Source organism: Staphylococcus sp. GDY8P126P, from assembly GCF_017891965.1.
Lineage (GTDB): Bacteria > Bacillota > Bacilli > Staphylococcales > Staphylococcaceae > Staphylococcus > Staphylococcus saprophyticus.
The window spans coordinates 346,029-403,699 of record NZ_JAESKG010000001.1; the positions used below are offsets into that span (position 1 = coordinate 346,029).

Sequence of the window (57,671 nt, forward strand, 5' to 3'; positions counted from 1 at the left end):
ATGTATAATAATTGTTTCTGAGTCATTAATTTCTTTCATGATTTCATTAAATTCTGTTGTCATCTTTATCTTCCTTTTTCGTTATATATTTATTAGTCTATCATTTGACAAATAATCATTGCTTTTGCTACGCGATGGCCGTCACTTGTCATTGTTACTTCTAGTTTTGAAAAATTGCGTCCTACATCTAACATATCATATTGTACATGTATTTCGGATTCTATTTGCACTGTTTTAATATACATAATATTTAAGATTTCTATCATAACTTCTAATTTCTTTAATTTTCTCATTTCATAACGTACTGTTTCTTCAATAATTGCTACAAATACTGATTTACTTAATGTTCCATATTGATTAGTTAATAATGGCGTGATTTGTACATGTATCCCATCATTTGAAATTGTAATATGTTTTGCAATTTGATCATTTATGGTTTCACCAACTTGTGGTTGTCTACTTAACAATTGCATCGCTGTTAACACATCTTTTCTAGTGATTACCCCTATGAGCTTTTTACTCGGAGTAGTCACCGGTAACAATTCAATGCCTTCCCAAATCATCATATGCGCACAGTTTGCCACAGTCGTTGACAATTGAACATTGATAGGTGATTTCGTCATAAATTGTGCAAGTGTGTCTTGGTTTTCCATTTTAATAATCTCTTTACTTGTTACAATACCTACTAATCTCCAATTTTCATCTATGACAGGAAATCTTGAATGGCCTGTCTCACGGGCTTTCGTTTTATAATCACTAAGACTCATATTATCAAATACAACCATGTCTTCAGTCACGGTTTTAACGATATCTTCTACAACCAAAATTTCTTTACGAATCATTTGGTTATACATCGCCCTATTTATAATATTGGCAACTAAATATGTATCATAATTGGAAGATAGAATTGGTAATTCATGCTCATCAGCATATTGAATGATTTCTTCTGATGTATTAAATCCTCCAGTAATTAATACCGCACTTCCTCTTTTAAGCGCTGCTAGTTGTACATCCTTACGATTTCCCACTATTAATAATGTATGTGGACTAACATATTTTACGACATCTTCAATTTCCATTGCACCAATCGCAAATTTTGTAAGTGTTTTTATCAGACCATTTCTACCACCTAAGACTTGACCATCTATAATTTTCACAATTTCTGCAAAAGTTAGTTGTTCAATCTGTTCACGTGATTTCTTTTCTATTCGTACTGTGCCTACTCTATCTATTGTAGCTACCAATCCAATTTGCCCGGCATCCTTAATAGCCCTGTATGCCGTTCCTTCAGATACACTTAAATCTTTTGCAATCTTTCTAACAGATATCTTTTGTCCAACTGCTAGAGATTCTATATATGATAAAATTTGTTCATGCTTTGTCATTTCAATAACCTCGTTTGTTTTGACAGTTTCTATGACATTATAACTTTTTATAACTAAAATTGCGATGTAACAAAACAAATTATCTTACGATTCCTAAAATCACAGTTTTTGTTCCATTAAATAATATAAAATTTTCTTTTTAGTAAATTAATATGTTAAATAGACAAATTTAATTGGCTTTATGAATAAAATTTTATTAAAATGAAGATAAGGAGGGATGAACAATGTTCAAAAATATTTTACTTGGTGTTGATACAACACTTAAAAATGAGAAAGCACTTGAAGAGGTTTCTAAACTTTCAGGTGAAGGTACTACAGTTACAATATTAAATGCAATTAGCGAGCAAGATGCACAAGCATCCATCAAATCTGGTGTTCATTTAGATAAGCTCGTACAAAAACGTAGTGAAGGTTTAGAAAGTACACGCAATAGCTTAGACGAGTATGGTATTAAATACGATGAGATTATTGTGCGCGGGAATGCGAAAGAACAATTGGTTAAAGAGGCTAATAGTGGAAAATATGAAATTGTTGTCCTCAGTAACCGAAAGGCTGAAGATAAGAAAAAATTTGTCTTAGGTAGTGTCAGTCATAAAGTTGCTAAAAGAGCTCACATCCCAGTATTAATCGTAAAATAATAAAACGCCTGAAGGACTTTAAAGTGCTTCAGGCGTTTTATTATATATTTAAATACACAGTTTATAAAGGGATTAGAATGAAACGTCTTCACCCGGTTTTAATATTTGTACTTCCCCTACAGATACTGCTTCTTTAAACTTATTTGGATCTTGTTCAATAAGTTCAAAAGTATCGTAGTGTATTGGAACTGAAATTTTCGGTTTAATAAACGAATTAATTGCATAGCTTGCATCGTCGATTCCCATAGTGAAATTGTCACCAATCGGAATAAAGCATACATCCACTGGATGACGATCTGCAATTAATTTCATATCGCTGAATAATCCTGTGTCACCAGTGTGATAAATCGTCTTACCTTCAATTTCTAAAATAAGACCCATTGGCATACCTAGGTATACTGGGACACCATTTTCATCAGTTAAACTTGAACTATGGAATGCTTGTACAAATTTCACATTACCAAAATCAAATTCTGCTTTCCCTCCAATATTCATTGGTCTAACATTTTCCACATTATGATAAGTAGTGAGATAATCACCTAATTCTGCTGAACCAATCACAGTAGCATGATTTCTATTAGCTAATTCTATTGTATCTCCAAAATGATCTCCGTGACCATGTGTTAATATAATATAATCAACTTTAAGTGTAGATGCATCTAAATCAGATTGTCCATTGCCTGTAATAAACGGATCTACAATAACCTTTTTACCATTTGCTTCAAAATAAATTGTTGATTGACCATGAAATGAAAGTTTCATTAATTAATTCCTCCCGTAAATATGTTTAGTCTTTATATACCACAAATCCCTCACGCTATAACACGGTAATTTAATTTACTGAGTGTTTTTCTTCTTAAATTTAAAAAATTTTCCTATGATATTGTTTTATTATCATATTTAACTTTTGAATTCCTTCATCAAGTAACATAAAATTAAATATGATTAACTATTTAGGAGGATGAATTAAAATGAAATCAGAACAGATTACCGAAGAATTAAAATCCCAACAGGCAGATGCTGCTTGGATAACAACACCTTTAAATATTTTTTATTTCACTGGTTATTTAAGTGATCCTCATGAACGTTTACTTGCATTACTAATTAAATCAAATGGTGAACAAGTATTGTTTTGCCCGCAATTAGAAGTTGAAGAAGTTCGCGCCTCTCCATTTAATGGTGAAGTTATCGGTTATTTAGACACAGAAAATGCTTTAGATAAATACGATATTAAATTCAATAAATTACTTGTTGAATCAGCACATTTAACATTACAACGTCAACGTGAACTTATTGACGCTTTTGGTGTACAAAGCTTTGGGGATATTGATCAAACAATCAAAACATTACGTAATATTAAAAGTGACTCAGAAATCGAAAAAATTAAAAAAGCTTGTGAACTTGCCGATAAATGTATCGAAATTGGTGTGAGTTTCTTAAAAGAAGGTGTCACTGAACGTCAAGTTGTCAATCATATTGAATATGAAATTAAAGCATATGGTGTAAATGAAATGAGTTTCGACACTATGGTATTATTTGGAGACCATGCTGCTTCCCCTCATGGCACACCAGGAGACCGCCAATTGAAAAAAGACGAGTTTGTCTTATTTGATTTAGGGGTTATTTATGAAAATTACTGCAGTGATATGACTAGAACGGTTAAATTTGGTACACCTGATGCTAAAGCACAAGAAATTTACGATGTTGTATTAAAAGCAGAAAAAGAAGCTATAGCAGCTATTAAACCTGGTGTAACGATTAAAGATGTAGATGATATTGCACGTAACATCATTACTGAAGCGGGTTATGGCGAATACTTTCCTCATCGTCTAGGACATGGCTTAGGCTTAGAAGAACATGAATATCAAGACGTTTCAAGTACAAATACAAATGAATTTAAAGCAGGCATGGTTATAACTGTTGAACCCGGTATTTATGTACCAGGTGTAGCTGGTGTAAGAATTGAGGATGACATCTTAGTTACTGAAAATGGTAATGAAAGTTTAACTGGTTACGAAAAATGATAAAAGAGGCCGTAGTAGAAACAATTCAGCAAGTTGAGCAAGCTGTTGCCAATGGTGCTAATCGAATTGAACTTTGCGATAATTTAAGTGTGGGTGGTACTACACCTAGTTTCGGCATGGTAGAAATTGCAACAGAAATATGCAAAGCTAACCACGTTGAGATTGCTGTTATGATTCGTCCACGTGGTGGTCATTTTGTTTATAACTTGTATGATTTCGAAATCATGCAACGTGACATAAAATCATTGAAACAATTAAGTGTAGATTATTTTGTCTTTGGTTGTTTAACTGAGGACTCAACTTTAAACGAATGGCAAATGAAGACCTTGAAAAATTTGGCCTCACCTACTCCAGTTGTATGTCATATGGCATTTGATGAAATTTACCTAGAAGGACAAATTAAGGCTTTACACCAATTAATTGATATAGGTTTTACACGTTTATTAACACATGGCGGACCGAGCGATACAAATCTGTTCGATAACTTAAATCAATTAGGTAAACTTGTAGTAAATTCAGGCGGTCACATCGAAATCATGCCTGGCGGCGGTCTGAATAAAGACAATCTTCCTGAACTTCTTGAAGCCTTTCCGTTCCAAGAAGTCCACGGTACTAAAATCGTTTAAATACTTCCCATATTTTCTTAATGACATTATCATTTTGACATAGCAAAATAAAAAACTGGCAAGTCTCAAGACTTGCCAGTTTTTTATTTAATAATTCATTACTTATATTATTTAAGTGCACTTTCGATATCTGTATAAGATAGGTTCAATGCTTCCGCTACGCCTTTGTTCGTCAACTCGCCATTAATTGTATTAAGTCCTAATGACAATGCATGGTTATCTTGTAAAGCCTTTAAATAGCCTTTACTTGCTAGTTGTTGGGCATATGGTAACGTTGCATTATTTAGAGCAATTGTAGATGTGCGTGGCACTGCACCAGGCATATTCGCAACAGCATAGTGTACGACGCCATGTTTTTTATATGTTGGGTCATCATGTGTGGAAATTCGATCCGTTGTTTCAAAAATACCACCTTGGTCAATTGCAATATCAACGATAACGGCTCCATCTCTCATTTCTTTGACCATATCTTCAGTTACAAGATTTGGTGCCTTAGCGCCTGGAATTAATACAGCACCAATAACTAAATCGCTATCTTTCACACTTTGTTCTATATTTAAAGGGTTAGACATGATTGTGTGGACACGTCCATCAAACAAATCTTCTAATTCTTGTAAACGTTTAGGATTAACATCTAAAATTGTAACATCAGCACCTAAACCAAGTGCAATTTTAGCAGCATTTGTTCCAGCTTGACCACCGCCAATGATAGACACGCGACCTTTTGATACGCCAGGTACACCACCAAGTAAAATGCCCATGCCACCTTTATATTTTTGTAAAAATTCAGCACCAATTTGTGCAGACATACGACCTGCAACCTCACTCATTGGTGTTAATAATGGTAATGTACGATCAGGCAATTGGACCGTTTCGTAAGCAATACCAACTACTTTATTTTCTAGTAAAGCTCGAGTTAATTTTTCTTCATTCGCTAGATGTAAATAAGTAAATAGAATTAGACCTTCTTTGAAATATTGAAACTCTTCTTCTAATGGTTCTTTCACTTTCATAACCATATCTACGTTCCATACTTCAGCTTGTTCGTTAACGATGCTTGCACCAGCTTCAGTATAGTCTACATCTTCAAAATACGAACCTAAGCCTGCAGATTTTTCAACAATGACAGTATGACCTTGTTCTACCAATGCATGTACACCACTTGGTGACAAACTCACTCTATTTTCATTGTTTTTAATCTCTTTCGGAATACCTATAATCATTTCATCCACCTCCAAATTTATAGTAACGCGTATTTTATGAAAGCGCAATCAAAGTTTAGAGTACTTTTACAACATCTAAATTATGTTAATATTCTGTAAACGGTGGTATAATATAAGTAAGAAAAATAAGGAGGTAATTACGATGCTAACTTATAAAAATATTTTAATAGCCGTCGATGGATCACATGAAGCTGAATGGGCCTTTAACAAAGCAGTGGATGTGGCAAAACGTAATGATGCAAAATTAACAGTGGTGAATGTCATTGATTCAAGAACATATTCTTCATATGAAGTGTATGATGCTCAATTTACTGAGAAGTCAAAAAATTTCTCAGACGATTTATTAAAAGGTTATAAAGAAGTTGCTACAAATGCTGGTGTGAAAAACGTTGAGACACGTTTAGAATTTGGTTCACCAAAAGCTATTATACCTAAAAAGCTAGCAACAGATGTAGATGCTGACTTAATTATGTGCGGTACTTCAGGGTTAAATGCCGTCGAAAGATTTATCGTTGGTTCAGTATCTGAAGCAATTGTTCGCCATTCTCCATGTGATGTGTTAGTGGTTCGTACAGAAGAACTTCCTGAAGATTTCCAACCTCAAGTTGCCACTGATGAGTTTAGATCTCAATATCAAGCTCACTAAATAGTTTTTAATTTATAGGGCTGATTGAACAAGATAATTACGAAAAGAGCTTGAGACGTTAATAGATGTCTCAAGCTTTTTTCAATTAAACAGTAGCTGTAAAGCCCCTCTCCTCATTTTAAATTTCAAAAAACTTCATTTCACTCACTACTTTACAATATAGTCATTGAAATTTTAATTTCATTTCACACCTATCCTTTATACTTAATTTAATACTTTTAAATTAAGGAGCATGTAAATATGAAAATGATTTATAAATCATTCGCAATAAGTTTATTAGCATTAACTACTTTGAGTCACACATATAATAGTCAAGTTAGTGCAAAGGCTAAAGTATCCGAACACGCAACACAATCCGTAGACGACCTTAGATTTATAGGTAGTCAAATTGTGCCATATAACACTCAATTCGATCATACAAAAGTTGGCGGTATTTCTGGAATTACCTATCAACCAACAACTCATCGTTGGTTATTAATAAGTGATGATCGTTCAGAACAAAATCCTTCTAGATTCTACGAAGCAAAACTAAACTATAACCAAAATCATTTTAATAAAATTAAGCTACAATCTATGCACTTTCTAAAACAGCCGAATGGTTCAAACTATACTAACAAGAACCATTACAAAGACAATCCACAAGATATCGTTGCTGATCCAGAATCTATTCGCTTCGACCCTTTATACAAACAAATCATGTATACAAGTGAAGGTGATCGTAGTTTAGGCCTAAATCCTTTTATCCGTTTAACTTCGTTACAGGGCGACTTTATTACAGAAATACCTATAAGCCACACACAAAAAATGGATCAACATGCAAAACATGGTTTCCGTAATAATCTCGCATTAGAAGGAAGTACATTTTCAGCAGATGGGCATTCTATTTGGACAGCAACAGAAGCGCCTTTAATACAAGATGGTAAATCCCCTACACCTACAACAGAGGGATTATCTCGCATCACACAATATGATAGACAAGGACGCTTATTAAACGAATATGCATATCGTTTAGATGCTATACCGAAATCACCTGGTAAGGGTAAGGAAGCTGAAAATGGCGTTTCTGAATTATTAGCAATTAACAATCATGAATTTTTAACTTTGGAACGCGCAAGTGTGCAATCTTCTGATAATTCATATCACAATTATGTACGCATTTATAAAATAAATACCGACCAAGCTACAGATATTAAAAATCAAGAGTCATTAAAGCAAACTAAGATTCACCCTGTAAAAAAAGAACTCATCGTTGATTTAAATAAAGAAGATATTGGTCACATAGATAATATCGAAGGTATTACATTTGGTAAACAATTACCAAATGGACACGACAGCATTGTTATAGTTGCTGACAATAATTTTAATAAGGCTCAAAAGCAACAATTTATGGCGTTTGAAGTTATTCCAAAATAACAAAAAAGGCATTTTCCGATTTTGGAAAATGCCTTTACTTATTTAAATATAATTTATTTAAGATCACCAAAATTGATAACGTCACGCGCAATCATAACTTCTTCATTTGTTGGAATAACGATAACTTTAACTGGTGAGTGTGGGTAGTTAATAAATGCTTCTTCACCATGAATGCTTTCATTTTTCTTAGCATCCCAATATACTCCCATAAATTCTAATCCTTCTAACACTTTAGCTCTTACAACATCAGAATTTTCACCAACGCCTGCTGTAAATACGATAACATCTACACCATGCATACGTGTCGCATAAGAACCGATATATTTGTGAATACGTGAAGCGAAGACATCGAGTGCTAATTGAGCTCTATCTTTGCCCTCTTCAGCTTCTCCTTGAATATCTCTTAAATCACTAGATGTACCAGAGATACCAAGTAATCCTGATTCCTTATTCAACGTATTTAAGACTTCTTCAGCATTCTTACCTGTTTTTTCCATGATAAACGGAATTAATGCAGGGTCAATGTTACCTGAACGTGTTCCCATTGTCACACCAGCTAAAGGTGTGAAGCCCATGGATGTATCTACAGATTCTCCACCATCGATAGCAGCTATAGAGGCACCATTACCAATATGACAAGAAATAAGACGTAATTCTTCAATTGGTTTACCTAAAATATCTGCTGCACGTTGAGAGACATATTTATGGCTCGTACCGTGGAAACCATATTTACGAATACCATAATCTTTATAATATTGATAAGGTAAACTATACAAGAACGATTTTTCAGGCATTGTTTGATGGAATGATGTATCAAACAATGCGACATGTGGAATTTCCGGTAATAATTTACGGAAAGCGCGGATACCCATTAAGTTAGCTGGGTTGTGTAAAGGTGCTAATTCACTTAAACTTTCAATTTGCTTTTCTACTTCATCAGTTATATAAACTGACTCTGGGAATAATTCGCCACCATGTACAACTCGGTGTCCAGTACCATTAATGTCATAAATACTATCAATGACACCATGTTTTTTGAAACTATCTAACATGATATTAACTGCTTCTTCGTGATCAGCAATATCATTTGTTTCTTTAATTTTATCCCCATTTACTTCAATAGTGAATACTGAATCTTTTAATCCAATACGTTCAACAAGTCCCTTAGTTACAATTTTTTCTTCCGGCATTTCAATAAGTTGAAATTTCAAAGATGAACTACCAGCATTTATAGCCAAAATCAATTTTGACATAAGCATAATGCCTCCATTTTCAAATAAGTTTTATATCCATTACTATTTAATCATTAATACAGTATGAATTCAAGAATATTACAGTTTAATTTTCAGGATGATTTTCTTGCATCCATGCATTTAAATCTTGTAAAAATGCTTGGAACTGTTGTGGGCTCTTGAAATCTGGTATATTTGCTAATAAAACTTCGACTGGTTTCGTCACATTCGTTTCTTTTTTCTGTAATACAAGGATAGATTTACGTGCTTTTTCATTTTTAAATAAGGTTGATGGTAAATTTAAGAATGCTTGCATTTCTGTCTCTGTAGCAATGAAATTTTGCAACTGTTTCACATTTTCACCTTCAAAAATATTGCTTGGAACAACTAAAAATGCATAACCAGATGCTTTCATAGCTGTAATAGCTTGCTCTATCAATAAGAAATGAGAATAACTGTGCCCTTCATCGAAACCAAGTGCCATTTCTTTACTTCTATCATCAACAGGATAGTATCCAATTGGTAAATCCCCGATTACAACGTCTGCGTCTTCGAAAGGTAAAGGCATAATTGCATCTTGAGGATAAACATCAAACGGTATTTCTAAAAAGTTAGCCAAATGGACACTTACTCTAGAAAGTACTGGATCTACTTCTACTAAGTGATGCATTAAAGTGTGATCTGAAAGCACCTCGTGTACCGAAGCACTTAAATGTCCAGCACCACTAGCAATATCTGCAATGTGCATTGACTCGTTATTTTTTAAGAATCGTTCAGCTAAAAAGCCTAAAATTAAGCCAATAGAATCTGGTGTAATTTGATGATTTGCTTGTATATCTTCTTTTTGCATTAGACTTAGATATGCAAACTGGAATGCTTTCCTTCTATCTTGCAATGTAGCTTGTTCTAATAACTCTCTCTTATTTGTATAAATATGCTCCATAGCAAGACCTAAATTTTCGATAAAACTTTGTCCGTTTCCATCATTTAAATCCTTTGCTTTTTCATCTAATGTTTTGAATAACTGCTCCATTACTGTTTCTTCTTGTGTCATTTAATAGTCCTTTCTAAAAAAACTGCCCATAATTTAATTGAAATCAAGCCAGTTTATACTAACTTATTTTACCAAATAATTATGGACAGTAATTTTTATAATGTCAATGATACTGTTTGCTTGTGCAACAATATATTTAACTTATTATATATATTGCAAAACGTAATTAAATATTACGATATGCTTCTAATGCTGATTCAAAGTCTGGGAAATCTGTACCTTCAGAAACAATCTCTGAATATACGACTTTATTATTTTTATCTAATACAAAAACGGAACGTGCAAGTAAACGTAATTCTTCCATTACGACACCATAGTTTTTACCAAAAGATAAGTCTTTATGGTCACTTAATGTAATCACGTTATCTAATCCGTTCGATGCACACCATCTTTTTTGTGCGAATGGTAAATCAACTGAAACAGTTAATACAACGCCATCTTCTTGTGAAGCTTCTTCGTTAAATTTACGCGTTTGTTGATCGCAAACACCTGTATCTATAGATGGTACAACACTAATTAATTTCTTTTGACCATCATAAGTTGATAAGTTTACTTCATTTAAATCATTATCTAGCAAAGTGAATTCTGGAGCTGTTTCACCTGTTTTCACTTGCGAACCTAATAAAGTAATTGGTTCTTGTTTGAATGTAATTTGCGCCATTAGAACGCCTCCTAAATTATAAATGTGTACTTCAATTATTATAACGCTTTAGAATTATGAATGATACTATTCTACCTGTAATAAGTGTTAATCTACTTTAAATAAAAAAATTTTTCAAATTTATTTTTTATGACCACCGTATCTGCGAAATAATCATGTATACCTCTATGCTTTTTAGTAAAAATTGTCACTAAATAAGGCAAGTTTGCAAATACACCGCTAATAATACGTCCAATCCATTCTCTAAACAGTACATCTGTCCACGTTAGCTGTTGTCTGTCCATGCGCTCTACTCTGATATTGCAAATCATTTTACCAAGTGTTTGTTTAAAATATTTTGTCATTAATACAAAATACAAATAAAATACTAATGCATCCAACAGATGACCCACACTAAAATAATCAATCCATAGTTTTACTGAATCTAAATTTGTGAAATGATAAATCGGTTTTAAGATCAAACTATGTACTCCGAAAATGATTAACAAATCTATTATGAAAGCACAAAATCTAATACCAAAACCAGCATATAAAGCTTTTAACATTTGTTCATGATACAGTGCATCTGTATCTATTTTTTGTGCACTATCTTTTGTATATTCTGAAACACTGTCTTGTATGTTTTCCATAATTTCACCTAACCTTCGTAAAGATACATAGGTTCAGTTTTAGTATCATTTGTAATGATTGATTTCACATCTTTGATTTCATTTGTAAACTGAGAAATGCTTGATTTCACATTATACATTGATGAGAACCAACCACCGTCTGTGCTATATTCAAACACTTCTGCGTCCTTAGCATTAATATCTTTTTTCAATGCTTTGACAGTTTGATCTTCGTAACCAATTTCGTCAATCAGACCATTACTTTTCGCTTGTTGCGCGCTATAAATTCGACCATCTGCCAGCTTTCTAACTTTACTTTCTGGCATATCTCGACCGTCTTTTACAATATTAACAAATCTATTGAAGCTATCATCTAAAACAGATTGTAAGATATCTCTTTCTTCGCTTGTCATTTCTCTTGAACTGCTTAAAATATCTTTATGTTCACCTGATTTGATTACGTTTTGTTTGATACCTAAATTCTTTTGTAATCCTGAGTAATCGATACTAGACATAATCACTCCGATTGAACCAGTCATTGTTTGTGGACCTGCATAAATCTTATCTGCAGGTGCTGAAATATAATATCCACCTGACGCAGCCATGCTATCCATATGGACATAAATCTTTTTATGTTTTTGTTTAATTTCTTTTATCTTTTCATATATTTCATCACTTGGATATGTACCACCACCGGGTGTATTGACCGTTAACAGCACACCTTTTATAGAATCATCTTTTTTCACATTATCCAACTGTTTTAAAAATGCTTCATGGTTATATCCTTCACCACCGAACAGGCCACCACCAGTACCTTCAGTAATTTCACCATTTAATGTTAGATGAGCGATACGTTTGCTGGAATTACCTTCTTTTTCTACTTTCTCTGTAAAAGGATTCGTATCAGATGTAGTTGATTCACTAAATAAAGATGAAACAACAGCTGAAATAGAACTCATTATTATACCACCTAGAACGATCACAACTGCAAGTATTAAGGCGATAATACGCTTTTTCGACATTCATCGTCACTCCCATATATTTTCTATTGATTCCTTCTTCATTTAAACACAATTAAATCCTAAATGTATACCTTAAATAAGATTAATAATGAGAGCATAGTAAGAAATCAATCCATTTTGATTTCTTACTATGCTCTCAACAATTCATCATTTACTTTAGACCATACTGTTTCTTATTGATAAACACTTTCTGTTAAAATCCAATCACGAGTTTGACTCAAAACTACTACAAAAATGAGACTTATGTATTTATAACAGATTTTATATACTGTACTAATTGATAGCTATATGATTTGCATTAAATAATCATAAGCATTTTTCAAGATTAATATTGCAGTCACGACTATAAATAATACTTTGACGTAGCCCACACCTTTTTTTATAGCAAACATAGCACCTACATAAGAACCACATATCATACTTACAGCCATAATCAAGCCATAAAAATAATCCACTTGGCCTAAGCATATAAATAAGAGGAGTGCACCTAAATTGGAGGCAAAGTTTAACACTTTCGCATTACCTGCCGCGCCTAAAAAATCAAAACCAAACATTAGTAAAATAAAGAGCATAAAAGAACCCGTTCCGCCACCTAAAAATCCATCATAAAAGCCTATTAAACACATGAGTAAAGCAAATAGTATTGCTTTCCCAAAAGTTAATTTGGTAAAAGTACGGACGTTACCCCAATCTTTTTTCATAATCGTGTAAATCATCACAATGGTTAATATGACAATAACAACTGGTTTTAAGAGCTCTGAAGGTAAGAATGTGGCGATACTGGCGCCACCAATAGCGAATACAAATACAAATGGAAATAATTTACCAACAATTTTCAAATCCACATTGCCAGAACGCAAAAAGCGAAATGCACTTGTCAAAGAACCGAATGCACTTGCTAATTTATTTGTTCCTAATGCTGTGGATGGCGGCATACCAACTGCAAGCAATGCAGGTATTGATATTAAACCACCACCGCCTACAACTGCATCAATAAATGCAGCCAAAAATCCAAGAAGAATAATGATGATTACAATTGAAACATCCCACTCTAACATTTAACCAACCCCTTTATTTATTAAAAAATATATATTCCATGACACTTTAATATATTAAAATAAATCGTCAGCTAGTGCTTGTGTTGCTGTATCTTTTTCACTTTGGTAATCACTAGTAATAAGCAATGTTTCAATACCATCTACAGCTTGTTGTACTAATGGTTCAAAATCATAACCAATTTCATATTTTTCTACTTTTTCAATATCTGGTTCAGTTATAGGATTTTTTGGCGTGAAGATTGTGCAACAATCTTCATAAGGTTGAATAGACACATCAAACGTTCCAATTTCTTTCGCTTTTTTTACAATATCTTCTTTATCTAACGTTAATAACGGGCGAAGTACTGGTGTAGAAGTGACATGGTTAATAGCATACATACTTTTTAGCGTTTGACTTGCCACTTGACCTAAATTTTCACCATTTACTATCGCATGGGCATCAATATCATGAACAACTTTATCCGCAACGCGCATCATCATGCGCCTTGTTGAAGTCATTGTATAGCGTTCATGTACAACTTTATTAACTTGTTTTTGTAAATCTGTAAAAGGAACAATATGCAATTTTATGGGTCCTACATGTCCAGATAAAATGCGTGTTAATTCAATAACCTTTTCTTTCGCTTTTTCACTTGTAAATGGCGGACTATGAAAATGAATCGCTTCTACTGTAACACCTCTGCGCATAACTTCTATACCTGCAACAGGTGAATCAATACCGCCGGATAGCATAAGCAATGTCTTACCACCCGTACCTACTGGTAATCCACCTGAACCTTCAATCACTTGATCGTACATATAGATTGCATCTAAACGTACTTCAACTTTAATGTTGTGATCTGGGTTATGCACATCGACTGATAAATGGTTCATAGCATCTAAAACAGCGCCACCGACCGTGCGTTGCAATGCATACGTATCATATGAAAAGTTTTTATCTGAACGTTTTACATCAATTTTAAATGTATCACCATCTGCATATTCCTTAGCAAAGCGCACCGCTAATTCATTAGCCGCTTCTACTGTCTTTTCAATTTTTAATACGGGACTGATAGAATAAATACCGAAGACTTTTTTTAGTCGATTACACATTTCTTCAATATCTGCGCCTTCGTCTAATTCAATATACATTCTGTCTCTATTTGCCTTTACTGTATAACCTTGTAACGGCATTAATGCACGCTTTACATTAGAACGTAATTTGTTCACAAATATTTTACGGTTGGCGCCTTTTAAAGTAAGCTCACCGTACCTCACTAATATGTGATCATAAATCATACTAACAACTCCTTCACTTCTTCATATACTAATTTGAATTTTTCCTTGAATGTTTCAATATCTGCTTCAGTAGTATAGCTATCCATAGAAATACGGATACTACCTTCAATTTGCTTCGTTGGAATACCCATTGCTAACAAAACTTCATTAATACTTGCTTTTTTCGAAGAACAAGCACTCGTCGTTGATAACATGATGTCATTTTTAGAGAATGCATTCACCAATACTTCACCTTTAACACCTGCCAACCCAACATTTAAAATATGAGCAGCAGCACCCTTAGGTGAATTAACCTCAACACCACGAAATGCAACCAAATATTGGCGTAATTCATTATTAAATTCGCTTAACCGACTATTTAAATCCTGTGTATGATTAACTGCTGATTTCATCGCTTTAACGATAGCAATATCCATCGGTAAGTTAACCGTCCCACTTCTCACACCAAATTCTTGTCCACCACCATGAACAATTGGTTCTAACTGATGTATATTTCGAACAAATAAAATGCCTTGGCCTTTCAAACCATTAAATTTATGTCCGCTTAGACTAAGTGTATCTACACCTTCAAATATGAGTGGTGTTTTCCCAATAGCTTGTACTGCATCAACATGTAAATGTGCTTTAGGATATTGATGAACAATTTCTGCTATATCGGCAATCGGTTGTATTTGACCCATTATATTGTTGACATGCATACATGTAACAAGTCCTACATTATCTGACATTAATGTTTGAAGGTGATTCAAATCTATTCGACCTTCATCTGTTACATCGACATACTTCACAATAAATCCTTCGTCCTCTAGTGAACGAACCACTTCTAAAACGGAGGGATGTTCTAATAATGAAGTGATAATTTCATTGGCGAAATTCTTTTTCTTATAAGCAATACCTTTAAGTGCTATATTATTTGATTCAGTAGCACCACTTGTATAAATAATATCAAATGTATTATCTAAATTAAATAAGTCTTTAATTTGTCGTTTTGATTGTTGTAATAATTGTTCTGCTTGTAAACCTGCTTGATGTGGACTATTAGGATTAAAATATAATGATTGATTCACTTTAATAAAAGTATCTAACACATCTTGATTAGGCTTCGTTGTTGCAGCGTTATCAAGGTATATCAATGTTTTCACTCCAATTTTTTCTTGTAGTTTATTTGAGCTCCGAAAAGCGTCGGGTTTTAAAATTTTATATCTTAATCGGAATATGCTACATATAAACATTTCACTTAACAGAATATATGCATGCGCTCCACCTATTGATTTTAATGATTTAACATTAATACATTTTATAACTAAATTAGATTGAATATACGCACTTAAATACATTTTCATATGTTTTAACTATCCGATTAAAACTTACACTGTTAGCATTATACTCGCTTTTACTAAAAATAAAAGAGACTGAGACATAAATCATATAATTGTTAAATAATTTACGATACTAGCTTGTTCATCATGGGATTAAATAAAAATCAATTCACATTCAATGCACACTTCACGTATTCAAATCGATGAACATGCATTACAAATAAAACGCTATGTATCGACTGTCCGTTTTTTTAAATTAACAATCCTCATTCGAATCAACGATCGCAAAAAAGACTCGAGACAATCAGTGTCTCGAGTCTTTTCTAATCTATAGTTATGCATAATGTGTTTAATATTAACCAATAACTTTTGATTCTATTTGTTTTGTAATACCAGGCTCAACGCTTTCCAATGCTTGTTCAGAAATTTCAATTGAACGTTTATACCTATTGTTCTTAAATAAGCGTTCTGCTTCATTAAGACTTTTATCAATATTTGAACTATCTTTACGATAACGATTGCCATATTCAATTAGTTTTTCTGCATAAACTGCATTAACAAGTACATCTGTAGCTTCATCATCAAATTTATTCATTTGTAGGACGACTTTAGATACTTTATCTTTTAACTGTTTGACATGAATTGGACGTACACTAAATTTCTTGTTAACTTCTCTTACTTCATAATCAATTTCATTTTTCATAATGATAAAACGTTCCGGTACACTTGGTAAATTAGAAGCAAGTAATTTTCTATATACTTCTTCTTTTTTACTTTGTACTCGTAAAATATTTTCTTCAGCTTCTGCCTCATCTTCACGCAATTGAATTAAATGATTTTGTAATTTTTCTTGTTTTTCATTAATAACAGCTACATGTTCTTCGATATATTTCAAGTTGTCTTGCACTTCACTATAACGCACTGCAGATTTCGCCATTTCACGTAAAATTTCATCATATACTGAAATCATATTTTGAATTTCATTTTCAAACTGTCTTACATTTTGTACGTCACTTTCATTTATATAATAATTTTCGCGCACATATTCAATTTCAGTTTGTAATGTATAGTTCATTTCTTTTGCTCTAAATAAATTATCTGTAATAACTTCTTTTGTTTCTTCAACATCATTTTTAGCTTTAACTTCAAGCTCGATTAGTTCGTACATTTCATCTAATCGGTCATTAATGCTGTTTAATTTTTCATTTGCTTCATCAAGTTCTAATCTGCTTATCATTGGCTCTACAAAGCTTAACTCCGTTTTTAATGTTTGAAGCGTGCTATCAATTTTGACATGATCCAAGTCGTAGCCTTCTACTTTCAAGTCTCTACAACCATATTTAATGTCTTGGAATTGGCCGGGCAATTCTTTTTGTGCTTCTTTTATTAAATCTGGAATTTCATCCATATCTGTTTTTAAATAATTCATGTCATCATTTAAAGTTTTGATATGGTCATGTGCTTGATTGAAATTACCTTCTGATTTAAGCGTTTCATAAGTTTCCATTTCTGGAACAAAAGATTCGATTTCTTGTTCAAGCGGTGAAGCTGCTTCGCCGAATTGATGTCTGTTTGCTAACACATCACGCTTCATTTCGCGGTAATCCGTTTTACATTCATTATATAAATGGTCACTTTGTTTATGTAGTCCTATAATCTCTTCTACTTGTGTAGTGAGCTCATTATAGTTCGCTTCATATTGATCCATCATTTCATGCGCTTCATCCACTTCAGTTTGAGCTTGTGAAAACTTAAATTTATCAAGCAAGCCCTCTGCATCATGAATCTTTTCTTCTACCGGTAATAAATACTGATTTTTACTATCTAACGATGATTGTTTCAATCTATCATACGTTGATTTTGTCTCACCTGTTAAGTTAAATTCTGTTAATTGAGATAAACTTTCATCGTATGGTAATTGTTCAACTTTATGCTTTCGTTCTTCAGCCTTTTCTATCATTTGGCTTTTATTTGAACGCATATAGAACAATACACCAACAATAATGAGTATAATGAATATAATTGCTAAAACGATATACAACACCATATGTTTTCTCCTCCTATTTTATCACTGTTTATTATAACGTAAGTTACCTATGCATTAAAAGAGAAAATGGATTAATTCATGTGAATATTTTTTATTTTATTTAAAATGATCTCTAATAATAATATGTATTAGGTTATTTATTATCTAACCCTTTTCAAATCAATTGATTGATTACTATTAAAACAGTCTTTATACTAAATGAAAAGTAAAAAGTGAGGTTATCTAATGACGGAAGTTAAAGAAACAAACTATAATTTATTGGAAAAACAAGTGAGTAGTTTAATAGAAGATGAGTCGAATTTAATTGCTATACTGAGTAATGTATCCGCGCTACTAAATGATTCGATTGATCAAATTAACTGGGTTGGATTTTATCTTATTGAAAACGAAGCATTAATTTTAGGGCCATTCCAAGGTCATCCTGCATGTGTTCATATCGCAATCGGCAAAGGTGTATGCGGTACTGCTGTTTCTGAAGAACAAACACAACTTGTAGATGATGTGAATGCATTTCCAGGTCACATTGCTTGTGATGCGAATAGCAAATCTGAAATTGTTGTTCCACTTCGTAAAAATAACCAAATTATTGGTGTATTAGATATCGATGCGCCTATTACAAGTAGATTTACTGATGTAGACAAAAATGGCCTAGAACAAATTGTTGCTCGTATTGAAAAGCAAATATCATAATTCCATCGCAACTTGAATATGGACAAAGTCGAAAAGACTATTGACAGCAACCGATAACATGTTACAATGTACTTTGTGTGAATAAACGAAATTAGCAGTTGCGTATTAGTTGGCTCTATGTTGTTCCCAACGCGGACGTGCCGTGTAACCGTTGCTATGAGGCGAGGACACATAAAACAATATATCCAAGTAAGCATGCAACACTCTTTTTTGTTTTTTCATAACAAACAAAAGAGAAAAAGGAGGAGTCTTATTATGGCTCGATTTAGAGGTTCAAACTGGAAAAAATCACGTCGTTTAGGTATCTCATTAAGTGGTACTGGTAAGGAATTAGAAAAACGTCCTTATGCACCAGGTCAACACGGTCCTAACCAACGTAAAAAATTATCAGAATATGCATTACAATTACGTGAAAAACAAAAATTACGTTACTTATATGGAATGACTGAAAGACAATTCCGTAATACATTCGAAATCGCTGGTAACCAACATGGTGTCCACGGTGAAAACTTCATGCAATTATTAGCTGCTCGTTTAGATGCAGTTGTATATTCATTAGGTTTAGCGCGTACACGTCGTCAAGCTCGTCAAATCGTTAACCACGGTCACATCGAAGTAGATGGCAAACGTGTTGATATTCCATCATACACTTTAAAACCTGGTCAAGAAATCTCAGTTCGTGAAAAATCTTTAAAATTAGATATCATTGCTGAATCAGTTGAAATTAACAATTTCGTACCAGACTACTTAGAGTTTGATGCAGATAACTTAAAAGGTAAATATATCCGCGTTCCAGAACGTAGTGAATTACCTGCTGAAATCAATGAACAACTTATCGTTGAGTACTACTCAAGATAAACATTGTCTTTTCAACCAAGAAGTCCTTTACGGATTTCTTGGTTTTTTTATTTTGGTTTTTAATACAAACTGACATACACCCCTATTATATGTAACGTCTTAATTTACAAACCTTCTGACATTTCGTATGCTATAAGTATAGAGGAGTGTTAATCTTGATTATTAGAGCATTAGAAGAAACAGATTTAGATTTCGTTCATCACTTAAATAATGAATATTCTATTATGTCATATTGGTTTGAAGAACCCTATCAATCATTAAGTGAGCTTCAATCTTTATATAAAAAACATATCTTAGATGAATCAGAACGCCGATTCATTATCGAACACGACCATATACGAATTGGTGTTGTAGAATTAGTAGAAATTAATTTTATACATAGTAACTGTGAGATTCAAATCATTGTTGATCCAAAATTCAGTGGTAAAGGCTTTGCTAAGAATGCCTTTAAAATGGCCATTGATTATGCATTTCTTGTACTAAATTTACATAAAATATATTTGTTTGTAGATGTAAGCAATGAAAAAGCTGTCCATATTTATAAAAGTCAAAACTTCACTATTGAAGGTACCTTACAAGAACACTTTTATACTAGAGGCGAATACAGTGATTGTTTTGTAATGGGATTACTAAAAAAGAACTGGATAAATCACCATGATAATGATTTATCACACATTCGTTAGTTAGCTACGAGTTAAAATATACATTAAAAGTAATGATTTTTAATATAACAACTGTATAGTTGTTATATCCCAGTATCCACAAAATTAAAAGAAGGTGAGCTTTTCTTTTGCTCATTCATATATCTTACTATTCCTTTTCAAAGGCATAAAAGCGCCGAGACATACATTGCTGTCTCGGGCACTTTTATGTCTAATTTAATACTAATATAAATAACTTTATACAAACTGTTTCATTTCAATTTTAAATTAATTTATAAGTGTTTCTGGATTATCTGATATTAACCCATGAACTCCTAACGTTATGAGTCTGTTGGCCGTTTCAGAGTCATTTACTGTATACGGCATCACCATTAATCCATTCTTATTTGCTCTTTTTAAAAATGTTTCATTCACTAATGAAAACTGTGGATTGATATACTGTGCGTATTTACTGATTTGTTTAAATTTAGGTAAGCTGTACCAATATTTTTTCTTACTAATTAAAACACCTAACTTATACCCCTTCTTTAAGTTATATATTTTTTGAATCATTTGTTGATCAAATGATTGAATAATCACCTTTTCTTTAGGCATTTCATATGCCTCCAATTTATTGAGAAGTTCTATTTCTATATTTGGATATAATTTAGGGTATTTGAGTTCTATCAATAATTTTTGAGGGGCTTCTTTAACCATTGCTAAGACATCATCTAACTTCATGATTATTTGCCCTTTAAATGCCTCGTCTTTATATATGCCAAAGTCAAATTGTCGCAAAGCTTCTAATGTATACGCCTTTACTTTTCCTTTGCCATTAGATGTACGGTCTATCGTCTTATCATGAATGACTACAAGATGATTATCTATTGTTCTATGTATATCTATTTCCAACATATCTATATTGCTAGTTAAGGCAGCTTCCAACGCGATGCGTGTATTTTCTGGATACTTAGTAGCCAATCCGCGATGTGCAACTAATACAAATTGTTGGCGATTAAATTTGTTATCTTGCAAACCTTCCTCCTACTTTCTTTATCTCTCAATTTCAACTAAACTTAAGTTATCACATTTAATCAGGAGGTCAATCGATATGGTCCAACATGAATTTAAAGTACAAACAAATTGGAATGGTGGTCGTGACACAGTCGGCAACTTACAAGGCGATATTTTAGAAGAGCAAATTTCTATTCCATCGGGTTTAGGGGGTAATGGTACAGGAACTAATCCAGATGAATTGCTTGTTTCTGCTGCTTCTTCTTGCTATATCATTTCATTAGCAGCTGTTTTGGAACGTTCTGGTTTCACAGATATTAAAATCGCTCAATCATCGATTGGTACAGCTATTTTTGAAAATGCAAAGTTTCGCATGGATAATATCGTACACTATCCAGAAATTTATGTATCTCAAGAACAAAAAGATAATTTAACTAAGAAACTCCCTAAATTGTTAAAGGTTGCAGACAACAATTGCATGATTTCTAATTCCTTGAGAGGAAACGTTGAAGTAAAAATAGTACCAAAAATAAAATAATTTCAAAAAATTTTTATATGTGGCGGAATATGATTAAATTAACAATGAATACCCTTACATAATTTTTAGATTGATTCTATTTCGCCCTTTTTTCTAACTAAAAGCTTTTTTATTTTCTGAAAATTTGCTAAACTTGTACAATCTTAAGCATTGGGGGAATTAGTCATGAAATATTATCATCCATTGTTACTTACACCAGGACCTACACCAGTACCAGAACAAATATTACACGCAACACAATTACCTATGGTTGGACACCGATCAAGTGATTTTGAATCAATAGCGGAGGAAGCATTTCGCGCACTAAAACCTATCTTTGGTGCTAAAAACGATGTCATCATCTTAACTTCAAGCGGTACAAGTTCTCTTGAAGCAAGTATGCTAAACCTAGCTAACCCAGAAGATGATATTGTGATTATTGTTTCCGGTGCATTCGGTAATCGCTTTAAACAAATTGCTGAATCCTATTATAAAAATGTACATATTTTTGAAGTCGAATGGGGTAAAGCTGTCAATGTACCCGATTTTATAGATTTCTTAAAATCTTTGAATAGACAAGTCACAGCTGTCTACAGTCAATATTGTGAAACATCAACCGCCGTCTTACATCCTGTGAATGAATTAGGTCATGCTTTAAAAAATTATGATCCATCCATTTTTTACGTTGTCGACGGTGTAAGCTGTATTGGTGCTGTTGATGTGGATTTAGAACGAGATCAAATTGATGTACTTATTTCAGGAAGTCAAAAAGCAATTATGTTACCACCAGGATTGGCATTTGTCGCATATAATGATCGTGCGAAAGCTAGATTTGCCGAGGTCACTACACCACGTTTCTATTTAGATTTAAATAAATATCTAAAATCACAAGCTGAACATTCAACACCCTTTACGCCGAATGTTTCATTGTTTAGAGGGGTCAATGCTTATGCACAATTAGTAAATGAAGAAGGATTTGAACAAGTTATACGTCGTCATTACGCTATTCGCGATGCGTTAAGACAAGCGTTAACCGCTTTGGATTTAAATCTTCTTGTAGACGAAGCTTATGCTTCTCCTACCGTTACTGCCTTTATACCGAATTCAAAAGAAGAATTAAATTATATTAAAACAGAACTAAAAAAACGTTTCGCCATCACCATTGCAGGCGGTCAAGGCCATTTAAAAGGAGAAATTTTACGCATTGGTCATATGGGGCAAATCTCACCTTTCGATATATTACAAGTCGTATCAGCTTTAGAAATTCTCTTAACAGAATATAGAAATCAATCTTATATTGGCACAGCCATTACTCAGTATACGGAGGTTATCAAAGCATATGTATAAAATTTTAGTATCAGATCCAATCTCACCAGAAGGTTTAAAAAGCTTAATCGATCACAATGATTTTGAAGTTGTCATCGATACAGAGTTAGATGAAGCAGAACTTATTAATCAAATTGCAGATTATCAAGCACTTATCGTTCGTAGTCAAACGCAAGTAACTGAGGCAATCATTGAAGCTGCCCCAAATTTAAAAGTGATTGCGAGAGCCGGTGTTGGTGTAGATAACATCGATGTCGATGCAGCGACAAAACATGGTGTGATTGTTATTAACGCACCTGATGGTAATACAATTTCTGCAACAGAACATTCAATGGCAATGATTTTATCCATGGCTCGTAATATTCCTCAGGCACATCAATCGTTGAAAGATGGCAAGTGGGATCGTAAGACATATCGCGGAACTGAACTTTACAATAAAACGCTTGGCGTCATTGGTGCCGGTAGAATTGGTTTGGGTGTCGCTAAACGTGCACAAAGCTTTGGGATGCACATTTTAGCATTTGATCCTTATCTTTCTGAAGATAAAGCGAAAGAATTGAATGTCACTCGAGCTACTGTTGAAGAGATTGCAGAGCAATCAGATTTCGTTACAGTTCACACGCCACTTACACCAAAAACAAAAGGCATTGTAGGTAAAGCATTTTTCGAGAAAGCTAAACCAAATTTGCAAATTATAAATGTAGCACGTGGTGGTATTATTGATGAAGCCGCTTTGGTTGATGCGCTTAATCAAAATCAAATACAAAGTGCGGCAATAGACGTATTTGAAAGTGAGCCAGCAACGGAATCCCCTCTTGTAAATCATGAAAAAATTATTGTAACGCCACACCTTGGAGCTTCAACTGTGGAGGCACAAGAAAAAGTTGCAGTATCAGTAGCAAATGAAATTGTTGATATATTTGAAAATGGTAATGTATTCAATGCGATTAATGCACCGAAAATGACTTATAGTGAAATTAATGATGAATTAAAACCATATATTGAATTAAGTCAACTTACCGGTGAAGTTGGTATACAATTGCTTGAAAAAGCACCCCGTGAATTGCATATTAAATATGAAGGCGACATTGCTCTGGATGACACAAGTTTACTTACGCGTACGCTCGTATCAGGTGTATTAAAACAAGATCTAGCAGAACGTGTAAACTTAATTAATGCACTCGTACTTCTTAATGAACAAGGTGTGTCTTATAATATTGAAAAAAATGCAAAACATCGTGGGTTTAGTAACTATATTGAATTAACCCTTATAAACAAAGATACACAAATTAAAATAGGTGCTACAGTATTAAATGGATACGGCCCTAGAATAGTAAGAATCAATGACTATCCCGTTGACTTTAAACCAGAGCGCCATCAGCTTGTCATCAATCATAATGATAAACCAGGTATTGTAGGTCGTACTGGTCAAATTCTAGGGGAATATGGCATTAATATTGCTTCTATGCACCTCGGTCGTATTAATCAAGGTGGTAACGCATTGATGATCTTATCCATTGATCATCCAGTTACTGATGATGTTATAGATGGCTTATATGAAATTGAAGGTTTCAATTTAATTAGAAGCGTTGAACTTGAAATAGAACCAGATGCAAATTATATTATTTAAATAAATAATAAAAGCAGCTTAATCCTTATAAAGCGAAGGGTTAAGCTGCTTTTTTGTCTAATATACGATTGTAACAGGTTATTTTTACAATAAAATATTTCTAATCTCACCTACATGATCGACAATATAATCAGCACCATAATCTACTAATTCATCACGTGCATGTATACCTTTCAAACCTGTTAACGGTCCGATAAATGTTGCTCCTATCTTTTTCGCACTCAATAAATCTGCTAAAGAGTCGCCAACAACAAAGACTTCATCTTTGTCTACACGATTTTCTTGATTAGTAGCATAGTGTCTATATTTATCTTGATGGTTCCCTTCCAATGTCGCTAAATAGCTAAATGGATTAGGCTTACCTAGTGGCTTTAATTCTGGATATAAATCTTCTGCAATTAAAACTTCACTGGCAGTTACAATATGTACTTCATCAAAGTAAGACTTAATACCTATTGTTTCAAAAGGCACTATTGTTTCAGTTCTCGGTCTGCCAGTTGCTATGGCAATATGATAATTTGCCGACTTTAAATCTTCTAATAATTGCTTAATCTCTGATACAGGTCGTAACACGACTTCATTATATATATAGCCATGTTTAAAGTCAGACCGATTTTCTTTCTTTTCTACCTCGTTGAAAAGTTGATGTCCTAAATACCATTCTTGATAAACTTCTTGTGCAAGCATCCAGAACGGACTTTTCAGTTCAAATACGGCTGTTTTTGTCGTATTTAATTGTTCACTCGCATAATGTATTAAATCTTGATAAATATTTTCCTTACCTGCTGTTACACCATCTAGGAATGATAGTGGCAATGTAAAATCTAAAGAAACATTTTCAATTTTTTCACCTATCCACTGAAACGTCTCTTGTCCAAATTGATTAGAATCGAGCACGCGATTGACATCTTCAGAAGGCAATGTCTTACAAATTTCAATAAAATGGATTGCCAAAACGACAAACAACATATCCCAATTGGAATTTAAGCCTAACGATTTTAATTTAGTTAATATTTCATCATGATAAAAAACAATATCTCTTATTTCAGAGATTTTTGCATCACTTAAATTTTCAAACTGTACAGTTGTATCTAAACCTATGTATGACTCACTCATCAGGATTTCATAAACAGTTAGTGCAGATACATCAAAACACCTTTCTTCACTTAAAAAAACACCATCAACATCAAATAATACCGACTTCATTATACCAACTCTCCTTTAATCAGAAAATTCTGATACTAGTATATCGTACTATCTTACTATGAAAAGAGCAATGTATTTTCAAGATAAATCATGTGAAAATAAAAGCGGTCAAAGATAAAATTTTTAAATTATTTAAATTTTTCCTTTTCCAATAATGAAGCGATTAAAAAGTCTGAGACAATGATGGATGTCTCAGACTTATCAAGCATTGTATTTAATTTTCCATTTGTACTTCTATTTCATCAGCGATTTGCTGTACCTGCGTACCAATAATGACCTGTGTATTATGTTTACCACTTTGTGTAACACCTACAGCACCTGCGCCTTTAATTTTAGCTTCATCAATTGCGCTATTATCATGCAATTCCATTCGTAAACGTGTTGCACAGTTTGTTAATGACATAATATTTTCCTTGCCGCCAAGACCTTCTAAAATTTGTTTAGCTGGTTGCGAATATTTATTTGTCGATTTAGTTTGTATTTCATTTTCATCAACATCAGCTGTTGTAGCTTCATCTGATGTTGGATCAGGAAGTAAATTATCGCCACGTCCTGGTGTGTTTAATTTCAGTACTTTTATAGCAAGTCTAAATACAACATAATAAATAACAAAGAATACTAAGCCTTGTACAAGTAGCATATAAGGTTGATTAGATACTGGATTGATTAATGACAAGACATAGTCAATTAATCCTGCACTAAATGAAAATCCAGCTGTCCAGTGAAATAGTGCTGCTATAAACATAGATAAACCCGTTAATAATGCATGGATAACAAAAAGTATTGGTGCAACAAACATAAATGAAAATTCAATAGGTTCGGTAACACCTACAAAAAATGCTGAAATTGCGCCACCAAACATTAAACCATATACACGTTTTTTCTGTTTTGATTCTGCAGTATGATACATAGCTAAAGCTGCTGCTGGAATACCAAACATCATAACTGGGAAAAACCCAGCCATGTATCGTCCTGTAACACCATGAACTGCACCATCGCCAGTTTGGAATTTTGCAATATCATTTATACCTGCTAAATCAAACCAAAATACTGAGTTTAAAGCGTGATGTAAACCTGTCGGAATTAACAAACGGTTGAAGAAACCATACAAGAATGCACCTACAGGGCCTAAGTCTAAAATCCATGTCCCAAATATAACGATTGCTGAAAAAATGAACGGCCAAACAAATAACATGATTACAGCCAAAATAATACTAAAAAAAGCTGTTAAAATCGGTACTAATCGCTTACCACTAAAGAAGGATAAAGCTGTTGGTAATTCTGTTTTACTGAATTTATTGTAGGTATATGCTGCAATTAAACCTATAATTAAGCCGATAAAAACATTTGAATTATTCATTTGTTCAAATGCTGCATCCACACCCGTCTCTTTAACCCCCAGTAACGGCGCCAATTTTTCTGGACTCAATACTACTGTCGTTAAAAAGAAACCTACAGCTGCCGCAAGTGCTACAGCCCCATCATTTTTCTTAGCCATACCTAATGCTACCCCAATAGCAAAGAGGATACCAAGTTGCTCAAGTATCGTAGAACCTGCAGAAGAAAAGAATGCAGCTACTGTCGGTAATATCCCCAATGCCAATAATGCGTTACCGATACCTATTATGATTGCTGCTGCTGGTAAAACTGCAACCGGTAGCATAAGAGATCTACCTAGTCTTTGAAAGAAACTAAACATAACAATTCCCCATTTCAAATAGTTAATTACATATAAAAAACACCACATGCACAATATAGTCCACGTGGTGTATGTAAACGATTTACTCGCTGTCATTGTACAATTACATAATAACACATAATTTAAAAATTACGTATAAAAATATAATAGTCTTACTATTTCAAAAACATTGAATATTAATTATTATTTTTTACATAATCATTTAATTCCGATTGTAATTGTATTGTTTTTCTTTCTAATTCTTTTGTTAAATATTCTAGTTTTTCATTACGTTTCATTGTTTTTGGTAAATTTTTAGTTTCAATCGGTTCACCAAATTTAATAATGGCTTTCCCAGTAACTAAACCTTTGATCTTTTTAGGACCCACATATGCTGCTGGTAATATTGGGGCTTGCGCCATTAAAGCAATCGTTACTGCACCCCTTTTCATTGGTGCACCTTCATCATATTTCATACGATGCCCTGTTGGAAAAATACCAACTGTTTTATTTTCTTTTAATAACTTAATGGGTTTTTTTAGTGTACTCGGTCCCGGATTTTCTCTATCGACTGGAAACGCATTAAGAGAAGATAAAAACTTGCCAAACCATTTGTTATTAAACAATTCTTTCTTCGCCATATAATGAATTTGATTTGGATAAATTGCAGTTCCTAACATAATCACTTCATTATAGCTTTCATGAGTACATGTCACAACATATCTATGAAGTTGCGGAATATTTTCTTTTCCTTGAACTTCTAATGATTTACTTATTTTCAGTATGATCAATTCCAATAGACCACTTATAAATTTATACATCTTCACACCTACTTCGTTTTGCTAATATTTACTTATTGATTTTATCATTTAGTCTTATTATGAACAAGGAGATTTATATTTCAGTCTAAAGTCGTATAGTGATATACTAGAAAAAGTTGTATAAAACTTTCATAATAGGATATAGAGTAATTATCGGAGGTAGTATATGTCAGAATTTAACAATGAAAATAATACAAATCAGCAACCAACACAAACGACTCAGCCATCAAAAAAGAGATTCAAACCTAAATTCCCGTGGTTTAAAACCATAATTGTTGCCTTAGTTGCAGGCATTATCGGTGCCTTAATTGTTCTAGGAGTGGGAAGACTTATGGAAAGCACGGTACTTGATAATGGTGGTTCCGATGTGAACGAAGCTTCTAATCATAATAGCGGTGGAAATACCTTAGATGGTAAAAGCGATAAATATGATTCAGTTAATCAAATGATTAATGACGTCTCCCCTGCTATTGTTGGTGTAATCAATATGCAGAAAGCACAAAATTTAGATGACCTTTTAAAAGGTAAATCAAATAAATCACAAGAAGCTGGCGTTGGCTCAGGTGTCATTTATCAAAAAAATAATGGTTCTGCTTATATTGTAACCAATAACCATGTCATTGATGGTGCGAGTGAGATTAAAGTACAATTGCATAATTCTAAACAAGTCGATGCTAAATTAATCGGTAAAGATGCGTTAACAGATATGGCCGTACTCAAAATAAATGATAGCAAAGGTACCAAAGCCATTGACTTTGCTAATTCTTCAAAAGTAAAAACCGGAAATAGTGTTTTTGCGATGGGTAACCCTTTAGGCTTAGAGTTTGCTAATTCTGTAACATCAGGCATTATCTCTGCGAGTGAACGTACGATTGACACACAAACATCCGCTGGATCTAATAAAGTAAATGTACTTCAAACTGATGCGGCAATTAACCCTGGTAATTCAGGTGGTGCATTGGTAGATATCAACGGTAACCTTGTTGGTATTAATTCGATGAAGATTGCAAGTGAACAAGTTGAAGGTATCGGCTTTGCAATACCTAGTAACGAAGTAAAAGTAACCATTAAAGAACTTGTAGAAAATGGTAAAATAGAACGTCCTTCTATCGGCATTGGTTTACTTAACGTAAGTGAAATTCCAGAACAGTATAAAGACCAACTGAAAACGTCACGTAAAGATGGCGTATATATCGCTAAAGTTGAAGGAAACAATGGTCTTAAAGAAGGAGACATCATTACACAAATTGATGACAAAAAAGTGAAAGAAGATACAGATGTTCGCTCCTATCTTTATGCAAATAAAAAACCCGGTGATACAGTGAATTTAACTGTAGAACGTAATGGTAAAGAACAAAATATAAAAGTAACATTAAAAGAACAAAAATCATCGAATAACAATGATAGTTCTGAAAGTGAAAGTTCGTCACCTTTTAATTAAATATAAGGTAAGCTATTTAAGTTAATATTTCATATTGGTTTTAAGTCTGGGACATCCATGAATGTCTCAGACTCTTCTTTATATATTGGATACTAAATCTTAAAAATCTATCGTACTATCAAACTATTTTTAGCACTGCTTTTTAAAACTACTTTCACATTCATATGAATTAGTAGTTCTTTAAAACAGTGAGACTTTACTTTTTCCATTCATTCGTCTACTACTCAATAGAAAAGATCGCCATCCCTTGAAACATTCATTCAAAGGATGGCGATCATGTTTAAATATGTTATTTGTAATTAACCATAAAGTATTTTTTCTTACCACGGCGAATAATCGTGAATTTATTTTCGATTTTATCTTCATTTGTAAGTTCATAATTTACATCTTGCTGTCTGATACCATTAATATAGATAGCACCATTGTTTACATCTTCTCGTGCTTGGCGTTTAGAAGATGAAATACCAGTCTCAACAATGATTTCAACAATATTTCTAGTTTCACTACTTAATTCTACTTGAGGTACATCTTTAAAGCCTTCTTTTAATTCTGAGGCAGATAGTGATTGTAAATCACCAGCAAATAGCGCTTGTGAAATACGAATAGCGTCATCTAATGCATCTTGACCATGTATAAAACGCGTAACATTTTCTGCTAAAGCCTTTTGCGCTTCACGTAAATGTGGTGCTTCATTTAATGATTTTTCTAAAGCTTCAATTTCTTCTTGTTCTAAGAAAGTGAAGTATTTCAAGAATTTAATAACATCATCATCTGTCGTGTTAATCCAGAATTGGTAAAATTCATAAGGACTGGTTTTTGCTGCATCTAACCAAACAGCGCCCCCTTCAGTTTTACCAAACTTTTTGCCGTCTGATTTTACTACTAAAGGAATAGTAAGCCCATAAGCCTCTGTTTGACCGTACATGCGACGCATTAACTCTATACCACTTGTAATGTTACCCCATTGATCTGAGCCGCCTACTTGTACCTTACAATTGTACGTTCTATTAAGATGACCAAAATCAATCGCTTGTAAAATTGTATATGTGAATTCAGTATAAGAAATACCGTGCTCTAATCGTGTTTGAATAGAATCTTTACCTAACATGTAATTCACACCTACATGTTTACCATAATCACGTAAAAAGTCGATTAAAGAAATTTGTCCTAACCAATCTTTATTATTAACAAGTTTTGCACCTTTTTCAGTATCAAATTCAAATATTTTATGCATTTGTTTATAGATACCTTGTACGTTTGTTTCGACCTGTGCTTCAGTTTGTAAAGTACGTTCTTCAGATTTACCAGAAGGATCGCCAATCATACCTGTCCCACCACCAATTAATACAAGTGGGCGATGTCCATGCTCTTGAAAGCGGCGTAGTGTTAAAAATGGTAATAAATGACCGATATGCAAACTATCTGCTGTTGGATCTGCACCACAATATAATGTCACTTGCTCTTTGTTCAAGATGTTTTCTATTCCAGACTCATCTGTTTGTTGATAGATTAAACCTCTCCATTTTAAATCTTCTAATAGTGCGTTTGTCATTGTATCAACCTCCTGTATTAATTAAGATATCGCTTTGAATAAAAGTTCGAGTTAAGTAGTATGTGTTAAATTGCAACATATATAGATTTCTAAAAAAATAGAAAAACGCCCTTACAAATTAATGTAAGGGCGCATGCGCACGGTACCACCATACTTTAAGTCAAATAACTTTATTAATGATACGTTCATTAACTAAAACGTTTGGATTCATTAAAAACTTAAGGTGTATTCACAAATTATGTAACATTAGTTCACAGCAACCACTAACTCTCTTTAGTTTACACAAAACGCTACTTCTCCTCTATCCAAAAACGATATCGAATTGATACTTATTATAATTAACTATAATTTAAAAGTCAATAACATAAATTGTGTTATAATGTTGCTTAAATAAGGAGGCAACATATGACGCACCAAAAAGTTGAAAATAATTTACAACATCAACCGCAAATATCAAAGTATGAAAAATTTGAAATCATTTACAAAAAACTCAAACATATTTTTATTGGTTTTTTTACGATTCTTACATGTACCTTAATCATACTATTAGCCATTACTGTATTTTATTTTCAAAGCATCACTAAAGAATCAGAACACATATCTGATAATACACTAAGATTGAAATTGCTTAATATTACCGGTACTCAGGATATTAACTATAGTAATCAACATATCCTTTCCGAATATAACCAATCATTAAACCCATTAATAGTGGGTCCTAAAAATGTTAATAAAAATATAATTAAAGCATTAACAGCTTCCGAAGATAGCTTATTTTATAGACATAATGGTATTTTACCTAAAGCATTACTGCGAGCAGTTGGACAGGATTTATTTAATACCGATGCAGCAACGGGCGGCAGTACAATTACTCAACAATTAGTAAAGAATCAAGTCTTAACCAACGAAAAAACTTATGATCGAAAAGCAAATGAGCTTGTGTTGTCTATGCGCGCTGAAAACTTACTAACAAAAGATGAAATTATATATACATATTTAAACATTGTACCTTTTGGTCGTGATTATAATGGAGCTAATATATCTGGTATTTCATCAGCTTCCTATAGTTTGTTTGGAAAGCCACCTTCAGAAGTTAATATTGCTGAATCTGCATACCTCATTGGTTTATTACAAAGTCCTTATTATTACACACCTTATCAAGAAGATGGTGTCCTCAAACCAGATGATCAAATTCAAATAGGCATCAATAGACAACATTATGTATTAAAACGTATGTTAGTTGAAAAGAAAATAACACAGCATGAATTTAATCAATCAGAAAAATTTGATATCAAAAAGCATTTAATGACAAAATAAATACATAAAAATCGCTATAAAATAATCTGTGTCAGTTAATTATTTCATAGCGATTTTTTATAGTTTTAGATTAGAGTCATATCTATGCCTACGAAATTTTAAAGTAGTATGTGACTTTTAACATCGTAAGCGTATAGACAATAAATTAAGAAAGCAACCTAATGCGCGAGCACATTAGATTGCCATTATAGTTAATAAAAATGTCTGTTAACAACATTTCATTGTGCCGTTAAACTATTAGAATAAACCTACTGCATGTCCATCATCTGTAACATCCATATTTAATGCTGCTGGTTTTTTAGGTAAACCTGGCATTGTCATAATTGCACCTGTTAAAGCAACAATAAATCCTGCACCTGTTTTTGCTTCTAATTCACGAATAGTAATTTCAAAACCTTCTGGTGCACCTAACTCTGTAGCATCATCCGTAAATGAATATTGTGTCTTAGCCATACAAATAGGATAGTTATCCCAACCATTTTCTTTAAATTGTTTTAATTGTTTCTGAGCTTTACTACTAAATGCAACTTTGGCACCACCATAAATTTCTTTTACAATGGTTTCAATTTTATCTTCTAACGGTTGTTCTAATTCATATAAATGTTTGAAATCTTGTGGTTGATCGATGACTTCTAAGACTTTGTTAGCTAAATCGATACCACCTTTACAGCCTTTTTCCCAAACTTCTGTTAGAGCTAAACGCACGCCATTTTCTTTGGCCCACTGTTCAACAAATTCAGTTTCTGCTTCTGTATCATGTACAAACGCATTTAATGCAACTACCGGTTCTAAGCCATATTTCTTAACGTTTTTCACATGGCGTTCTAAGTTTACGATACCTTGTTTTAATGCGTCTACGTTCTCTTCTTTTAAGTTATCTTTAGCTACACCACCATGCATTTTAATAGCACGAATTGTTGCAACGACAACTACGGCAGATGGTTCAAAACCTGCTTCACGCGCTTTGATATCAATGAATTTTTCTGCACCTAAGTCAGATCCAAAGCCAGCCTCTGTAACTACAATATCTGCTAAATCTCTAGCTGTCTCTGTAGCTAAGATTGAATTACAACCATGTGCAATGTTGGCAAATGGGCCACCATGTACTAATGCAGGTGTTCCCTCAATTGTTTGTACCAAGTTCGGTTTAATCGCATCTTTTAAAATCATCGCTAACGCACCTTCAACTTTTAGGTCAGCAACGGTTACTGGCTTACGACTAGGTGTATAACCGATTGTAATATTACTTATTTTAGATTTTAAGTCGTTTATGTCGTTAGCTAGGCATAAAATGGCCATTATTTCTGAAGCGACCGTGATATTGAAACCATCTTCACGTGGTACACCTTGTGTAGGACCACCTAGTCCAACAATCACATTACGTAACGCACGGTCATTCATATCTAATACACGTTTCCACTCGATACGTCTTTGATCAATCTCCAATTCATTTCCCTGATGAATGTGATTATCGATAAATGCAGATAATGCGTTATTCGCTGTAGTAATCGCATGGAAGTCACCATTAAAGTGTAAATTAATGTCTTCCATAGGTAATACTTGTGCATAACCACCACCAGTGGCACCACCTTTGATACCAAATGTTGGCCCTAATGCTGGTTCACGAAGTGCGACCATTACTTTTTTCTTAAGTTGATTGAATGCATCTGCTAAACCAACCGTAACAGTTGATTTACCTTCACCAGCAGGCGTAGGACTCATAGCAGTAACTAACACTACTTTACCTTTGCCATTATTCTGTTGAACCTGATTAATATCAATCTTGGCTTTATAATGTCCATAAGGTTCTAGTGCATCTGAAGGAATTCCCGCCTTCTCAGCAATTTCTCCTATCGGTTTTAATGTTGATTGATTTGCAATATCTAAATCAGATAAATGTGCCAAATTCATTCGCCCCTTCTTAAAATAAACTTTTAAATCAATAATCTTTATATGCTAGTGATATATACTACTGATAAAAAATAATTCCTTACATAGTTAATTTTAACCAACTTAAATAGCATTGTCGACAAACAGAGATAGCGCTTTCAAATTTATATGTGTAAAATTGTAAATTTAAACTAAAAACATATACTTATATTGTACTATTACACCATATGTCGCTATGAGTTTTAATTCATTAATCATGGTAACTTACTTTACTTATATATCGTAGTTTATCATAATGCTTAATACATCTGCTTTCTATAAATTTTTTCAGTACTTCCATTTATGTAAATGAAGAAATTAAAAATTTTAAATTGCAGTGCTAATTACTTTAAATCACTATCTTGAATCAATTAACGATTTATTGTTAATAGGCTAAATATTGCTAAGTTGTTATTATTTTAAATTAATAAAAGCTATACCCTTTAAATGTTTAAGGATATAACTTTTGTTTCATTTTAATCATTTATACAATTGTATTTGATAGCTACGATAATAAATTAAATATGATTTCACTTTAGCATGTAAATTCAACTCGTCTTTTATCGTTTATACTAGTCTTCCATAGTACTTAAATCGCCTTCTGGCAGATCTAATTCCCATGCTTTTAATACGCGACGCATGATTTTACCTGAACGTGTTTTTGGTAATTTTTCTTTAAATTCGATTTCTCTTGGTGCAGCATGTGCCGCTAAGCCTTCTTTTACAAACTTACGAATTTCTTTTTTAAGTTCATCTGATTCTTGATAATCAGGTCGTAACGCCACAAATGCTTTGATAATTTCACCACGAACTGGATCTGGCTTACCAATTACACCCGCTTCAGCTACTGCTTCATGTTCAACCAATTTAGACTCAACTTCAAATGGGCCAACACGTTCACCAGCTGTCATAATCACATCATCAACACGGCCTTGGAACCAATAATAGCCATCTTCATCTTTATATGCAGAGTCGCCTGATACATACCAATCTCCAATGAAATAAGAATCATATTTCTCTGGATTTTTCCAAATGGACACCATCATAGATGGCCAACCTTTTTTAATCGCTAGATTACCCATACGATTCGCTGGTAATTCATTACCTTGATCATCAATGATTGCTGCTTCTATCCCTGGTAAAGGTTTACCCATTGAGCCTAATTTTACATCCATAGAAGGATAATTGACGATCATATGACCACCAGTTTCTGTCATCCACCACGTATCGAGTACACGTTTGCCAAAGACATCTTTTGCCCATTTAATGACCTCTGGATTTAAAGGTTCGCCAACAGATAAAATACTCTTGATTGAAGAAAGATCATATTTTTCAACTACATCATCCCCTGCACTCATTAACATTCTAAGTGCTGTAGGTGCTGTATACCAAATGGTAACTTTAAATTCTTCAATCATACTGTACCAAGCCTCTGGTGAAAATCTTCCACCAGCAATACAGTTTGTTACACCACTTAACCAAGGACTAAAGATACCATATGATGTTCCTGTGACCCAACCAGGATCTGCAGTACACCAATAAACATCATCCTCTTTAAAATCTAATACATACTTACCTGATATATAATGTAAGAGCATTGCTCTTTGTGCATGTAAAACACCTTTAGGTTGTCCGGTAGAACCAGAAGTATAGTGAAGTATCAAACCGTCATCCATTGTTAACCATTCCGTATCAAATGACTCACTTGCTTGTTGGAATTCACTATTAAAATCGACATAGTTTTCATCAACGGCTTCGTCTACGACAACAATTGTTTCTAAATGAGGTAGATTTTCTTTAGGAATTCTAGGAAGTAACGCATTCGTTGTAATAATTACTTTTGCTTCACTATTTTGTAAACGATCTCCAACCGCTTTTTCCATAAATGCTTCAAATAGAGGTCCAACAATTGCACCTATTTTCAAAGTTCCAAACAACGCAAAATAGAGTTCAGGTGTTCTCGGCATAAATACAAAAACACGATCTCCTTTTTCAACATTTGCTTTTTCTTTTAAAACATTCGCAGCTTTATTTGAATTGATTTTCATTTCTTCAAAAGTATAACTTTCTTTACGTTTATCATCTTTATAATGTAAGGCAATTTTATCCCCTTTGCCTTCGTCCACATGACGATCTATACATTCATGTGCCATATTAACATTGCCAGATTCGTACCATGAAAATGATTTTTCTACATCTTTCCAGTTAAAATGATTGTATTCTTTTTCATAGTCTTGAAGGTTAAAATCTCCACCTTCACCTTTATAAACTTCTACTTTCATTTTAAATCCCCCTCTGAATGAAATCGCTTGCTTAAAAATTATTATAACGAATGTTATCGGAATTTTCAAAATAATAAGTGTAAGCGTATTTATTTATATGTTATTTTTCCTCTTTTTAACTTATAATGTAGATAACAAACTTGTTGACTATATTATATGCGGTAGTTTGGAGTGAAAAAATGAAACATATCAAAACATATCAATCTCAAACCTATCACTTAAATGAAGGTGATTTTATAATAGAAGGTCCTGTACCACTTTCTTCACTCGATACGATGACGTTTGATGATGGTTTATATGCATTTCGACCACCTAAAGATCAATTTGAAGCAATAAAAGAAATCAGTGAACTAGAAGAAGGTCGTATCTATGTCTTACATGAAGCACAACATATCATCGGTTATGTGACTTATCACTATCCAGATCCACTCGAACGTTGGTCTAGTGGCAATCTAGATTATTTAATCGAACTTGGTGCTATTGAAATCAGTTTGCCTTATCGACATTTACATTTAGGAAGTGAACTTATCAAATTAAGCTTAAAAGCAGATGAATATGAAGATTATATCGTATTAACTACAGAATATTACTGGCACTGGGATTTAAAAAATTCTGGTCTCGACGTATATGAATATAAAAAACTAATGCAAAAACTAATGGGTTATGGGGGCCTTGAAATTTTTGCTACTGATGACCCTGAAATTACAAGTCATCCTGCAAATTGTTTAATGGCAAGAATTGGTTCACGTATTTCAATCAATCAATTACAAGAATTTGATAATATCAGATTTATGAATCGCTTTTTCTTTTAAAGGGGAGAAATTTATGAGTAATATGCAACAAACTACGGGCTATGTATACGCAAATGAATTACTTCAATATCGTTTCAGCAATGATCATCCTTTTAATCAAATGAGATTAAAACTAACTACAGAATTATTGTTAGATCTAGGCAGTTTAAAGCCTGAACACATCATAACACCGAGAATCGCAACAGATGAGGAATTATCACTAATACATTCTTACGACTATATACAAGCCATTAGACGTGCGTCCCATGGTATTTTAAATTTAAAAGAAGCTAAAAAATATGGCTTAGATGGTGATGATACATTGCAATTTAGACGGATGCACCAACATAGCGCTAGAATTGTTGGTGGTGCGTTAAATTTAGCTGATGCTATCATGGATAAAAGCGTTAAAAATGGTTGTCATCTCGGAGGTGGCTTACATCATAGTCTACCAGGTCGTGCAAATGGATTTTGTATATATAATGATGTGGCTATCACTATTGCTTACTTGATTAAACACTATAATCAACGTGTATTATGTATAGACACAGATGCACATCATGGTGATGGTACACAGTGGAGTTTTTACACTGAAGACCAAGCTTTAATTTATTCGATCCATGAAACAGGCAAATTTCTATTTCCTGGATCTGGACATTACACAGAACGTGGTAATGAGCAAGGTTTCGGCTATACAGTTAATATTCCTTTAGAACCATACACAGAAGATAGCTCTTATTTAGAGGTATTTAAGCAAACGATTGAACCTATTATTGCTTCTTTCAAACCAGATATCATTGTTAGTGTTCATGGTGTGGATGTGCATTATTTGGACCCACTAACACACATGAGTTGTACATTAAACACACTTTACCAAATTCCTTATATCATTAAATCTTTGGCTGATACATATACAAATGGCAAAGTCATGATGTTTGGCGGTGGCGGTTATAACATTTGGAAAGTAGTGCCAAGAGCTTGGTCACACGTATTCCTAGCGCTTATAGAAGCACCACCACCACAAGGTCAATTACCATCACAATGGCTTGAAAAATGGCAACCTTATGCTACCTGTACTTTACCAAAGCACTGGCAGGATGATAAAGAAAATTACATCGATATACCTAGAGAGGAAGAAATTACAGCTACCAATTTAAAACATGCACAACAGGTAATTAGTTGGTTTAAATAGTAAGATTTATAGTTAAAATAATAATTTGAACAACTTGGTCATTTTGAAGAAATCCGCCTAAAACATTGTATGTTAAAAATTTTAGAAGCATTTACTGTTAAGCTTAGATTCATCACCCTACTATGGGTGAAAAATACATGTTCACACCGTATCCCAGATATACATGACCTTTCAAAATATAATAAATACAAAAAAGCTCATCTTCAATATGTACTAGCTCAGAGTATAAATTAAAGCCTACACAATAATTTGTGTAGGCTTTAATTTATATATTTGCTTTAAAACGCATTGACGATTTATTTCGTCGTCCCTCTATATTCAATTCTATGTGGAAGAATAACATTCGGTTCATCAATTTCTTCTTCATTCATATATTTAGTTAATAATCTCATACCTACTGCACCAATGTCATATAAAGGTTGAATAACACTTGAAAGTTGTGGTCTTACCATCTCAACTAATCTTGTGTTGTTAAAACTAATGATTTGTACATCCTCTGGAACGTTCACACCTTCATCTTGTGCTGCATGTACAAGACCAATAGCTTGTTCATCACTGATTGACAAAATCGCATCTGGTTTTCCAGATTTTAATGATTCAAATGCGCGTAGCCCATCTTTGTAAGTTTCATTGCCATTAAAAATAAGTTCATTTTTTAATTCAAGATGATTTGAATCTAAAACCTCTTTTAGTCCAGTCAATACATCTTCTTGTGCTTTTTTGGAATAATCGCCACCGACAAACGCAAATGTTTTAGCACCTTTTTCAATCAATTCAGTAGTAATTTCTTTTGCTGCTGTTTTGAAATCAATATTAACTGATGAAATACCTTCATCTTTACCATTTGTTCCTGAAACAACAACTGGTACAGATGATTTATTAATAAGTTCTTTAATTTCTTCTGAAATAGTACCACCTAAGAAGATAATACCATCTACTTGTTTACTAAGTAGATTATTGAAAATTTCTTTTTCTTTATTTGGATCGTTATCTGAATTAGAAATAATAGAATGATATTTATACATTGTTGCAATATCTTCTAATCCACGAGCCAGTTGTGAATAATAAACATTTGAAATATCTGGTATGATTACGCCAACTGTTGTTGTACGTTTACTTGCTAATCCTCTTGCCACTGCATTCGGACGATAATTTAATTTTTTGATAACATCGTTAACCTTATCACGTGTTTCCGGCTTAACATTCTGATTTCCATTGACAACACGTGAAACAGTTGCCATAGAAACGCGAGCTTCACGAGCTACATCATATATTGTTACAGTCATATTTTTCCTCCTTGAAAGCGATTTCTTTATCATTGTAACTTGTTTTCATAACATTTTCAAAGTTTACCATATTTTTGCTCATTGTAAAATTATTTTGTTTTTAAAATTCATAAATAATTCAATTCATATGATATGAACGTCTATTTATCTTTAATCGATTTTTATAACTTAATGAATGATACGTCATTTCATACGCTTTTTATTAAAAATAAACCAATTATTAATAAATGTTTTTAAAATAAAAAACCTTATAATCCATACTAACTAAATAGTTAGGATTATAAGGCATTCATTTTAATTAACGTAATACTTTATTTAAGTTGTTTATTATTATACATATCAGCTAATGGTTTAAGTTCTTTATAGAACGCATCAAATTCATTGAAATCCATTTGTTGTCCACTATCACTTAATGCTACAGATGGATCAGGGTGAACCTCAGCCATAATACCATCTGCACCAACAGCTAATCCTGCTTTTGCAGTAGGTAGCATGATATCTTTACGACCAGTGCTATGTGTAACATCTACCATAACTGGTAAGTGTGTGCCTTGTTTTAAAATAGGCACTGCAGAAATATCTAACGTGTTTCTAGTTGCTTTTTCATAAGTACGGATACCACGTTCACATAAAATGATATTTTCATTACCTTGTGATGCGATATATTCAGCTGCAAAAATAAATTCTTCAATCGTTGCTGATAAACCACGTTTTAATAATACAGGTTTATTTGAACGACCAGCTTCTTTTAATAATTCAAAGTTTTGCATATTACGTGCACCAATTTGGAATACATCTAAATATTGATCAGCAACTTCAAAGTCTGCTGGGTTTACAATTTCACTTACAACGTTTAAACCATATTTATCTTTCGTATTTTTAAGTATTTTAAGCCCTTCGACACCTAAGCCTTGGAAATCATACGGTGATGTACGAGGTTTAAATGCGCCACCTCTAATGAATTTCTCACCTCTCGCTTGTAAATTAGCTGCGACTGCATCGACTTGTTCCTGTGATTCAACTGAACATGGACCAAATACAAATGATTTGTTGCCGTCTCCAATGATGCCTCCGTTGTCAAATTGAACGATTGTATCTTCTGGTTTTAATTTTCTCGATACATATAAATGTTTTTCATTTTCAGATTTTTGTAAATCAGTAGAGGCTTTAAAAATTTCTTTGAATAGTTGTTTAATCACATTGTCATTAAATGGACCTTCATTTTGATCTAATAACTGATTAATCATTTCTTTTTCGCGTTGTGGGTCGTAAACAAGTGTACCTTGTTTGCGTTTTTCTTCACCAATCTTTTGTGCTATCTTACCTCTTTTAGATAAAAGACCTAAGATTTTTTCATTAATTTCAACTATCTCATCTCTGTATTCTTGTAATTTGTCTGCCATTTTATTCACCTCTATGAAAAATTTTAAAACCAATATTTTATTCTGCTTTAAAGCGATAAAATATATGTTAAAGGTTATTCTAACAATAACTCCTTATAAGTTCAAGTAAGGATTATTAAAAATTCACTTAAAAAGTGAATAACATTAATGATAACTAAATTTTCAGTCATTTGCTAGTTATATTTTACACTATTACTTCTTTTTTATAAATTTTATAGATAAATTTACAAATTCCTTGTTCATGATATGCTTCAAATTCATAAGACATGTCATATTTAATCAACGATACGCTTTACATAATGTTCTATTAAGCAAATAGATATGTATCAAATAATACTACATAAAAAAAGAATCGAACAAAGCGTCCGATTCTTTTTATTAAATATTTTTAATCATTAAATGTTCTTTTATCAATCTTACTTTTTGCTTTTTCTGTTTTCTTCGTTTGTGGTCTGTTTTTTGAATATGTTGCTTCAGATTCAGTAGTACTTTCATTTGTCAAAGTACTTGCGTCTTTTGTAGATGATAGGTTATCTGCAGATTCTGAATCATCATGATTAATGATACCATCATTTTTTGAATCTAAATTTGTAGCAGTTGTTGCTGATTGCGTTTGACCAGAAGCATTTTCATGAACGATGATACCATCTTTAAATGCAACTTGATCGTGTGTTTGTTTTACTCTCTGGTCTGCAGCTTCTGGTTTAACTTTTGTATCATTTTTTTTATCGCCTTGTTCTACTTTATCTGTTGTAGATTCAACAGCACTTTCAACCTTTGGCGTAACCAAATTAGGTACAACTTTATGTTTTGTCTGTGCTGGAGCTTCTGGCTTAAGTAAATTAGCTGTGTTTTCTGCAACAGAAGGATTGTCATCTAATGCTTTATTTTTATTTTTAGCCGCTAATGCTAAACCTGACGCAGTTACCACACCTGCAATTGCCCCTTGCTTACTATCATCTGTTTCATCGATTTGAGTAACCAAATTCGGCGTTTTATTATTCGTGTTAGTGTTAGCAGGCGCTTCTTCTTCTTTTAAAAGATTAGCTGTGTTTTCTGCAACTTGATTATCTTCATTTAACGCTTCATTTTTATCATGTGCTGCTTTAGCTAATCCACTCGCTGCAACTGCACCACCAGCTGCTGTACCTGCAGTAACTGCATTGCTATTTGAGTTTTCACCATCTATATTCGCATCACTTGTTTCTGTTTCTTCTTTAATTGCATTTTGTTGTGCATTAATTTCACTTTCACTTGGTTCTGCATTTGGATCTATATGTGCTAAACTGTCATCTGATTGATTTGCATCTTCACTAGTTGTCACTTCCTGTTGTTCTTGGGCATCCGGTGACATATTAGCTAAATTATTATCAGAAGTTTCTTGTTGAATCGCTACACGTTGCGCAGATAATTCTGCATCGGTTACTTCTGTATTTTTATTTTGCGCGTCGTCAATAGTTGATTTAATTTCATTTACTTTATCGTCAGCTTCTTGACGTTCTAATTCGGACTGCTCAATAATGCTAGATTTAAATTGATTGTCTTGTTCTGGAATAGATTTATTCGTTGCTCTCGACTTACTAATGGATACTAAACCAACAGCGGAACCTATAACAGCACCTACAATAAATCCATATACAAATTCATTTCTGGCACCTTTTGTAAAATATTCTGGCACTTCGTAACTTTCTAAATTTCTTTCATAATTATCACGGTTATAATACTTCATTGTCCAATGCCCCCTATAACAAATGCACTTAAATAAGTTTCAAACCTCATTTAAGTGCATTTGTTTTTTAATATATGAATTATTTGTTATCTACACGTGTAGTATAGCTATGATTCGTGTCATTTGCTACACTGCTCGTTTTGTAATTTGCACTATCTCTACGATTTCTTCTATTTTGCCATTTATCAGCAACTTCCATTGCTACATTTGACCATTGTACTACTTGAGAAATTTTATCTTCATTTTGAGAAATATTGTGCGTAATTGAGTTTGTCACTCTATCAACAGAACCATTTAAAGTTTGTACAGAATCACCGATACCTTTAACAGCATCAACTACTGAATTTAAACGATCTGATTTGTCTTGAATATCTTCAGTTAAGCGGTTCGCTTTATGAAGTAAATCTGTAGATTCACGCGTAATACCTTGAACCTGTCCTTCGACACCATCAAGTGTTTTTGCTACGTGATCTAAATTTTTCTTAACTGAAAGTAATACCACAACGATACCAATTACTAAAATTAGAAATGCAACCGCTGCAATAATTCCAGCTATAGGTAAAATCCATTCCATTTAAAACGCCTCCTATTAATCATATGTTGTTATTTAATATAAATACCCCCATCATTTTAACATAAACATATTAAAATGGAGAAGTAACACCTATTTTTTCCATGTATGCACGTTGAATTTTTTGAATATCTCCTGCACCCATAAATAAAATAACAGCATCACTATATTGTTCAAGCGCATTTACACTTTCCTCATCAATCAATGTTGCACCATCAATTCTTTGAACTAAATCTTGAATCGTTAAGTTACCGCTATTTTCTCTTATCGAACCAAAAATTTCACATAAAAATGTTTTATCGGCTAAACTTAAACATTCTGCAAATTCACCCAAGAATGCTTGTGTTCTACTAAATGTATGAGGTTGAAACACTGCGATAACATCTTTGTTAGGATATTTTTTTCTCGCTGTCTCAATTGTAGCACTAATTTCTCTAGGATGGTGTGCATAATCATCTACTAATACTTGATTTCCTACTTTTGTTTCATTGAATCTACGTTTCACGCCACCAAAAGTCTCTAATGCTTCTTTAATATTATCGATATTTAAACTTTCTAAGTAACTAATCGTAATAACCGATAAGGCATTTAATATATTATGATCGCCAAATTGTGGTGAAAGGAAAGTATCAAAATATTCACCTTTAATATATACATCAAATTTTGTACCTTTTTCACTTATCTCTAAATTATCTGCATAAACGTCATCTTTATTTGAGAATCCATAATAATAAACAGGTACGTCTGCTTCAATTTTACGCAAGTGTGTATCATCACCCCAAGCAATAATCGCTTTTTTAACGTTATGCGCCATTTCTTGGAAAGCATTAAATACATCATCAACGTCTTTGAAATAATCTGGATGATCAAAATCTATATTGGTCATAATGGCATAGTCTGGATGATAGCTTAAAAAGTGTCTACGATATTCACATGCTTCAAACGCAAAGTAATCACTTGCTGGTATGCCAAGTCCAGTTCCATCGCCAATTAAGAAAGATGTTTTCTTATCACCATTCATTACGTGTGATAATAAACCAGTTGTCGAAGTTTTACCATGTGCACCAGTTACGGCGACTGACGTATATTGGTTAATAATATGACCTAAGAAGTCATGGTAGCGAATAACTTCAAGTTTTAATTCATGTGCTTTCACAACTTCTTCATGCGTATCCGGGAATGCGTTTCCTTGTACGACTACCATATCTGATTGAATACTATTCGCATCAAATGGCAGTATTTTAATACCATTGTTTTTTAATGCCACTTCTGTAAAAACATAATTTTTAATATCTGAACCTTGTACTTCGTTTCCAAGATCATGCATTATTTGTGCTAATGAACTCATACCGGCACCTTTTATACCGACAAAATGATAATGTGTCATTGTAACACTCCTTTATCTCTATATTAATTCTCATTCAAATCTGATTCTGTAATGTATACATCTCTTGGTTTAGATCCATTTGCGCCCGACACATAGCCAAGTTGTTCTAGTTGATCAATAATTCTTGCAGCACGATTATATCCGATTTGGAAATGACGCTGTACTAATGAAGTTGAAATATGTCCTTCATTTAGCATAAATCGACACACATCATCGAATAAATCATCTTGTGGTTGACTTTCTGTTTTTTTCAATAATTCTTTTTCTTCAAATAAGTATTCCGGATCTCGTTGTTGTTTTATGAAATCTACAACATCATCAATTTCTTCATCAGAGACAAATGTACCTTGAACACGGATAGGTTTATTCATACCGCTTCCTAGGTAAAGCATGTCACCATAACCTAATAAACGTTCTGCACCACCACTATCTAAGATAGTGCGAGAGTCTACGCTAGATGATACCATAAATGCAATTCTAGTAGGTATATTTGCTTTGATTAATCCAGTGATGACATTAACAGAAGGTCTTTGCGTTGCAACTAGCATATGAATACCACATGCACGTGCTTTTTGTGCAATGCGCGCAATAGATTGTTCCACCTCTTGTGGTGCCATCATCATTAAATCTGCTAATTCATCTATTACTATAACAATTTTTGGCATTCTATCCTCATAAGTTGCTTTCTTATTAAACGCCGTAATATTTCTAACATGATATTTAGCAAAAACTTTATAACGTCTTTCCATTTCTTCAACAGCCCATTTTAAACTTTGCGTTGCTGCTTTTACATCTGTTATCACAGGTGCAACTAAATGTGGTAAGTCATTATAAGGTGCTAATTCAACCATTTTCGGATCAATAAGTAACAATCTTAATTCCTCAGGATGATTTTTATATAATAACGACATTAATATACTATTAATACATACGGATTTACCTGAGCCTGTTGCACCAGCTATTAAAGCATGCGGTGTTTTAGAAATATCCATTAATAAAGGTTCATTATTAATTCTAAGTCCCATAGCTACAGTTAATTTGGATTCTGCATTTTTAAACGCTGGTTCTTCTAAAATTGAACGTAAATTTACAGTTGTTGCATTTTGATTTGGTACCTCTATACCAACTAGACTCGTACCTGGAATGGGTGCTTCAATACGAATATCCTTAGCTGCAAGCGCCATTTTTATATCGTCTTGTAAAGCTGTTATTCTAGATACTTTCACACCTTTTTCGACTGATAATTCAAATCGTGTCACACTAGGGCCTTCAGTAACATTTTGAACTTCTGCAGGCACATTGAAATAATAAAAAGCTTCATTCAATTCCTGTTTTTTATCTTCAATCCAAGCATTGTCAATTTCATGTTGTTTTGGCGCTTCTAATAACTCAATACTTGGAAGTTTAATATTGGGTCCTCTTCTAATAGTAGCCTTATTATCATCCTCAGTTGGTGTTTTTAATCCACCTAATTGGTTACCAGAAGTTTCAGGTTTGAGAACTGGTTCTTGTACATTTTGCTTATGATTTTCATTTTGTTCAGAAGGCACATTTGTCATATCTGACTCAGCACTTTCAACTGACTCTTGTTGTACATTAGACTGAGTTGAGTCATTTCGATTATAATCATCACTATAAGAAGAAGCATCCGTTTCCGGTTTAAAGTCACTCTGTTCATCAATCAAGTCATGTGATAAATTCGTTTCGTTTTGGTTGTCATCAGTTACAGTCAATGACTCTGAAGCAGGTTCATTTGCTAATTGATCATTATTCGACTGTGATTGTTTGTCGCTAATATCGGATGACGTATTATGTTTAAAATTATCTACATTATTTAATTGTATGTTTGACTTATTTTTTTCTTTTTGTGCATCTAACATACGCTTTTTATCTGATGGTGTCATCACGACATTGAAAGGTTTACTACCTTTCTTGATAGATGTAGCCTTTTTATACGTTTTAGTTTCGTCGGGTTGCTTAATATGATTTCCATTATTATTATCAGTACTATCAGATTGCTCCAATTCAGACCTTTCATCTAATATTTCATTTTGGACGTTAAGCGATTCATTTTCATTCATACTTTCATCAGATTCTAGCTGTGATGCCTCTGATGGTGCTGCATCATTTGAAGTTACATGATTATCGATAATATCGGACTCTGAATTTTCAAAACCATGGTCTGGTTGTGATAATGACTCTGACAATTGCTCATTTTCACTTTGTGAATCTAATGAATCAAAAGCTAATGATTCTTTGGATTTAGGGTCTGTTTCAGATAATTCTCTATACTGCGCATCATCCACGTCATTCTCATCTAAATAACGCTCAAATGATTTCTCTAAGATGTATGTGCGCTCATTTTCTGACATATCACTTTGACTAGACTCTATTGCAGTGTTGTTCTCATCGTTTTGATTTTCGAAATCACTGTTAGGTGTGACCTGTTCAACTTGATTTTGATTTGCTTCAATTGCGGAACTGTCATTTTTAGTATTTACATTAACCTGTTCATTATTAATCGTATGAACATCGCGTACATGATCTAAATCAACTTCTTCATAATTAAATGGTGTATTTGAATCTTCTTCAATATCTTCACTATTCGTCGATTCTGTTTGTTGCTGATTTTCTGCACTTTGACGTGATGTTGACGTTTTCGATTTGGACATATTCATTGCGTTACCATCTTCATCTAACGAGCTTTCACCTATGTAATTCCGCGCTTGTTTTGCATACATTTCGTCAATTGCTTTTTGTATACTATCTTCTTGTTTGTCTTGATTATCATGACGTTTTTGTTGAAGTGCCTTTTTAAATTGACGCTTCTGTAATACTTTACGTTCTCTCTCTCGTCTAATTTCTTCAACAATCTGAGAAGCATAGATGTTTTCTATTTTAATCGTATTATCTTTTTTATTTTGACTTGTTACTGGTTGATTCAGCTCAACTTCTTCACCATTTTCCTCAACATGTTGTGCGTCACGGCGCTCTTTGTTATCAGATAGATCATATGCAGTATCATTTGAATTTTCATGATACATATGTGCTTCATTTTGAATATCTGTTGAATTACTATCTGAATCTTTTACTGTTTGGTGTTTCTGTTGAGATGATTCATCATTATAATTACGATGATTCGTCTCATTTTCCGCTTGCGTACCTTCTTCTGAATCATCTTGACGTTTAATGACACCATTTTCTAAAGGACGGGGTTTTTTAGTACCAAAAATCGCTGAAGGCACTTCACTCGCTTTAAAATCGCTATGATGAAAATTTGACGTCGTTGGTTTGTGTTTTGACGAAGCATTTGCTCGTAAAACATCCGTTTGAATCCTCATTCTTTTGCCTTTATGTGTTCTAGTCTCATTTTCAGTTTGGTAATGATCTTGTTGTTGCGATTGTTGCCCAACTGAATCACTCGAGTTTATATTTTGAGTTGGTGTTTTATCATACATATGTCTACGTCTTCTTTGTTGATGATGTGCATTCCCATGACTCACATCATTATGTACATCATGGGAAGTTTTATGAGATGTAGACGCAATATCAGAATTCAACTCATCATCTGTCTTCAAACTGTCATTTGCCTCTTCTAAAACACGCATAGGAAACCTGAATTTCCCTTTGGGTCTTTCATAAACATCATTATTTTGAGGAAGTAATGAATCATGTTCTTCTTGTTGTGTAGCTTTTTGACGTCGTTGGCTTCTTTTATTAAGATAATTATCTGTTGATTCATTATCTTCTCCAAATAACTTGTCGAACCAGCTCATACTACATTACCTCCTTTTTATACTTCAAAAAATGATTGCCCTACAGTGTAATCATCACTTAGAACCATAATACCTTTTTCTTGTGGTGCATTTGGTAATCCTAACTCTTTCATCGAACAAATCATACCACTTGATGCAACGCCTCTAACTTCTGCATCTTTAATAACCATACCACTTGGCATAACTGCACCAACTTTTGCTACCACCACTTTTTGTCCAGCTTCAACATTCGGTGCCCCGCAAACAATTTGTAGTTTTTCAGTTGCAACATCAACACTTAGAACACTTAATTTATCTGCATCTGGATGCTTGTCTTTTGTTTCAACATAGCCCACTACAAATTTAGGAGTAAAGTCTGCGTCTAATTTATAAGTAAATCCAGCAGCTTCAATTGCTTTTTGAAACGCTTGAACTAATGTTTCAGTCAACTTAATATGTCCATTACCTGTTAGTGTTGCTTTGTTTGATGCATTAAAGATATTGTAACCAACGACTTCTCCGTCATTCTGTATTTCAACTACATCCCCTTGAGTGACGTAGTTATATTCACCTTCTGTAGGATTAATTTGTAAAAATGCAACATCGCCAACAGCTTCTTTATTATAAAATAAATTCATAACTTCATTACTCCTTATTTCTTATCTTTATTTTCATATTGTTTTCGTGTAGCTTCCAATCTTTGAATCACATTAGGATCTCTTTTTTGTTTATTATTTTTACCTAAAATAAAGATTGGTTCAAAATGCCCTTTATCATAACCTAAAGATAATGATGTTATTGGCACTAATCCTTTAGTGAAAAACTCCATAGTTAAATGCGCCATCACATCGTAACCCGTCTTATTGCGGATATCTGCAATGATAAGCACATCTTGATGAGGTACCGCTACTAACATTTCACCTTCACATTGTGCTTGTATTTCATTTAAAAATGACGTATTTAAAATTCTACTTGCATCATAACCATCATTTGAATTCACAAAGTAAAAAATATTACCTTTAACTTCGTCAGTTGTATACTTATTTTCTAATTTGCGCACATTAAATAGCGCCATTTCTTTTAATTGTTGCTTTGTTAGCTTTAATTCTTCTAACATCGCTTCATCAATTAGACGATATGACTTACCTAAATCAACTGCATAATAAATGTTTGTTTCTGCTGTATGTGCATCGATTACAAATGAATTACCATTTTTGTCTTTTTTATCAAAGCTAGGAGATCTTAAAACCGGCATAATTTGGATATAATCCGTATTTTCCAATGCCTCCCCTTTCATTTGCTCGACTGCTTCTTCAACATAATACACAATTTCATCGACTATTTTTTCTTTTTGAGATTTATATTTAGCTACTATTGGATTAATTTTAACGGTAACGCCTTTACCATTATCTATTCTTGAGATACGTAGTGTTTCATCTTCTCGATTAAAACTAAATTTCACATCAAGATGATTCAATCTATCTTTTAATTTATCTCTCATTTGAAAGACATTCATTATTAACACTCCTATTTACGTGCCTTACTATAGTTTACAATAAATATACCCTTAGGAACAGAAAAAATGTGCGCTCTAAGGGTATATATTTTTATAATTTAACTTTAATTTAATCCTAAATTAATGCCACCTACAAAGACGCTAAAAATTGGTCTATTTGTTCTTTGGATTTTCGTTCTTTTCCAATATAACTGCCAATTTGATTCCCGTCACGGAATACTAGAAAACTAGGTATACCCATAATGTCATAATTAATGCATATATCAATAAATTTGTCTCTATCAACTGAAATAAATTTATAATTAGTATATTTTGCTTCTAATTGAGGTAAATCTGGTTCTATAACTTTACAATCTGGGCACCAATCTGCTGTAAATAAAAACACTGTTTGTTCATTTTTCAGATTTTCAAATTGCTGCTCACTTTCTAATTGTTGCATAATACCACTCCTAATTATTATTTATATTGTAATATTTTTATTTGGTCTTCATTTAAATGTCTAACTGATTGTTCTAACAGGCTTCTGGCAGCTTCATAATCTCTAATATCAAACACTGCGTTTGTACTATGAATATATCGTGCGCACACACCTATCACAGCGGTTGGGATACCTAATTTTGCCTTGTGTATTTCTCCACCATCCGTACCACCTGGAGAAATATAGTATTGATGTTTAATATCATACTGCTTCGCTAAATCAAGCAAATAATCTCTAAAGGTTGGTCGAAGTAACATTGTACCATCTTTAATTCTGATTAATGTACCTCCAGCTAATTCCCCTGATAAATTTTGCTTACCTTTCATATCATTCGCAGGCGAACAATCTACAACAAATGCTACATCAGGATCGATTAACTCTGCCGCTGCACTTGCTCCTCTTAATCCTACTTCTTCTTGCACATTTGCACCGACATATAAATCAAAGTCCAATTCAGTATTTTTTAATAATTCCAGTAGCTCAATACCAATTAAACAACCATAACGGTTATCCCAGGCTTTACTGGCAAATCGATGCTCTGATAACTGTGTAAAAGGCGTATCAGGTGCAATCGTATCACCAATAGCAATACCACGTGCCGATACATCTTCAGCATTTTCTGCACCAATATCCAATAATAAATCTTCTATTTTAGGTGCTCTTTCATTTCCAGTTCTAAAATGTTTCGGAATATTAGCTACAATACCTGTAATCTCATCATTATTTCGCGTTCTAACTTTTAGCCTTTGGCCTTGCCATATATCGTTTGCAACGCCACCTAAATTAGTAAATTGTAGCATACCATTTGACGTGATATTTGTGACCATGAAACCAATTTCATCCATATGTGCAGCAACCATGATTCGTTTTGGATTACTTGATTTCGAACGTTTAACACCGTAAAATCCGCCCATACGATTATAAACAAATTCATCCACAAATGGTTCCATTTCTGCTTTCAAATATGATTTTACATTTTCTTCAAAACCTGCTACACCATGTAATTCTGTTAATGTTTTCATTCTATTCAATGTTTTACTTTTATCTATGTTCAACGTCTCTCACTCCTTAATATTTATTATATCATCTTCATTATGGTAAACTATAAATATGACTTTATTGGGGGTAGATTATGTTATGTTAAATAAAAAAAATTGGTTCATCCTCTTATTATTTTTCCTAACTACAATTGCAGGATCAATTTATTTTTATAAACGTCGAAAACATATCCAATATCGAGATCCTGAAAAAATCACTAAAGAAGTAAAAACTTATTTTATGAATGTTATAGGATCATATATATTAAAAGTGCCGATGACGTATACAAAATCCGATTCAAAAATCATTGCTTTTCAAGGTGGCATTACGACACGAAACCATAACACACTTACATATTATGACTTTTATGCTGATGCCAAAACAGGTGAAATATTAGATATCATTGAATGCAAATGATAGAAGGTTAAAGCCATAGCGACACGATGACAAACATATTCTAACTCAGAATATCTTCTTATTCATGTGCCGCTTAGCTTTAACCTTTTTAATTCCTAGAAATAAATGTATCAAATTCAGTTATATTTTGCTTATCAAATTTCACCGCAAAATAATTTACATCATGATAATATAAAAACCAATAATTTTGATGAATATAATACGGTACTAAACGTTCTTTTTCTCTAATTGATTGCATAGGGTAATCATCATAAGCTGTGACCCATAATGGATTTCTATGTGCAGTTGTTGGAAAAATATCACCCATATGCACCGCTTTTTCATTCTGACTTTCAATTGTAATAATTGCATGACCAAAACTATGACCGCCCGTATGAATCATTTTAATACCTGGCACTATTTCGATTTCATTTTCAAACAATAGTAATCGTTTTTTAAAATCTCCATTATTCTTTGGCCAATATGTTGATTTACTGCGTATATTAGGGCTTTGAAATTCATGCCATTCATCTTGTTGAATCACATGGATTGCTTTATTAAAAATTGAATTACCCTCATTATCTGTTAATCCAGCAGCATGATCGAAATGTAAATGTGTCATTAATACATAATCAATATCTGCAGTCGTTAAATCTAAAGCCTTTAAGTCTTCACTAATTTGGCTTTCATAATGAGCTCCAAAATTTCTACGTTCTTTATCTGTTAATTTTCCTGAACCTATACCTGTATCAATGATAATATTATAATCGTTCGATTGTATTAATATTGGATGCGTTGGTAATGGAATTTGATTCTTATCATTCACTTCATATTTTTTAGTCCATAACGCCTTAGGCACCACGCCAAACATTGCGCCACCATCAATGTGAGTGATACCACCATTTAAATAATGTATACGAAAATCCCCTAATTTCATCTACTTATCCTCCTCGTAAAATATAAACACAATAACTACTGAACATTAATAGTAATACAAACAATGTTCTAGGTAAAATAATGGACATAAATACATTTAAATTAGCACAACTCTATTTACATTAAATTATAAAAATCTTAATTTGGACATAAAAAAATTGATAGAACCTATGTCCTATCAATTGAGTGCGTAATTATATTTAATGAAACTTAGCTTCCATACGATAAATTCTTGAACCTTTATCAGAAAATTTTCTTTCGTATTCAGTCTCAATATTCTCTTCATCATCTTCTTCATGCAAATTCAGGTTGATTTTTGTAAAATACATACCAAATTGAGACATACTTTCTAAACTATATGCAAACAGACCACGATTGTCTGTTTTAAAATGGATTTCACCATCATCTTTTAAAACTTGTTTATACAATGCTAGGTATGTTTGATATGTCAAACGACGTTTAGTATGTCTTTTTTTAGGCCATGGATCTGAGAAATTAAGGTATAATCTTGATACTTCTCCATCTTTGAAATAATCATTAAGTTCAATTGCATCATTACAAATTAACTTGATATTTGTTAAGCCTTGTTCAATAACTTTATCTAAGACTTTTATCATAACACTTTTCTCTCTTTCCATAGAGATAAAGTTTATTTCGGGATGTTTTGCTGCAAGCGTAGTTATGAATTGACCCATACCTGATCCTACTTCAATATAAATCGGTTGATCATTATCAAACCATTCACTGATTCGCCCTGCATGACTACCATCGATATCAACTATATTCGGTTCTTTTTTTAAGTAGTCCTCTGCCCAAGGCTTATAGCGCATTCTCATTTTGATAACTCCTTATATAAAAGCATTATTATTCATCACTTGATTTAAAAAAGTTAGCCACATATTCATATCTTTGTAACGTTTTTGTTCTTCATACCATTGAACCATACCGATAGATTGTACAACGGTATACCACTTCATACGTTTTTGTAAATCCATTGAATCTTTTGTACCATACAAGTTTAACCACTCTGGCCATTTATTTTCTGGAACGTAATTGTACAGCAGCATACCTAAATCAATTGCGGGATCAGCAATCATTGCACCTTCCCAATCAACGAGATATAGCTCATCATGATCTGATAACAACCAATTATTATGGTTAACATCACCATGAACAACTGTAAAGAAACGAGGATCTAAGTTAGGCATGTGATCTTCCAAATACGTTAAAGCTTTTCTAACCACGTGATGTGTCAGTACATCTCTTGATAACGAAGCATTTATTTTATTTAATAAAATATCTGGCGTGATAGGTTCCATTTCCATACGTTTTAGCATGTTTAATAATGTCTTCGAACTATGAATTTTTTTCAATAAATTCGCTACACGTTGTTCATGCATTTCATTGAAAGTAAGTTCTCTACCATTTTTCCAATGTTGTGCTGTTACAACTTCGCCAGTTTCAATGCGTTTCGTCCATACAAGTTTAGGCACAATACCTTCAGCTGATAATGCAGCTATAAATGGATTTGAATTTCTTTTTAAGAATAATTTTTGTCCATCCTGTTCGGCCATGTACGCCTCACCCGATGCACCGCCTGCTGAGTCAAGCGTCCATCCCAATTGATAAAACTGCTCCAACACGTTCACCTCACTTTCAATTAGAAAATGGCTCCTGAAAAACATTTTTCGAGAGCCATATATAATCATTTTCTATAGCAAATTTTTTTAAACTTCAACCATAATTTATGCTGTCTCAAGTGTTATGACTAGCATAATGTCCCATGTGGCTCAAGTTAATTTTTAAAATTATAAATAACTGATTTTCAAATTATAGTAACTTTTATAGCATACCATAAAAGAAACCCAAACAAAGCATATTTTTTAATATTTCTCTATCTTTTTTCAAGAAATTTTTCTCGTTCAATTTCAAGACTCATAAAAGATTTTATAATGTTTGGGTATGAATTTCAACCAATAATGAGAAACAAAAAGTCACTTTTTACTTTCTTATTTCTATTAGTTTCTTTCAAACGGCTCAGTTAGCATTATAACATAATTTAATATGAATTTTTGTTATATTTTCTATCTATTTATTGAAAATATTAACTATGTGTATCAATGTATCTGTTAAATCCTTCTTGCAATGATTTTGTTATCGAGCCAACTTGACCATCACCGACATTTTCACCGTTTAATTTAACAACTGGCATAACCTCAATTGAAGTACTTGATACAATGATTTCATCCGCACTTTTCAAAAAGTCTAATGTAAACGTTTCTTCATTAAAAGGTATCCCTTTATCTTCAGCAACAGATTTAATTACCATACGCGTAATACCATTTAAAATATAATTATTTACAGGATGTGTATAGATTTCACCATCTTTGATTGCATACACATTACTAGAAGAACCTTCTGTGACAATATCACCACGATGTTGTATTGCTTCTTGAGCATTATATTTAACTGCATATTCTTTAGCTAATACATTACCCAACAAGTTTAAACTCTTAATATCGCATCTTAACCAACGAATATCTTCAGTAGTGATCGCATTAATACCTTCTTCTAATGATTTGTAAGGACGATCATATGATTTAGTGAAAGCCATAATATTGGTTTCAACAGAAGGTGTTGGAAAGGCATGATCACGCGGTGCGGCACCACGTGTAACTTGAATGTAGACACCACCATTAATCACACCATTTGTTGATAATAACTCCTGTATTAATTCCGTAAGTTCCTCAACGCTATATTTTAATTCAAGACCAATTTCTTTTGCACTACGTAAAAGTCTTTCAAAATGTTCCTTAGCAGTAAATACACTATTATCATATACTCTAATATATTCATAAATACCGTCGCCAAATACATAACCTCTATCATTATAAGGCACATTTGCATCTTGTTCATCAACGAGTTTTTCATTTATTAATACTTTTGTCATATTTATTCCTCCACACACAATTTATATAATGATTCTAAATAGATACTTGTCGCATTGAATAATTGTTTTTTAGTTATATATTCATTTTTTTGATGCATTAAATCTTCAGAATCACTAAACATCGCACCAAATGCAACACCTTTATCTAAATTTCGTGCATAAGTACCGCCACCAATCGTATACGGTTCTGTATCATCACCAGTTTGGTTACGGTAGGCTTGTACTAAGCTTTGTACGAATGGGTCGTCTTTTTCTACATAATGTGGCGTTTGATTTTTACCTAACTCAATTGAAAATCCTAGTGATTGAATTTCTCCCTTGAATCTTGTTAACGATTCTTCAAATTCAAAACCTTCTGGATATCTTAAATTAATGCCGAATTTGCCACCATCTTGATTATCATAAGTGATAATTCCAACATTAGTAGTCACGTCGCCCATAACATCTGTGTGGAATTTCATTCCCATTTTTTCTCCAAAATGTGACTCAAACAAGTATCGTTCGCTAAACGCTACGAAATTTGCAGCAGTTTTATCTAAATTTAATGTTGCAAGGAAATTAAGTAAATATAATCCTGCATTGACGCCTATAGATGGATCCATCCCATGAACCGCTTTACCTTGTACTTTAAGCACCAAGACACCGCTATCTACAACACTTTCACCTTCAACGTCATGCTCGTTTAAGTATTGTTCAAAATTTTGGATAACATCTGTCATATTTTCTTTAACAACTACATTGGCAATCGCTTCATCAGGCACCATGTTATATCTTTGTCCTGATACAAATGAACGCAATTCATATTCAGGCTCATCTTGATCATCTGCTTTTTCATTTTGAATTACATCAAACGTGCTTATTCCTTTTTCACCATGAATAGCAGGAAATTCAGCATCTGGAGCGAACCCTAATTCAGGCATTTCTTCTGATTGGAAATAACGCTCAGTACATTTCCAATCAGACTCTTCATCTGTACCAATAATAATATGTATACGTTTCTTCCAGTTTACATTCATTTCATTTAAAATTTTAACTGCATAATAAGCAGCAATGGTCGGCCCTTTATCATCTAACGTACCACGAGCAATAATTTTATCATCAGTTACT

General features: G+C 33.1%; 51 protein-coding genes (2 of these 51 cut by a window edge). 16 read left to right on the plus strand and 35 right to left on the minus strand.

Annotation, left to right across the window (positions count from 1 at the left end; genetic code table 11):
* A protein-coding gene (locus tag KA893_RS01695; RefSeq protein ID WP_002483042.1) for a DHH family phosphoesterase crosses the window boundary here: on the minus strand, positions 1-63 show its 5' end (the start). Its footprint begins 873 nt before the window's first position; 63 of the gene's 936 nt are visible here — the first part of the coding sequence; it begins with the start codon at positions 61-63; its stop codon lies off the left edge, out of view.
* A 29-nt stretch (positions 64-92) separates the two neighbouring features.
* Positions 93-1,385: a DRTGG domain-containing protein gene (locus KA893_RS01700; RefSeq protein ID WP_002483041.1), complete on the minus strand. Its 1,293-nt coding sequence runs from the start codon at positions 1,383-1,385 to the stop codon at positions 93-95.
* Between the two features lie 224 nt (positions 1,386-1,609).
* Between KA893_RS01700 and KA893_RS01705 the strand changes: the two genes are divergently transcribed.
* Positions 1,610-2,023 carry a universal stress protein gene (locus tag KA893_RS01705; RefSeq protein ID WP_002483040.1) on the plus strand — a complete coding sequence of 138 codons (414 nt, stop codon included), beginning with the start codon at positions 1,610-1,612 and terminating at the stop codon, positions 2,021-2,023.
* Between the two features lie 72 nt (positions 2,024-2,095).
* Here the strand turns inward: KA893_RS01705 and KA893_RS01710 are convergent, their stop codons facing one another.
* On the minus strand, positions 2,096-2,785 hold the full coding sequence (locus tag KA893_RS01710) for a metal-dependent hydrolase (protein WP_002483039.1): 690 nt from the start codon (positions 2,783-2,785) through the stop codon (positions 2,096-2,098).
* A 209-nt stretch (positions 2,786-2,994) separates the two neighbouring features.
* Between KA893_RS01710 and KA893_RS01715 the strand changes: the two genes are divergently transcribed.
* Both KA893_RS01715 and KA893_RS01720 read left to right on the plus strand, forming a co-directional pair.
* Complete coding sequence (locus KA893_RS01715; protein ID WP_002483038.1) at positions 2,995-4,047, plus strand: M24 family metallopeptidase; 1,053 nt, start codon at positions 2,995-2,997, stop codon at positions 4,045-4,047.
* The gene (locus KA893_RS01720; RefSeq protein ID WP_002483037.1) at positions 4,044-4,673 is read left to right on the plus strand and encodes a copper homeostasis protein CutC; all 630 of its coding nucleotides are present in this window, start codon (positions 4,044-4,046) and stop codon (positions 4,671-4,673) included. The genes KA893_RS01715 and KA893_RS01720 overlap by 4 nt, the downstream gene beginning before the upstream one ends.
* Positions 4,674-4,780: 107 nt before the next feature.
* Here the strand turns inward: KA893_RS01720 and ald are convergent, their stop codons facing one another.
* Entirely contained in the window at positions 4,781-5,896 is a 1,116-nt protein-coding gene (ald, locus tag KA893_RS01725) for an alanine dehydrogenase (protein WP_037538291.1), read from the minus strand.
* 142 nt (positions 5,897-6,038) lie between these two features.
* Here ald and KA893_RS01730 point away from each other — a divergent pair, with 142 nt between their 5' ends.
* On the plus strand, positions 6,039-6,542 hold the full coding sequence (locus tag KA893_RS01730; protein WP_002483035.1) for a universal stress protein: 504 nt from the start codon (positions 6,039-6,041) through the stop codon (positions 6,540-6,542).
* Between the two features lie 240 nt (positions 6,543-6,782).
* Positions 6,783-7,955, plus strand: coding sequence for an esterase-like activity of phytase family protein (locus tag KA893_RS01735; RefSeq protein ID WP_210125542.1), 1,173 nt, complete (start codon positions 6,783-6,785; stop codon positions 7,953-7,955).
* 53 nt (positions 7,956-8,008) lie between these two features.
* Here KA893_RS01735 and KA893_RS01740 read toward each other — a convergent pair whose 3' ends face one another.
* From KA893_RS01740 to ezrA, 9 genes are all read right to left on the minus strand, one after another.
* A complete protein-coding gene (locus tag KA893_RS01740) occupies positions 8,009-9,208 on the minus strand; it encodes an acetate kinase (protein ID WP_037538289.1) in 1,200 nt (399 codons plus the stop codon).
* A gap of 85 nt (positions 9,209-9,293) precedes the next feature.
* Positions 9,294-10,241, minus strand: a complete 948-nt coding sequence (locus tag KA893_RS01745) for a class I SAM-dependent methyltransferase (RefSeq protein ID WP_041080007.1) — start codon at positions 10,239-10,241, stop codon at positions 9,294-9,296.
* A 166-nt stretch (positions 10,242-10,407) separates the two neighbouring features.
* Entirely contained in the window at positions 10,408-10,902 is a 495-nt protein-coding gene (gene tpx / locus KA893_RS01750) for a thiol peroxidase (RefSeq protein WP_002483031.1), read from the minus strand.
* A gap of 92 nt (positions 10,903-10,994) precedes the next feature.
* Complete coding sequence (locus KA893_RS01755) at positions 10,995-11,531, minus strand: RDD family protein (RefSeq protein WP_002483030.1); 537 nt, start codon at positions 11,529-11,531, stop codon at positions 10,995-10,997.
* 8 nt (positions 11,532-11,539) lie between these two features.
* A complete protein-coding gene (gene sppA, locus KA893_RS01760; protein ID WP_011302894.1) occupies positions 11,540-12,532 on the minus strand; it encodes a signal peptide peptidase SppA in 993 nt (330 codons plus the stop codon).
* A gap of 284 nt (positions 12,533-12,816) precedes the next feature.
* Positions 12,817-13,590, minus strand: coding sequence for a sulfite exporter TauE/SafE family protein (locus tag KA893_RS01765; protein WP_002483028.1), 774 nt, complete (start codon positions 13,588-13,590; stop codon positions 12,817-12,819).
* A 54-nt stretch (positions 13,591-13,644) separates the two neighbouring features.
* Positions 13,645-14,868 (minus strand): tRNA uracil 4-sulfurtransferase ThiI, encoded by a 1,224-nt coding sequence (gene thiI / locus KA893_RS01770; protein WP_037538284.1) that lies wholly within the window; start codon positions 14,866-14,868, stop codon positions 13,645-13,647.
* Positions 14,865-16,001, minus strand: coding sequence for a cysteine desulfurase family protein (locus KA893_RS01775; RefSeq protein ID WP_037538282.1), 1,137 nt, complete (start codon positions 15,999-16,001; stop codon positions 14,865-14,867). Before KA893_RS01775 ends, thiI begins: the two co-directional genes overlap by 4 nt.
* 541 nt (positions 16,002-16,542) lie before the next feature.
* A complete protein-coding gene (ezrA, locus tag KA893_RS01780; RefSeq protein ID WP_037538279.1) occupies positions 16,543-18,234 on the minus strand; it encodes a septation ring formation regulator EzrA in 1,692 nt (563 codons plus the stop codon).
* A 225-nt stretch (positions 18,235-18,459) separates the two neighbouring features.
* Between ezrA and KA893_RS01785 the strand changes: the two genes are divergently transcribed.
* The 3 genes from KA893_RS01785 to KA893_RS01795 all read left to right on the plus strand — a co-directional run bounded on the left by KA893_RS01785 (position 18,460) and on the right by KA893_RS01795 (position 20,465).
* The gene (locus tag KA893_RS01785) at positions 18,460-18,924 is read left to right on the plus strand and encodes a GAF domain-containing protein (protein ID WP_011302889.1); all 465 of its coding nucleotides are present in this window, start codon (positions 18,460-18,462) and stop codon (positions 18,922-18,924) included.
* A 255-nt stretch (positions 18,925-19,179) separates the two neighbouring features.
* Positions 19,180-19,782: a 30S ribosomal protein S4 gene (gene rpsD / locus KA893_RS01790; protein ID WP_002483023.1), complete on the plus strand. Its 603-nt coding sequence runs from the start codon at positions 19,180-19,182 to the stop codon at positions 19,780-19,782.
* A gap of 155 nt (positions 19,783-19,937) precedes the next feature.
* Positions 19,938-20,465: a GNAT family N-acetyltransferase gene (locus KA893_RS01795; RefSeq protein WP_037538272.1), complete on the plus strand. Its 528-nt coding sequence runs from the start codon at positions 19,938-19,940 to the stop codon at positions 20,463-20,465.
* Between the two features lie 246 nt (positions 20,466-20,711).
* Here KA893_RS01795 and KA893_RS01800 read toward each other — a convergent pair whose 3' ends face one another.
* A complete protein-coding gene (locus tag KA893_RS01800; RefSeq protein WP_037538269.1) occupies positions 20,712-21,458 on the minus strand; it encodes a glycerophosphodiester phosphodiesterase in 747 nt (248 codons plus the stop codon).
* A 76-nt stretch (positions 21,459-21,534) separates the two neighbouring features.
* Between KA893_RS01800 and KA893_RS01805 the strand changes: the two genes are divergently transcribed.
* The 3 genes from KA893_RS01805 (at position 21,535) to serA (ending at position 24,910) form a co-directional block, all read left to right on the plus strand.
* Entirely contained in the window at positions 21,535-21,975 is a 441-nt protein-coding gene (locus KA893_RS01805; RefSeq protein WP_011302886.1) for an SACOL1771 family peroxiredoxin, read from the plus strand.
* Positions 21,976-22,140: 165 nt separating this feature from the next.
* Positions 22,141-23,301 carry a pyridoxal-phosphate-dependent aminotransferase family protein gene (locus KA893_RS01810; RefSeq protein WP_002483019.1) on the plus strand — a complete coding sequence of 387 codons (1,161 nt, stop codon included), beginning with the start codon at positions 22,141-22,143 and terminating at the stop codon, positions 23,299-23,301.
* Positions 23,294-24,910: a phosphoglycerate dehydrogenase gene (gene serA / locus KA893_RS01815; protein ID WP_002483018.1), complete on the plus strand. Its 1,617-nt coding sequence runs from the start codon at positions 23,294-23,296 to the stop codon at positions 24,908-24,910. The genes KA893_RS01810 and serA overlap by 8 nt, the downstream gene beginning before the upstream one ends.
* A gap of 84 nt (positions 24,911-24,994) precedes the next feature.
* On the opposite strand, the gene KA893_RS01820 is transcribed toward serA, so the two are convergent.
* The 3 genes from KA893_RS01820 to KA893_RS01830 form a co-directional block, all read right to left on the minus strand.
* On the minus strand, positions 24,995-26,116 hold the full coding sequence (locus KA893_RS01820; protein WP_210125544.1) for an HAD family hydrolase: 1,122 nt from the start codon (positions 26,114-26,116) through the stop codon (positions 24,995-24,997).
* 214 nt (positions 26,117-26,330) lie between these two features.
* Complete coding sequence (gene nagE / locus KA893_RS01825; protein WP_037538265.1) at positions 26,331-27,815, minus strand: N-acetylglucosamine-specific PTS transporter subunit IIBC; 1,485 nt, start codon at positions 27,813-27,815, stop codon at positions 26,331-26,333.
* Positions 27,816-27,991: 176 nt separating this feature from the next.
* On the minus strand, positions 27,992-28,615 hold the full coding sequence (locus KA893_RS01830) for a lysophospholipid acyltransferase family protein (RefSeq protein ID WP_011302881.1): 624 nt from the start codon (positions 28,613-28,615) through the stop codon (positions 27,992-27,994).
* Positions 28,616-28,781: 166 nt separating this feature from the next.
* Between KA893_RS01830 and KA893_RS01835 the strand changes: the two genes are divergently transcribed.
* Positions 28,782-30,056: a S1C family serine protease gene (locus KA893_RS01835; RefSeq protein WP_210125546.1), complete on the plus strand. Its 1,275-nt coding sequence runs from the start codon at positions 28,782-28,784 to the stop codon at positions 30,054-30,056.
* 289 nt (positions 30,057-30,345) lie between these two features.
* On the opposite strand, the gene tyrS is transcribed toward KA893_RS01835, so the two are convergent.
* Complete coding sequence (gene tyrS, locus KA893_RS01840) at positions 30,346-31,608, minus strand: tyrosine--tRNA ligase (RefSeq protein ID WP_002483013.1); 1,263 nt, start codon at positions 31,606-31,608, stop codon at positions 30,346-30,348.
* Positions 31,609-32,013: 405 nt separating this feature from the next.
* On the opposite strand from tyrS, the gene KA893_RS01845 reads away from it, so the two are divergent.
* Complete coding sequence (locus KA893_RS01845; RefSeq protein ID WP_210125548.1) at positions 32,014-32,925, plus strand: biosynthetic peptidoglycan transglycosylase; 912 nt, start codon at positions 32,014-32,016, stop codon at positions 32,923-32,925.
* A 237-nt stretch (positions 32,926-33,162) separates the two neighbouring features.
* Here KA893_RS01845 and KA893_RS01850 read toward each other — a convergent pair whose 3' ends face one another.
* Together KA893_RS01850 and acsA are read right to left on the minus strand one after the other, a co-directional pair.
* Positions 33,163-34,830 carry a formate--tetrahydrofolate ligase gene (locus KA893_RS01850; RefSeq protein ID WP_069822064.1) on the minus strand — a complete coding sequence of 556 codons (1,668 nt, stop codon included), beginning with the start codon at positions 34,828-34,830 and terminating at the stop codon, positions 33,163-33,165.
* A gap of 596 nt (positions 34,831-35,426) precedes the next feature.
* Positions 35,427-37,136, minus strand: a complete 1,710-nt coding sequence (gene acsA, locus KA893_RS01855; RefSeq protein WP_210125550.1) for an acetate--CoA ligase — start codon at positions 37,134-37,136, stop codon at positions 35,427-35,429.
* 179 nt (positions 37,137-37,315) lie between these two features.
* On the opposite strand from acsA, the gene KA893_RS01860 reads away from it, so the two are divergent.
* Together KA893_RS01860 and KA893_RS01865 are read left to right on the plus strand one after the other, a co-directional pair.
* Complete coding sequence (locus KA893_RS01860; RefSeq protein ID WP_002483009.1) at positions 37,316-37,948, plus strand: hypothetical protein; 633 nt, start codon at positions 37,316-37,318, stop codon at positions 37,946-37,948.
* A gap of 13 nt (positions 37,949-37,961) precedes the next feature.
* Positions 37,962-39,119 (plus strand): acetoin utilization protein AcuC, encoded by a 1,158-nt coding sequence (locus KA893_RS01865; RefSeq protein WP_037538258.1) that lies wholly within the window; start codon positions 37,962-37,964, stop codon positions 39,117-39,119.
* 296 nt (positions 39,120-39,415) lie between these two features.
* Here KA893_RS01865 and ccpA read toward each other — a convergent pair whose 3' ends face one another.
* The 10 genes from ccpA to KA893_RS01915 form a co-directional block, all read right to left on the minus strand.
* Complete coding sequence (gene ccpA / locus KA893_RS01870) at positions 39,416-40,405, minus strand: catabolite control protein A (protein WP_002483007.1); 990 nt, start codon at positions 40,403-40,405, stop codon at positions 39,416-39,418.
* Positions 40,406-40,716: 311 nt separating this feature from the next.
* The gene (locus KA893_RS01875) at positions 40,717-41,808 is read right to left on the minus strand and encodes a bifunctional 3-deoxy-7-phosphoheptulonate synthase/chorismate mutase (RefSeq protein ID WP_002483006.1); all 1,092 of its coding nucleotides are present in this window, start codon (positions 41,806-41,808) and stop codon (positions 40,717-40,719) included.
* Between the two features lie 388 nt (positions 41,809-42,196).
* Entirely contained in the window at positions 42,197-43,537 is a 1,341-nt protein-coding gene (locus tag KA893_RS01880) for a YtxH domain-containing protein (protein WP_210125552.1), read from the minus strand.
* A 79-nt stretch (positions 43,538-43,616) separates the two neighbouring features.
* Positions 43,617-44,111 (minus strand): DUF948 domain-containing protein, encoded by a 495-nt coding sequence (locus KA893_RS01885; RefSeq protein ID WP_002483004.1) that lies wholly within the window; start codon positions 44,109-44,111, stop codon positions 43,617-43,619.
* 70 nt (positions 44,112-44,181) lie between these two features.
* Entirely contained in the window at positions 44,182-45,495 is a 1,314-nt protein-coding gene (gene murC, locus KA893_RS01890) for a UDP-N-acetylmuramate--L-alanine ligase (protein ID WP_002483003.1), read from the minus strand.
* A gap of 23 nt (positions 45,496-45,518) precedes the next feature.
* Complete coding sequence (locus KA893_RS01895; RefSeq protein WP_069822066.1) at positions 45,519-49,271, minus strand: DNA translocase FtsK; 3,753 nt, start codon at positions 49,269-49,271, stop codon at positions 45,519-45,521.
* A 17-nt stretch (positions 49,272-49,288) separates the two neighbouring features.
* Positions 49,289-49,888, minus strand: a complete 600-nt coding sequence (ytpR, locus tag KA893_RS01900; protein WP_210125554.1) for a YtpR family tRNA-binding protein — start codon at positions 49,886-49,888, stop codon at positions 49,289-49,291.
* Between the two features lie 14 nt (positions 49,889-49,902).
* A complete protein-coding gene (locus KA893_RS01905; protein WP_041080024.1) occupies positions 49,903-50,766 on the minus strand; it encodes a DUF1444 domain-containing protein in 864 nt (287 codons plus the stop codon).
* 130 nt (positions 50,767-50,896) lie between these two features.
* Positions 50,897-51,205, minus strand: a complete 309-nt coding sequence (locus KA893_RS01910) for a thioredoxin family protein (protein ID WP_041080025.1) — start codon at positions 51,203-51,205, stop codon at positions 50,897-50,899.
* A gap of 17 nt (positions 51,206-51,222) precedes the next feature.
* Entirely contained in the window at positions 51,223-52,299 is a 1,077-nt protein-coding gene (locus tag KA893_RS01915) for a M42 family metallopeptidase (protein WP_210125556.1), read from the minus strand.
* Between the two features lie 82 nt (positions 52,300-52,381).
* Between KA893_RS01915 and KA893_RS01920 the strand changes: the two genes are divergently transcribed.
* Entirely contained in the window at positions 52,382-52,699 is a 318-nt protein-coding gene (locus KA893_RS01920; RefSeq protein WP_011302866.1) for a hypothetical protein, read from the plus strand.
* Positions 52,700-52,787: 88 nt separating this feature from the next.
* On the opposite strand, the gene KA893_RS01925 is transcribed toward KA893_RS01920, so the two are convergent.
* The 5 genes from KA893_RS01925 to pepV all read right to left on the minus strand — a co-directional run.
* Complete coding sequence (locus KA893_RS01925) at positions 52,788-53,615, minus strand: YtnP family quorum-quenching lactonase (protein WP_002482996.1); 828 nt, start codon at positions 53,613-53,615, stop codon at positions 52,788-52,790.
* Positions 53,616-53,814: 199 nt separating this feature from the next.
* A complete protein-coding gene (trmB, locus tag KA893_RS01930) occupies positions 53,815-54,450 on the minus strand; it encodes a tRNA (guanosine(46)-N7)-methyltransferase TrmB (protein WP_037538252.1) in 636 nt (211 codons plus the stop codon).
* A gap of 12 nt (positions 54,451-54,462) precedes the next feature.
* Positions 54,463-55,254, minus strand: a complete 792-nt coding sequence (locus tag KA893_RS01935) for a phosphotransferase family protein (protein ID WP_041080027.1) — start codon at positions 55,252-55,254, stop codon at positions 54,463-54,465.
* A 464-nt stretch (positions 55,255-55,718) separates the two neighbouring features.
* Entirely contained in the window at positions 55,719-56,564 is an 846-nt protein-coding gene (gene dat / locus KA893_RS01940) for a D-amino-acid transaminase (RefSeq protein ID WP_002482993.1), read from the minus strand.
* 2 nt (positions 56,565-56,566) lie between these two features.
* On the minus strand, positions 56,567-57,671 hold the 3' portion of the coding sequence (gene pepV / locus KA893_RS01945; RefSeq protein ID WP_002482992.1) for a dipeptidase PepV. The gene runs 305 nt beyond the window's last position; 1,105 of the gene's 1,410 nt are visible here — the last part of the coding sequence; its start codon lies off the right edge, out of view; the stop codon is at positions 56,567-56,569.

Excerpts from the sequence above, each read along its gene's own strand:
- KA893_RS01810 (WP_002483019.1), top strand. The coding sequence starts at position 22,141 with ATGAAATATTATCATCCATTGTTACTTACACCAGGACCTACACCAGTA.
- KA893_RS01700 (WP_002483041.1), bottom strand. The coding sequence starts at position 1,385 with ATGACAAAGCATGAACAAATTTTATCATATATAGAATCTCTAGCAGTT.
- rpsD (WP_002483023.1), top strand. The coding sequence starts at position 19,180 with ATGGCTCGATTTAGAGGTTCAAACTGGAAAAAATCACGTCGTTTAGGT.
- acsA (WP_210125550.1), bottom strand. The coding sequence starts at position 37,136 with ATGAAAGTAGAAGTTTATAAAGGTGAAGGTGGAGATTTTAACCTTCAA.
- KA893_RS01745 (WP_041080007.1), bottom strand. The coding sequence starts at position 10,241 with ATGACACAAGAAGAAACAGTAATGGAGCAGTTATTCAAAACATTAGAT.
- KA893_RS01820 (WP_210125544.1), bottom strand. The coding sequence starts at position 26,116 with ATGAAGTCGGTATTATTTGATGTTGATGGTGTTTTTTTAAGTGAAGAA.
- KA893_RS01925 (WP_002482996.1), bottom strand. The coding sequence starts at position 53,615 with ATGAAATTAGGGGATTTTCGTATACATTATTTAAATGGTGGTATCACT.
- KA893_RS01910 (WP_041080025.1), bottom strand. The coding sequence starts at position 51,205 with ATGCAACAATTAGAAAGTGAGCAGCAATTTGAAAATCTGAAAAATGAA.
- serA (WP_002483018.1), top strand. The coding sequence starts at position 23,294 with ATGTATAAAATTTTAGTATCAGATCCAATCTCACCAGAAGGTTTAAAA.
- ald (WP_037538291.1), bottom strand. The coding sequence starts at position 5,896 with ATGATTATAGGTATTCCGAAAGAGATTAAAAACAATGAAAATAGAGTG.
- KA893_RS01710 (WP_002483039.1), bottom strand. The coding sequence starts at position 2,785 with ATGAAACTTTCATTTCATGGTCAATCAACAATTTATTTTGAAGCAAAT.
- thiI (WP_037538284.1), bottom strand. The coding sequence starts at position 14,868 with ATGATTTATGATCACATATTAGTGAGGTACGGTGAGCTTACTTTAAAA.
- KA893_RS01705 (WP_002483040.1), top strand. The coding sequence starts at position 1,610 with ATGTTCAAAAATATTTTACTTGGTGTTGATACAACACTTAAAAATGAG.
- KA893_RS01860 (WP_002483009.1), top strand. The coding sequence starts at position 37,316 with ATGAAACATATCAAAACATATCAATCTCAAACCTATCACTTAAATGAA.
- KA893_RS01880 (WP_210125552.1), bottom strand. The coding sequence starts at position 43,537 with ATGAAGTATTATAACCGTGATAATTATGAAAGAAATTTAGAAAGTTAC.
- KA893_RS01765 (WP_002483028.1), bottom strand. The coding sequence starts at position 13,590 with ATGTTAGAGTGGGATGTTTCAATTGTAATCATCATTATTCTTCTTGGA.
- KA893_RS01740 (WP_037538289.1), bottom strand. The coding sequence starts at position 9,208 with ATGTCAAAATTGATTTTGGCTATAAATGCTGGTAGTTCATCTTTGAAA.
- KA893_RS01755 (WP_002483030.1), bottom strand. The coding sequence starts at position 11,531 with ATGGAAAACATACAAGACAGTGTTTCAGAATATACAAAAGATAGTGCA.
- KA893_RS01715 (WP_002483038.1), top strand. The coding sequence starts at position 2,995 with ATGAAATCAGAACAGATTACCGAAGAATTAAAATCCCAACAGGCAGAT.
- trmB (WP_037538252.1), bottom strand. The coding sequence starts at position 54,450 with ATGAGAATGCGCTATAAGCCTTGGGCAGAGGACTACTTAAAAAAAGAA.
- KA893_RS01805 (WP_011302886.1), top strand. The coding sequence starts at position 21,535 with ATGGTCCAACATGAATTTAAAGTACAAACAAATTGGAATGGTGGTCGT.
- KA893_RS01785 (WP_011302889.1), top strand. The coding sequence starts at position 18,460 with ATGACGGAAGTTAAAGAAACAAACTATAATTTATTGGAAAAACAAGTG.
- KA893_RS01920 (WP_011302866.1), top strand. The coding sequence starts at position 52,382 with ATGTTAAATAAAAAAAATTGGTTCATCCTCTTATTATTTTTCCTAACT.
- tpx (WP_002483031.1), bottom strand. The coding sequence starts at position 10,902 with ATGGCGCAAATTACATTCAAACAAGAACCAATTACTTTATTAGGTTCG.
- KA893_RS01865 (WP_037538258.1), top strand. The coding sequence starts at position 37,962 with ATGAGTAATATGCAACAAACTACGGGCTATGTATACGCAAATGAATTA.
- KA893_RS01830 (WP_011302881.1), bottom strand. The coding sequence starts at position 28,615 with ATGTATAAATTTATAAGTGGTCTATTGGAATTGATCATACTGAAAATA.
- sppA (WP_011302894.1), bottom strand. The coding sequence starts at position 12,532 with ATGTCGAAAAAGCGTATTATCGCCTTAATACTTGCAGTTGTGATCGTT.
- KA893_RS01730 (WP_002483035.1), top strand. The coding sequence starts at position 6,039 with ATGCTAACTTATAAAAATATTTTAATAGCCGTCGATGGATCACATGAA.
- murC (WP_002483003.1), bottom strand. The coding sequence starts at position 45,495 with ATGACACATTATCATTTTGTCGGTATAAAAGGTGCCGGTATGAGTTCA.
- ccpA (WP_002483007.1), bottom strand. The coding sequence starts at position 40,405 with ATGACTGTAACAATATATGATGTAGCTCGTGAAGCTCGCGTTTCTATG.
- dat (WP_002482993.1), bottom strand. The coding sequence starts at position 56,564 with ATGACAAAAGTATTAATAAATGAAAAACTCGTTGATGAACAAGATGCA.
- KA893_RS01875 (WP_002483006.1), bottom strand. The coding sequence starts at position 41,808 with ATGGCAGACAAATTACAAGAATACAGAGATGAGATAGTTGAAATTAAT.
- KA893_RS01845 (WP_210125548.1), top strand. The coding sequence starts at position 32,014 with ATGACGCACCAAAAAGTTGAAAATAATTTACAACATCAACCGCAAATA.
- ezrA (WP_037538279.1), bottom strand. The coding sequence starts at position 18,234 with ATGGTGTTGTATATCGTTTTAGCAATTATATTCATTATACTCATTATT.
- KA893_RS01885 (WP_002483004.1), bottom strand. The coding sequence starts at position 44,111 with ATGGAATGGATTTTACCTATAGCTGGAATTATTGCAGCGGTTGCATTT.
- tyrS (WP_002483013.1), bottom strand. The coding sequence starts at position 31,608 with ATGACAAACGCACTATTAGAAGATTTAAAATGGAGAGGTTTAATCTAT.
- nagE (WP_037538265.1), bottom strand. The coding sequence starts at position 27,815 with ATGTTTAGTTTCTTTCAAAGACTAGGTAGATCTCTTATGCTACCGGTT.
- ytpR (WP_210125554.1), bottom strand. The coding sequence starts at position 49,888 with ATGAATTTATTTTATAATAAAGAAGCTGTTGGCGATGTTGCATTTTTA.
- KA893_RS01895 (WP_069822066.1), bottom strand. The coding sequence starts at position 49,271 with ATGAGCTGGTTCGACAAGTTATTTGGAGAAGATAATGAATCAACAGAT.
- KA893_RS01835 (WP_210125546.1), top strand. The coding sequence starts at position 28,782 with ATGTCAGAATTTAACAATGAAAATAATACAAATCAGCAACCAACACAA.
- KA893_RS01720 (WP_002483037.1), top strand. The coding sequence starts at position 4,044 with ATGATAAAAGAGGCCGTAGTAGAAACAATTCAGCAAGTTGAGCAAGCT.
- KA893_RS01735 (WP_210125542.1), top strand. The coding sequence starts at position 6,783 with ATGAAAATGATTTATAAATCATTCGCAATAAGTTTATTAGCATTAACT.
- KA893_RS01905 (WP_041080024.1), bottom strand. The coding sequence starts at position 50,766 with ATGAATGTCTTTCAAATGAGAGATAAATTAAAAGATAGATTGAATCAT.